The sequence below is a fragment of the Neisseria sp. N95_16 genome, assembly GCF_002551535.2.
Lineage (GTDB): Bacteria > Pseudomonadota > Gammaproteobacteria > Burkholderiales > Neisseriaceae > Neisseria > Neisseria brasiliensis.
Map to the genome: position 1 here is coordinate 1 of NZ_PDBT02000005.1, position 51,046 is coordinate 51,046.

A 51,046-nucleotide genomic window follows, 5' to 3' on the forward strand; every position below is an offset into this window, starting at 1 on the left:
CTGTTGTGCTTTTCGGTAACAGTAGGTTCCGTTGACGGAATGCCGTCTGATTTCCCGACTGACGGTGGCGGGATGACAACCGATGTTCTGTGCGATTTGGTTTAGGGGTAGGTTGCGGTAATGTCTGGAAATGTAGTATCTTTGGTGTGAGGTCAGTTGTGTGTAGGTCATATTGCAATCTTTCTTGTCAGGAAAGGCAGTATACTACCGCATACTGGCCTTTTCTGTTATTGGAAATTGCACTTGTTAGGCGAATGTAAGACAGTTCAAAGTTGCAGCAGCGCAGAAAGTGAAGACATATCATCAAGATAGGCAAGCTTTCGAGCAGCGCACAACGAAGAAATGTGCCAAAGATAGGGATTTTGCAAATGTCTCAGGCCGTCTGAAAAGTTCATGACTTTCAGACGGCTTTTGATTGTCAATCATAAAGAAAACGGCATATCTTCGCAGATATGCCGTTGATTGGGTTAAGAGAACCGCTATATAGGGTAGTGGTTTGTGTTTTAGTCCTCTTGCGCCCCGGTTTGCAGGTAGTTTGCCAAACCAATTTTGGCAATCAATTCCTGCTGGGTTTCGAGCCAGTCGATTTGCTCTTCGTTGGTGTCTTTTTGTTTTTCCAACAAGTCGCGGCTGACGTAATCTTGTTTTTCTTCACACAAGGCAATGGCAGCAGCCAAGGCTTCGTGTTTTTCGTTTTCTTTGGTCAAATCGCAAGCGATGATTTCTTCGGTGCTCTCGCCAATCAGCAATTTGCCCAATTCTTGCAGATTTGGTAAACCTTCCAAAAACAAAATACGCTCAATCAAATCATCGGCTGCTTTCATTTCGATGATGGATTGTTTGTAGAAATGTTTGCCCAAATCCTCAAAGCCCCAGTTTTTCAAAATACGGGCATGTAAGAAATATTGGTTGATGGTTACCAAAAGCAAGCCTAAGTTTTTATTCAGCTCGCGGATAACTAAACGGTCGCCTTTCATAGATAGCCTCCTCGTTCAATTACATTTGGCTTTGGTAATAATTGCCTTCACCGATCAATTCGATCAGGCGCAATTGTTGCTCCAGCCAGTGAGTGTGATCTTCTTCGGTGTCTTTCAATTGCTGAATCATCAAGTCGCGGGTCACGTAGTCTTGAACTTCTTCACACAATTTGATGCCTTTTTTCAACGCATCGCGTACTTCGTATTCGGTGTTTAAATCTGCTTGCAGGCAGCTTTTTACATCGGTACCGATATTGATTGCGGCAGGAACCATTTTCGGGGTGCCGCCCAACATCAAAATACGGCGGATGAAGTCTTCAGCGTGTTGGGTTTCTTCTTCCATCTCGTGATTCAGACGTTCGAACAATTTGGTGTAACCCCATTCTGAATACAGACGCGAGTGGATAAAATATTGATCACGGGCGGCCAATTCGCCGGCCAGCAATTCGTTCATATAGTCGATAACTTGTGGATTGCCTTGCATGGTGTTTCCTCTTTCTTGAAATGCCGCCTCGGGCAAATGTGTTGGTTTTGGGATTGAGTGTATTGTAGTAAAGATTGCGGCCCAATACAATTTTTCTATTTAAAATACAAACAATTATCAAAAATATCTTGAAGTAAAAAGGCCGCCTGAAAAAATCAATTGGCTGATTTTTATCGCTTTTTATTGCCATTGGTATTAAGAATCTGTTACAACGCAACCATATATTTACATTCTTTAACCATAAATAAAAGCAAATAAAGCAACAAAACCCATCAAATTTAATTATGAATTATTCTCAACTGCTTTTAGGTAATTTCCTACAACACCTCCTCTCCCAAGCATGAAAAATATCCGCCCCAATCCAACGGCTTTAATTTTATCGTGCTATAATGTCGAGTTATCTTAAAAATCTTATTAAGGCACGATTCAAGCCATGAAACAAATTCGCAATATTGCCATCATCGCACACGTCGACCACGGCAAAACCACATTAGTTGACCAATTATTACGCCAATCAGGCACCTTCCGCGACAACCAGCAGGTTGACGAGCGCGTGATGGACAGCGGCGACATCGAAAAAGAACGCGGCATCACCATCTTGGCCAAAAATACCGCCATCGAATACGAAGGCTACCACATCAACATCGTCGATACCCCGGGACACGCCGACTTCGGCGGTGAAGTAGAACGCGTATTGGGCATGGTTGATTGCGTGGTGTTGTTGGTTGATGCGCAAGAAGGCCCTATGCCGCAAACCCGCTTTGTGACCAAAAAAGCTTTGGCTTTGGGTTTGAAACCGATCGTTGTGATCAACAAAATCGACAAACCAAGCGCGCGCCCAAGCTGGGTAATCGACCAAACATTCGAACTCTTCGATGCATTGGGTGCGACTGACGAGCAACTCGACTTCCCGATTGTGTACGCTTCCGGCTTAAGCGGCTTTGCCCGCTTGGAAGAAGACGGCACCGAAAACGACATGCGCGTGCTGTTTGAAACCATTTTGAAACACACACCGGCACCAAACGGCAGCGCCGATGAAACGCTGCAACTGCAAATTTCCCAACTCGACTACGACAACTACACCGGTCGCTTAGGCATTGGCCGCATTTTGAACGGCCGCATCAAACCGGGCCAAGTCGTTGCCGTGATGAACCACGACACCCAAGTTGCCCAAGGCCGTATTAACCAATTGCTCGGCTTTAAAGGCTTAGAACGCGTGCCATTGGAAGAAGGCGAAGCCGGTGACATTGTGATTATTTCCGGTATCGAAGACATCGGCATCGGCGTGACCATCACCGAAAAAGACAATCCTAAAGGCTTGCCTATGCTCAGCGTTGACGAACCAACCCTGACCATGGACTTTATGGTGAACACTTCTCCATTGGCCGGCACCGAAGGCAAATTCGTGACTTCGCGCCAAATCCGCGACCGCTTGCAAAAAGAATTGCTGACCAACGTTGCCTTGCGCGTGGAAGACACCGATGATGCGGATATTTTCCGCGTTTCAGGCCGTGGCGAATTGCACTTGACCATTTTGTTGGAAAACATGCGCCGCGAAGGCTACGAATTGGCCGTCGGCAAACCGCGTGTGGTATACCGTGAAATCAACGGTGAAAAATGCGAGCCGTATGAAAACCTGACTGTTGACGTACCTGACGACAACCAAGGCGCGGTAATGGAAGAATTGGGTCGCCGTCGTGGTGAATTGACCAATATGGAAAGCGATGGCAACGGCCGCACTCGCTTGGAATACCACATTCCGGCGCGTGGTTTGATCGGTTTCCAAGGCGAGTTCATGACCATGACCCGCGGTACCGGCTTGATGAGCCACGTTTTTGATGACTACGCACCGGTGAAAGCCGACATGCCGGGTCGTCACAACGGCGTGTTGATTTCGCAAGAGCAAGGCGAAGCCGTGGCTTATGCTTTGTGGAACTTGGAAGACCGCGGCCGTATGTTTGTGTCTCCAGGCGAAAAAATCTACGAAGGCATGATTATCGGCATCCACAGCCGCGATAACGATTTGGTTGTGAACCCATTAAAAGGTAAAAAACTGACCAACGTGCGCGCAAGCGGTACTGACGAAGCCGTCCGTTTGACCACGCCAATCAAGCTGACTTTGGAAGGCGCGGTAGAATTTATCGATGATGATGAACTGGTTGAAATTACGCCGCAATCCATCCGCTTGCGTAAACGCCACTTGAGCGAGCAAGAGCGTCGCCGTCACTTTAAAAAAGTAGATTAATTTCGGTTTAATCATACAAAGGCCGCCTGAAAAGCTATAATGCATTTTTCAGACGGCCTTTTTTAATTTGTCTAATATGATTAATCCTTCCGCTCAAACTGCCGATGGCGAACACATCGACACCAATGTCGAACAAACCGCCCCACGCAGCAACACCAGCAACGCGCCCAAAGCCGCCATTCACCAAACTTTATATACTGCCGACAGCTTTGCGCAACATGATTATTTAGCCAAAGGCAAAAAGCTACCCAAAATCACACCGGCTGAAGTCGGGCAAACCAATTGGCTGCACTTTGTCGGCATCAACAATATCGAGCTGCTCAGGCACGCGCTTCAACCCTACGGCATTCACGAATTGGTGATTGAAGATATTCTCAGCCGTAAGCAGCGCCCAAAAATCGAAGATTACGGCCACTATATCTTCATCGCCGCACAAGTGTACAACTACGGCACCACCAAGCTGCATTCCGACCAAGTGTATTTGGTGATCGGCAAAGATTTTGTGTTGTCGTTCCAACAAAAGCCGTTGGGTTTGTTTAGCCAATTCCGTCAGATTATGCGACACAACCCGCATCACGTTCTGGACAAAAACGCCGCATTTTTGGCTTATTATCTGCTCGACCGCATTGTTGATGACTATTTCATCGTTTTGGAAGATTACGACAACCGCGTCGAAGCCATCGACAAAGCCCTATTCAAAAATGAAAACGACGACACACTGTTAAGCCGCATCCACCGCCTCAAACGCGATGCCGTACGCCTGCGCCGCACCCTACTGCCCATGCGCGACGTGTTTTACCAGCTTGCCATGCGTGGCGACTACGATATCTTCGAAGGCGGATCCACCGTTTACCTGCGCGACGTGTACGACCACAACCTGCAATTAATCGAAACGCTGGAAGCCTCGCGCGATATGGTAGTCGGCATGATGGACGTGTATTTGTCGTTCCAATCCAACCGCATGAACCAGCAAATGCGTGTCTTGACCGTCATCACCATTATGTTTATGCCATTAACCGTGCTCACCGGCATCTACGGCATGAACTTCGACAATATGCCCGAATTGCATTGGCATTACGGCTATTACGCCGTGCTTGGTTTGATGGCCACCATCATCATCGGCCTGTTAATTTTCTTCTTCCGTAGAAAATGGTTATAGCTAAATTTATAAATTAAATTAGATTATATCTTTTAATTTACTATAATCATTAAACCTATAACAAACACAAGTCATCCATATGGAAAATACCCAACGCCAAGCATCACACGAATTGATCATGTCCGAGCTGATGATGCCCGACACCGCCAACTTCAGCGGCAACGTCCACGGCGGCGACTTACTGCGCTTGCTCGACCAAGTGGCCTATTCATGCGCCAGCCGTTACAGCGGATACTATTGCGTCACCCTTTCCTGCGACCGCGTGTTGTTTAAAGAGCCGATTCACATCGGTGAACTGGTCACATTCTACGCCAGCGTCAACTACACCGGCTGCACGTCCATGGAAATCGGCATCCGCGTCGAAGCGCAAAACATCCGCACCGGCGCCATCCGCCACACCAACAGCTGCTATTTCACCATGGTTGCAATGGAAAACGGCAAAACGGTTGAAATTCCGCAACTGGAAGTAAAAACCGAATTGCAACGCTGCCGCTGGGAAAAAGCCAAAAAACGCAAAGAAATGAGCCTGCAAAGCAGCAAGATTTCCTGCGAGTCTTAATGCTTAGACCAAGTTAACAATGCCGTCTGAAACTTTTCAGACGGCATTGTTATCGTGATTCAGAATAGCAAGATTTTTTATAAAATTCAAAACACTCAAAAATTACCAATTACTATGATTAAATTCAATCCGATAATTCAATATAGAAATCATCAGGCCGTCTGAAAACCATGTTTTCAGACGGCCTGCTATTCATCTCAACCCACGCGGTAAAACGCCAAACTGCCCAACAAATTCGGCAAATATTTGACCTGCTTGCTGCCGGCCATCACTGCGCGTTCCTGCACGCGGATTTTGTTTTTGGCACACAGCAAATCGAAATCTTTGAGCGTACACCAATGAATATTCGGCGTATTGTACCAATGATAAGGCATGCGTTCCGACACCGGCATATGGCCGCCCAACGCGATTTGAATGCGGTTGCGCCAATAGCCGAAATTCGGGAAGGTCACAATAGCCTGTTTGGATACGCGCATCAGGCTTTGCAAAATCAATTCGGTATTCTGCATGGCCTGAATGGTTTGGCTCAACACAATCACATCAAACGAATTGTCACCAAACTCTTCCAAGCCGCGCTCCAAATCGGCCTGAATCACGTTCACACCGCGCGCCATGGCGGCGATGATGCTGTCGGTGTTGATTTCAATGCCGTAGCCGCTGCAGTTTTTGTGTGCCACCAAAGCGGCCAGCAATTCGCCGTCACCGCAGCCCAAATCCAATACGCGGCTGCCTTCTGGAATCCAATCATAAATCAATTGTAAATCATCGCGTAAATTCATGATTGAATCTCCTTGGCAACATTGTTCATATAAGCGGCAACAGCGCGGATATAGGCATCGTCTTCCATCAAAAAGGCATCATGGCCGTGGTTGGACTGCACTTCGATATATTGCACCGATTTACGCGCGGCAATCAGCGCCTTGACCAATTCTTTCGAGCGCTCGGGTGCAAAACGCCAGTCGGTGCTGAAGCTGGCTACAAAAAATTTGGCCTGCACATTTTGCAGCGCTTTACTGAGATTGTTATTAAAATCGGCCGCCGGATCGAAATAATCCAAGGCTTTGGTCATCAATAAATAGGTGTTGGCATCAAAGCGTCCGGCAAACTTATCACCTTGATAGCGCAGATACGATTCAACTTCAAATTCCACGCCGTAGCCATATTGATAGCCGTCTGAATGCAACTCGCGACCGAATTTTTTGCCCAGACCTTCTTCCGCCAAATAAGTAATATGCCCCATCATACGGGCGATCCGAAGGCCGCGGGTCGGGATTTTTTGCTCGCGGGCGTAGTGCCCTTCGTTGAAATCGGGGTCAGTTAAAATCGCTTGACGGGCAACATCATTAAACGCAATATTTTGCGTGGAAAGTTTCGGCGCAGAAGCAATCACCAAAGCGTGGTGCACACGTTCGGGAAAATCAATCGTCCATTGCAAGGCCTGCATACCGCCCAAGCTGCCGCCGACCACTGCTGCCCATTGTTCGATGCCCAAGGCATCTGCTAGCATGGCTTGTGATTTCACCCAGTCTTTGACCGTCACCACCGGAAAATCGGCGCCGTAATCTTGACCGGTAGCCGGATTTTCCGACAAAGGCCCTGTTGTGCCATGGCAACCGCCCAAATTATTCAGCCCGACCACAAAAAAACGCTCGGTATCAATCGGCTTACCGGGGCCGACCATGCTGTCCCACCAGCCGGGATATTTGTCCTCAGGCGTATGGTAGCCGGCAACATGATGGTTGCCCGATAAAGCATGGCAAATCAATACCGCATTGGATTTTTCCGCATTCAATTCGCCATAGGTCTCAATCATCAAATCAAAACGCGGCAAAGTCTGGCCGTTTGCCAGCGCCAATGGCGTTTCAAATGCCATTTTTCGAGGTGTGACAATGCCCACCGATCCATTTTTATTCATGATTATTCCAAGGGTCATGCAAAAAATGTATTATAACGTTTAGCCAACATTTTGACATATCTTGACCATAAAATTCCTTTACTGCCTTCTTTCAGACGGCATTATTTAAAAAACCACCAAAGAGCCACCCCATGATCGGCCGCCTGCTGCGAATCTTTTTCCTTTTTGCCATCATTGCCCTGATTATCAACCGCCTGTTCAGCCGCAAGCAAAAACACGCCATGCGCGAAGTGGCGCAAATCAGTGCGTGGGTATTGGTGGGGGCTTCGGTGGCGACGCTGATTTGGTATTTGATTATGCTGTATTTCAAGCATATCCCGAACAGTTATTAATTAATGTAAAAGGCCGAGACCTTTGCAAAACCTTAGATTTGAATACAGTTCAAAGTTGTAGCAGCGCAGAAAGCGCAGACATATCGTAAAGATAGGCAAGCTTTCGAGCAGCGCACAACGAAGAAATGTGTCAAAGATAGGGATTTTGCAAAGGTCTCAAGCCGTCTGAACAGCCTTTACTCAAGACAAATCCACTAAAAAATGCTATGCTTTGTGCTTTAAATCTGTCGAACTGATTGTTTGAAGCAATGAAAAAGTTTCTTATTCCGACTGCTGCTGTGATTATCGCCGCAACCCTCGGCACACCTTATTATCTGGGCATTCAAGCCGAAAAAAGCCTGACTTCGCAGCAAAAATTACTGCAAGAATCGGGCTTTCTCACGGTTGAATCACACGATTACGACCGCGGCTGGTTCACCTCCACCGAAACCACCATCATCCGCTTGAAGCCAACCTTGCTGCAAAACACGCAAAAATACCTGCCTGACAATCTGAAAACCGTGTTAAAAGAGCCGATTACCGTGGTCAACCACGTTACCCACGGCCCTTTTGCCGGTGGCTTTGGCGCGCGTGCCAAAGTGGATACCGAATTCCAATACCATCCTGAAGCAGCTAAAGTATTGGCGCGATTCTTCGGCGACAAAACACCGGTCAGCATGACCAACACCGTTTATTTCAACGGCAACGGCGTGATGAAGCTCAGCATTCCGGAATTCGACTATGAAGAATTGTCCGGCATCAAGCTGATTTGGCAAGGCTTGAGCGGTCAAACCGATTATGAAAACGACTTTGTCGGCTATGCGCACGATTATGCTGCGCCTTCATTGCAAGTGAAATTGGCCGACAAAGGCGATATTTCCCTAGAAAACCTACATTTCAAATCGGAAACTTCAGACGGCCTCAACAAACTTTCCTTAGGCAAAAGCAGCATCACACTGGATAAATTCCTGCTGCAATGGAAAGAAGGCATTGATTACAATGTCAAATTAAACGAATTGGTGAATCTGGTGACCAATCTGCAAATCGGCGCGTTTATCAACCCGACCGGCACAATTGCCCCTTCCACCATTGAAGTGGCTAAGCTGAAATTTGAAACCCAAACCAATGAAGTGGACAAATTCATCAACAGCGAAGGCCGTTTCCAATTCGATACACTCACCTACGGCAAAGACCGCTACGGCCCGCTCGATATTAATGTTGCTGCCGAGCATTTGGATGCGCAAGGTTTGCTGGCGCTCAAATCTAAACTGGCGCAGATTTCCGATAAGGAAATGAGCGAAGAGCAAATTCAAAACGAATTGATTCAGACAGCCAAGACCGATGCATCAGGCTTGTTTACCCAAAATCCGGTGTTAAACGTGAAGACGTTTAAATTCACCATGCCGCAAGGCAATGTCGATGCTTCCGGCACATTGGCCTTTAAAGGTTTGGCACAAAAAGATTTGGATAATCTGGCCGATATGCTGAAGAAAACCGAAGCCGATTTCAACCTGCAAGTGCCGCAAAAATTGCTGGAGCAAATGGCCATCAACCAAGCACACAGCATTTTCAGCGTGAATCCTGAAGACGAAGCCGCCGGCCGCGCCACCATTGAAGATATCAACGAAACCTTGCGCTTAATGGTCGACAGCACCATCCAAAGCATGGCACGCGACCAATACCTGACCTTGCAGGATAACCATGTCAAAACGCATCTCAATCTGCAAAACAGCGAATTGAAGCTCAACGGCAAAGTATTGGAAACCGAACCGGAAGCGGCATTTGACGAGAGTGATATGCTACCCGATGAAGCATTTGAAAATGAAGCGGCATCGGCAGTCTCTGCTGCTCCTTAAATCTTTTATTACCATCTAAATAGGCCGTCTGAAACACACGTTTTCAGACGGCCTTTTGCATCACTTAATCTTTTACTGATGATAAAAAAATCAAAGCATTAGTGATGAATACCGATGCCCAACATGCCTAATGATTAAATTTAACGAACTATTCAAAAATAAGTTTGGCGCTTTACCAAAATTGGTGCTACATTCAAACTGTTCAAAACAAAATAACAACGAAACAAACTTTCAATCAGAGGTCGCCCATGAAAAATCAAACCATCATGCAATATTTCGAGTGGTATTTGCCCGATGACGGCAAACACTGGCAACGCTTAGCCGACGACAGCCAACATCTGGCCGATATCGGCATCAGTAAAGTCTGGCTGCCACCTGCCTGCAAAGCCACCGGCACCAATGATGTCGGCTACGGCATTTATGATTTATACGACTTAGGCGAATTCGACCAGAAAGGCGCCGTCCGCACCAAATACGGCACCAAAGACGAATATCTTCACGCCATCGCTACATTAAAAGAGAAAAGCATCCACCCAATTGCCGATGTCGTGTTAAACCACAAAGCCGGAGGTGATAAAAAAGAAGCGTTCAGCGTATTGAAAATGAACCCCGATGACCGCCAACAACCGATTTCCGAACCTTACGAAATCGAAGGCTGGACGCATTTCACCTTTCCCGGCCGCAACAATCAATACAGCGATTTCCAATGGCACTGGCACCATTTCAGCGGCACCGATTACGATGCCAAGAATAAAGAAACCGGCGTTTTCATGATTTTAGGTGAAAACAAAGGCTGGGCGGATAACGAATCGGTCGATTCCGAGTATGGCAATTACGACTATTTGATGTTTACCGACATCGATTACAGACATCCCGATGTGACCGCCCACGTGCGCGACTGGCTGAAATGGTTTGTCGACACCACCGGCGTGACCGGCTTGCGTTTAGACGCCATCAAACACATCGATCAAAATTTCATGCGCGAGCTGATTCAATACGCCAAAGAACTTTACGGCGATGAATTTTACGTGTTTGGCGAATATTGGCACGGCGATTTCGACACCAAAGACAATTATTTAACCAGCACCGACTTTACCTTCGATTTGGTCGACGTGGGCTTACACATGAATTTCTTTAATGCCGCCCAAGCCGGTGAAGGCTATGATTTAACGCAGATTTTTCAAGGCAGCTTGGTCGAGTATATCCCGACTTTAACTGTCACCTTTGTCGATAACCACGACACCCAGCGCGGCCAATCGCTGCAATCCACCGTGGATGATTGGTTCAAACCCATGGCTTACGGCATTATCTTGCTGCGTGAGCGTGGTCTGCCCTGCGTGTTTTACGGCGATTATTACGGCATTGATGGCGAATTCGGCCAAGCCTCTTTCCGCGAAGTTATCGACAAATTGCTTTATTTACGCGGACATCATGCCTACGGCGAACAAATCGATTATTTAGACGACCCCAACTGCATCGGCTGGACGCGCTTAGGTAATGAAGAACATCCCGACGGCTTAGCCGCCATCATCAGCAACAGTGCCGAAGCAGAAAAAAGAATGCACGTCGGTATTCTCAACGCCGGTAAAACCTTTGTCGATTATCTTGGTCATCACGATGCCGAAATTCAAATTGATGAAGAGGGCTGGGCAGTGTTCCCTGTACGCGGCGGCAGCATATCGGTATGGGCGGTGAAACAGATGTGATGATTAGCCAGCCTTCACTTTAAATCAAAAGGCCGTCTGAAACACAATTTTTCAGACGGCCTTTCGCTCAATCACCAAAAATCTTAATCAATTACCAACGGCAGGAATGATTTCACCGTTTCATCAACCGCTTTCACGCGCAGCAAGAAATCTTCCAATTGTGCCAACGGTAATGCACTCGGGCCGTCGCAACGGGCTTGGTCGGGATTTTCATGCGCTTCCAAAAACAAACCGGCCAATCGGGTCGCCATACCGGCCAGAGCCAAATCGACCACTTGTGAGCGGCGGCCACCGGAAGCGGCGGCACCGGAATCACGCGTTTGCAGCGAATGGGTCACGTCGAAAATAATCGGCGTTTGCTCGCAGGTTTTCTTCATCACGCCGAAACCAAGCATATCGACCACCAGATTATCGTAGCCGAAATTGCTGCCGCGTTCGCACAAAATCAATTGGTCGTTGCCGGCTTCTTTGAATTTTTCGATGATGTTTTTCATCTGCGACGGGCTTAAGAATTGCGGTTTTTTGATGTTGATGACATTGCCGGTTTTCGCCATCGCCACCACCAAATCGGTTTGGCGCGCTAAAAATGCCGGCAATTGGATCACATCGCACACTTCCGCTACAGGCGCGCATTGGTAAGGCTCATGCACATCGGTAATCACAGGCACATTAAATTCACGCTTCACCGCTTCAAAAATCTTCAAGCCTTCGTCCAAACCCACGCCGCGGAAGGAATGAATCGACGAGCGATTAGCCTTGTCAAAAGATGCTTTAAACACATACGGAATGCCCAATTTATCGGTTACTTTAGCGTAATGCGCGCAGGCTTTGAGCGTGGAATCCATGTCTTCCAACACATTGATGCCGCCAAACAGGGTAAACGGCAAATCGTTGCCGACTTGGATTTGATTGATTTGAACATTCATGGCTGAATCCTTTTCTAGGCCGTATGAACATAACGGCGCTCGTCACTATTTAAAAACTACTGAATATTAAAAGGCCGTCTGAAAGTTTCAACCGTTCAGACGGCAAGAGACCGTTGCAAAACCTCAGATTTGAGTACAGTTCGAAGTTATAGCAGCACAGAAAACGCAGGCATATCATTAAGATAGACAAGTTTTCGAGCAGCGCATAACGAAGAAATGAGCCAAAGATGGGGATTGTGCAAAGGTCTCTGCCTGTATGCATTACAGCACTGTATGCGGCGGCTCATACGAAATCACATCGCGGATTTTATTGCGCTCGTCCACCAGCACCACTTTTGGCTCATGGTTGGCGACTTCTGGTTCAGACAACATCACATACGACATAATAATCACGATGTCGCCCTTTTGCACCAAACGCGCCGCTGCGCCATTCAAGCACACCACGCCGCTGCCGCGTTCGCCGGGAATGGTGTAGGTTTCAAGGCGTTCGCCATTGTTGTTGTTGACGATGGCGACTTTTTCGTTAACACAAATACCGGCGGCATCCAGCAAATCTTGGTCAACGGTGATGCTGCCGACATAGTTTAAATCGGCTTCGGTTACGGTGGCGCGGTGAATCTTGCCGCCGAGCATGGTACGGAACATGGGTTTCTTTTTCTTTCTCAATCAATTTGGGTTTACAGCATTTCAAACGGCCTCAAGCGTTAACTTAGGCCGTCTGAAAAATAAACCGCTATTATAACCCCATTTGCGTCTTCATCCAGCGCAAATATGCCGATAAACCACGCGATACCGGCTGCATCACAATTTGTGGGCAATCGTAGCTGTGGTTGGACAAAATCAGCTTTTCCACCGCTTTATAATGACAACGCGAAGATTTAATCACCACGCGGATTTCTTCATCGCAACACACTTCTCCCTGCCACACATAATGGCTGCGGATGGCTTCATACTGCACGCACGCGGCAATTTGGTTTTGCAACAAAGCCATGCCGATTTTCTCGGCTTCTTCACGCGTGGCGGTTGTGGTGGTAATGATAACGGGCTTGAATGCGGGCATTTCAGACGGCCTTTATTTAAAATTCAACACCGGCCAGCCTTTTTCTTGCGCTTCGGCCAGCAATTCGGCATCCGGATTCACCGCCACCGGCTCGTTCACATGGCGCAGCAATGGTAAGTCGTTTTTGGAATCGCTGTAGAAATACACTTTGTCGTAGCTGTCTAAGGTTTCGCCACGCGCGGCCAGCCATTCGCTCAAGCGGGTAATTTTGCCTTCTTTCAGGCTCGGTGTGCCGTGATAATTGCCGGTATAGCGGCCGTCTGAACCGATTTCAAGCTGGGTGCCGATGACGTTTTCAATGCCGAATGCGTGACAAATCGGGGTAATGATGAACTCGTTGGTGGACGAAATCACCAATAATTCGTCGCCGGCATTTTTGTGGCTGTCCACCAGCATACGCTGCATCGGCGTGATGTTCGGGATGATGAATTCGGTCATAAATTCGCGATGCATTTCAGCCAATTGTTCCATGCTGTATTCTTTCAACGGAGCAAGATGGAATTTGAGAAATTCATCGATATTCAAGCAGCCGTTGCGGTAATCTTGGTAGAATTTTTCGTTTTGCGCTTCGGTGTATTCGACATCGACCAAGCCTTTTTTCATCAGGTATTGCGGCCATGTGTGGTCGGAATCGGTGTTGATTAAGGTGTTGTCGAGGTCGAAGATGGCGAGGTTTTTCATTCTGTTTCCTGTTGTTTTAAAAGTTGGCGCAAAAGCGGTAAGGTGATGCGTTTGCCCATCATCACGGCGTAATGGTCGAGCGTGTCGAGCATTTGCACGAGACTGTCCATGTCGCGCCGCCAATGGTTTAAGAGGTATTCGAAGATTTCGGTGTCGATGGTGACTTGTCGCGCGGCGGCCATGCTGGCGAGAGCATCGATTTTTTCTTGGTCGGTTAAGGGTTTCACTTCGTAAACCAAGCAATAAGCCATGCGGGTACGTAAATCTTCACGAATCACCAATTGTTGCGGGGTGTATTCGGAACCAAGCAGTAGAAAGCCTTTGCCGCTGTTGCGAAAGCGGTTGAAAATGGCAAACAGCAGGGCTTGTTCTTCATTATTCAGCCGCTCAACTTGGTCGATGGCCAAATAGTCGGCATCAAAGGCTTTTTCAGTTAAGGGGTGAACGGCAGCATCGATGTACACGGCATTTTTACCGGCTTCCAAGGCTTGGGCAATCCATGCTTGCAGCAAATGGCTTTTGCCTGCGCCCTGCTCACCCCAAACATAGATAAACTGGCCATGTTTATGCCGCAAAACGTACACCAGCTCGGCATTTTCGGTGCCGAGAAATTTATCGAAGCTGGGGTAATCGTGTGCGGCAAAATCGAAAATAAGCTGGTTCACGGAAATATTTTGGCCTGTATGGGAATCGGAGTTATTTTACGTTGTTTTGGCCGCTTGTATCAAGGTTTCAGACGGCCTGCAAACTTAAGCAAAATTTTCTTGTCTAAGCCTGCATTTGGTTTAAAATGCTCGCTGATTTTGACGGAGGCTTTGTGCATGGCCGCCGTTTTTCTTGTTTGAAAGCCCTTTAATGAAAATTTTTGAAACCGTTTACGACAAAACGCTGCAATGGTCAAAACACCGTTTTGCGCCGTTTTGGTTGAGTTTTGTCAGCTTTATCGAAGCCATTTTCTTCCCTGTGCCGCCGGATGTGATGTTGATTCCGATGTCGATGGCGGAGCCGAAAAAAGCCTTGCGCTTTGCAGTATATACCACGCTGGCATCAGTTTTGGGCGGCATGATTGGTTATGCCGTCGGCTATTTTGCCTTTGATTGGGTGTCGGGCTATATTCAAAGTTGGGGCTTGCAGGCCAAATTCGATCAGGCGCAGCTTTGGTTTGAAACGTGGGGCGTGGTGGTAGTGTTTTTGGCAGGTTTCTCGCCAATTCCGTTTAAAGTCTTCACCATTTGCGCCGGCGTGATGAACATGGCATTTTTGCCGTTTGTATTATCCGCCGCCATTTCCCGCTTTGCCCGCTTCTTCTTGGTGGCCAGATTATCCGCTTGGGGTGGTGAAAAATATGCAGATAAAATCCGCCACTACATTGAAATGCTGGGCTGGGGCACGGTAGCCTTGGCTGTAATCGGTTATGCGGTGTATAGCTTTACCCATTAATCTATCTAAAGGCCGTCTGAATATTCAGACGGCCTTTAAACGATTAAAAAACCTTGGATAAAATTTATCCAAGGTTTTTTATTTCAGCGCTTATTTGATGAAGTTTTTCAACACCAATGACGCAATGTCGTCCAAGCCGAAACCGTCGGCTTCTTGCGGATTACCGTTTGGCGTGGCGCTGTCTACCAAGTTTGGCAACACTTGCGCCAACAAATCGCTGGCTTGCTGGCCGTCCATACCGAATTTTTGTGCCACTTGGCCAATCACATCGCTGCCCAAGGCGCTTTGCAATTCATTGCCTGAAACCGGCGCATTGTCTTGAGAAGTAGAAACCCAGCTACCCAATGCATCACCTAAGCCACCTTGTTGCAATTGGTTAATCAAGTTGCCCACGCCGCCTTGCTGTTGCACCAAATCCATCGCCATATCGATCAGCGGGTTTTGGCTGGTGCCGTTGTTATTGTTGTTCAGGGCTTGGGTTGCCACGTTCAACAAAGTATCCATTAAAGCCATGATGTATCCTTTAAATGATGTGTTGTTGTAAAACGACTTGAGTGTAGCAAACATTGGCGCGTTTACCTGTTTTCTTAACGCAAATATACGCAGGCCTTCTGAAAAGATGTTGCACAGCACAATCGGTTTATTTCAGACGGCCTCAATCAAAAGCCTTTTTATTTACTGTCTTCCGCTTCCCGACCATTAAAATATTCCGCCGCACCGCCTTCAAAAAAGCCCTGCAAAATGGCTTGCGCCGCCACTTGATCCAACACCGATTTCTGTTTGCGGCCAAACACCTGCGCTTCAGCCAACAAACTTTCGGCATACAGCGACGACATGCGTTCATCCACCCAATACACCGGTAGATTAAACCGCCCCTGCAAACGGCGGCCAAACTTGCGGCTCAAGCGCGTTAAGTCGTGCTCGGTGCCGTCGGTATGCGTGGGCAGGCCAACCACCAATTGACGCGGCTGCCATTCTTTCACCAGCTTGGCAATGGCTTCAAACTTGGCATCGTTGCTATTGCCGGTGACGGTTGCCAGCGGATGGCTCATGCCCAATTCGGCATCGCCCTGCGCCACACCTATGCGTGCTTCGCCAAAATCAAACGCCAGCGTCGTGCCTTTGGGTGCTTTATGCATGCCCTGCCCCTGTAACCAAACGGTCAGGCTGAATGCCGAGCTTTTCAAACACAGCCGCATAGCGGTGTTCATACGGCACGTCAAACAAAATATGCTCATCGGCAGGCACGGTCAGCCACACATTATCGGCCAATTCGCGTTCCAACTGCCCTTTGCCCCAGCTTGAATAACCAATGCTCACCAAAGCCTTATCCACCGCACCGGGCTCGGATAAATTTTCGATAATGTCGCGCGAAGAGGTCAGCGCCACGTTATCGGTTACCGCCAGCGTGCTTTGCCAATTGCCCAAAGGCGTATGCACCACATAGCCGCGGTCAACCTGCACCGGTCCGCCCATCATCACGCTTTCATGCTGCATGCGCAACGGGATATTGCGGTCGCTCACGGCAAAAATCATGTCCATCGTAATCGGCGACGGCTTATTGATGATGATGCCCAATGCTCCTTCTTCGTCATGTTCACAAAGATAAATTACACTGTCTTGGAAAAACGGGTCATCCATATTGGGCATGGCCACCAAAAAATAGTTTGCTAAATTCATATGCTCTCTTGATTATTTAGGTTGCGCCGGTGCCGCCACTTCAACAATACACGCACCATGCACTTCTTTATTGGCCAAACCGGTGATTTCTTTTTCATCTACGCGCTGCCCATCGAAGCAGGAAATCGCGCTCAAAGAATTTTTCGGTGAACCTTGCACAATTTTATCGCTGTACACCAAATAGGCGAAAGCCTTACGCTTCGGGTCGTAATAACGGATAATCTGCTGGCTCTTAAAAGCTACGCTGGCACTGCGCTTGAAAACCTGCTTCGGCTTGGTAACTGCTGCTTCATTGTAGCGGATGATATTGGCAGACTGTACACACGACACCGAAGCATCGCTGGCGTCTTCTTCCAAATTCACGGTTTCTTTCAAGCCACCTTTTTTGGCATAGGAAATATAACACGCCACACCCTGCACATCAGGGTCGTCAAACGCTTCCACTTCAATGCGGTCGTTTTTACCCAGCATGTGAAACACCGTACTGGCCTTACCGATTTTATCCGAATCGCTGCCACCGCAAGCCGCCAACAATGCCGCTGTAATCGCGGCCAACGTTAATTTTTTCAACATCGCTACTTTTTTCATCCATAAAATTTACGGATACTATATAAGACCGTTTAATAAGATTGCAAGCATTTGTGAAACGCGTTTAAATAAGATTTTCAGACGGCCTGACAATCAGTATAATCGGGCTTTGTCGCTTTTAATGACTTTAAGAAAATACATTATGCGTTACACACCTCTTTTACTCGCCTTATTGCTCTGTTTCGCCGCTCCTTCATTCTCAGCCAACGATTCGGCCAAAGAAAAAGCCGCTGCCGCGAAGAAAAATACCCAAACCAAAAAAGCAACCGCCCCAAAAGAAGCGGCCAAAGCCAACGATAAAAAAACCGCTGCCAAAGACAAAAAAGACAGCGGCAAAACCGCATCAGCCAAAACCAAAGAAAAAGCAGACAACAAACCAACCGAAAAAGCCAAAGCTGTTGCCAAAAAAGACGATAAAGTCGACAACAAAAAAAGCAACGCCAAAGGAGCAGACAATAAAAAAGCAGCTGCCCAAAGCAAAGAACAGCCAGTGAAAAAAGCTGCCGCGAAAAACACTAAAGAATCAGCCAAAGAAAAAGAAAGCAACAGCAAGCAAACCAACAAAAAAGCCGCCGCCAAACCTGAAACGGCAGCAAAAAAAGACAATAAAAAAGAAGCGGCCAAGCAGCCTGCCAAGCAAGAAACGGCTAAAAAAGAATCTGCTAAAAAAGAGCCGGTAAAAAAAGCAGCTGATAAAAAAGAAACAGCCAAACCAGTCGCTAAAGCCAATGCGGCCAATGATAAAAAATCCGCTGCCGCACCAAGCAAAGACAGCGACGAATTACGCTCCGCCGTCAGCGCCGCCACTAATGATTTGAACGCCAAGCAAGCTTTGAACAAACGCACGGCCGATTTCTTGGTGCGCGTGAATGCTGATTTGAAAAAGCTGCAACAAACCCGCAACAGCTTATCCAACATCAACCGCCAACAGCGCGATGCATGGAACAAATTGCAACAATTGGATAAAGATTTAACCCGTCTCAAAGCCGAAGTGGGCAACACCCGCGCACAGATTTCGCGTTTTGTTTCAGGCAATTATAAAAACAGTCAACCGAATGCCGTTGCCCTATTCTTGAAAAATGCCGAACCGGGCCAGAAAACACGTTTCCTGCGTTACACCCGCTACATCAATGCTTCTAACGAAAAAGTGATGGCGGATTTGGCCAAGCAGCAAAAAGAATTGGCCGCACAAGAAACCAAAATCAACAATGAATTAAGCCGTCTGAAACGCCTGCAGGCCAATGCGCAAGCGGCGTTGAAAAAACAAGGCGCAAAAAATACTCCTGAGCAAGTCGAAAGCCGCCGCCAAAATGCCGCGATGGCCAAAGACGCCAAAAAATCAGTTACCCAAAAAGACAACGAGCAGCGTTTGAACAATCTGATTAAAGATTTGGACAAACAAAAAGCCGAGCAGCGCAAAAAAGAGGCCGAAGCGCGTAAAAAAGCAGCGGAAGCGCGTTTGGCCGCTGCCGAAAAAGCACGCCAAGCCGCCAAAGCGAAAGAAGAGCAAGCCGCGAAAGAGCGTGCCGCCATGTCAAATCTCACCGATGAAGACATGAAGCTGCAAGCACCGAAATCCGGCAGCTTTGTGACCATCAGCAATCCAAATAGCTTCAGCCGCATGCAAGGCCGTCTGAAAAAACCGGTCAATGGTATGCTCTCAGGCTTGTTTGGTCATCAGCGTGAAAGCGGCGAAATGTGGAAAGGCGTGTTCTACACCACGCCACCTGCTGCGGTGAACAGCATTGCCGCCGGTAATGTGGTATATGCCAGCGAACTAGAAGGCTACGGCAATGTGGTCGTGGTCGATCATGGCGACAAATACGTCAGCGTGTATTCAGGCTTGAGCGAAATCGGTGTGGTGAAAGGATACAGCGTCAGCCAAGGCCATAAAATCGGTACCAGCGGCACCCTGCCAAGTGGCGAAGAAGGCCTGTATTTGGAAATCCGCTACAACGGCCAAAACATGAATCCGCTCTCTTGGATTAATTGATGTTCAGACGGCCTTTATATGCAGATTCAAAGCATACTGAACATTCATGAATGGTGATTAACATGACGAATTTGCCGCCAAGCAAACAGTTGCTAGCATTTTTTTACTCTAAAACGGTTGTTTCATCGGGTCAAATCGCCTAAAGTTTCACGAACGATGACTTAGGCCGTCTGAAAATAGCCTAATTTTTCAGACGGTCTCACAAAGCACACAAAGAAAGTTAACAATAATGTCGAAATCTACTTTGAAAAAAGTTGCACTTTACACCTTAGGCGCATTCAGCGGCGTGGCACTCAGCCTCAGCGTTCAAAGCATTGCCGCCGAAAAAAGCGCTAAAGACGAATCTTTGCCGGTGAAATCCATCCGCACCATGGCTGAAGTTTACGGCCAAATCAAGGCCAATTATTACCAAGACAAATCCGATGAAGAATTATTCGAAGGCGCGATGAAAGGCATGGTTGCCGGCCTTGACCCACATTCGGAATACATGGATAAAAAAGGCTATTCCGACCTGAAAGAAAACACCAGCGGCGAATTTGGCGGCTTAGGCATGGAAATCGGCCAAGAAGACGGCTTCATCAAAGTAGTTGCCCCGATTGAAGACACACCGGCCGAGCGTGCCGGCGTAAAAAGTGGCGACTTCATTGTCAAAATCGACAATACTTCAACCCGTGGCCTGACCGTAAGCGAAGCGGTGAAAAAAATGCGCGGCAAACCGGGCACCAAAATCACCCTGACCCTGTCGCGTAAAAATGCCGACAAACCAATTGTGGTGAATCTGACCCGCGCCATCATCAAAGTGAAAAGCGTACGCCATCACCTGCTAGAACCGGGCTACGGCTACATCCGCGTGACCCAGTTCCAAGAGCGCACCATCGCGGGCGTGAATGATGCTGCAAAAGATTTAACCAAGCAAAACGGTGCGCCATTAAAAGGCTTAATTTTAGACCTGCGTGACGACCCCGGCGGCCTGCTTAACGGTGCAGTCGGCGTATCGGCTGCTTTCCTGCCGAATGATGTGAATGTGGTCAGCACCAAAGGCCGCGACGGCAAAGCCGGTATGGTATTAAAAGCCACGCCTGAAGATTACATCTTATCCAGCGGCAAAGACCCGCTTGATGGTTTACCTGCCGAGCTGAAAACCATTCCGATGACGGTATTGATTAACTCAGGCTCTGCTTCTGCTTCGGAAATTGTGGCCGGTGCGCTGCAAGACCACAAACGCGCCGTAGTCGTTGGCACACAAAGCTTCGGCAAAGGCTCAGTGCAAACCGTGATTCCGTTGTCCAACGGCAGCGCGGTTAAATTGACAACTGCCTTGTACTACACGCCAAATGACCGCTCGATTCAAGCGCAAGGCATTGTGCCGGATGTGGAAGTGAAAGACAAAGACCGCGCCTATGAAAGCCGCGAAGCCGACTTAATCGGCCATATCGGCAATCCGTTGGGCGGCGCCGATGTCAACAGCAGCAACGAAATCCCTGAAACGGTTGAAGAAGCCTTGAAGCAAGAAGCCAAACCGAAAACCGACAAGGAAAAAGAAGAAGACATCATCGCCCGCCGGACACCGAATCCGGCTAAAGACGACCAATTACGCAAAGCTTTGGATTTGGTGAAAAACCCGACCGAATGGCAAAAATCCTTAGGTTTGGCAGCGAAAAAACCAGCACCGAAAAAAGACGATAAAAAAGAAGATAAGGAATAATCCTTAATCCACATTTAAAACCAAACAGGGCAGAATGTTTTCTGCCCTGTTTTTTGCTATCTTTCATCATTAAATAAAGGCCGAGACCTTTGCAAAACTCAATTTGAAGCGAGAAAACTTATACTTGTCATTCCCGCGCAGGCGGGAATCCAGTGCGTCAAATTACTAAAATAGTTAAACATTCCTAAAGCCGATAGATCTGGATTCCCGCCTGCGCGGGAATGACGGTTTAAAGATTTCTAAAAATTAATGAGTTTTGCAAAAGCCAAAGGCCATCTGAAATTATTCTTTTCAGACGGCCTTTTTGACTATAAACACAATAAATACTTAAGCTTTCAGCGCCGCTACAACTTGCGCCACCACATCACCAGACGCAATGCTTTGCGATTCGGTATCACGGCGTTGCGCATATTCTACATTGCCTTCTTTCAAACCACGGTCGCCAATCACGATACGATGCGGAATGCCCAACAATTCAGAATCGTTCAGCAACACACCGGCGCGCTCATCACGATCGTCCAGCAACACATCCACACCCTGCGCTTGCAGTTCGGCATAAATGCGGTCAGCCGCTTCACGCACCGCTTCAGATTTTTTGTAGTTCATCGGCACAATCACCACTTCAAATGGCGCCATGGCTGGTGTCCAAATGATGCCGCGTTCGTCATGGTTTTGCTCAATGGCTGCTGCCACCACACGCGTCACACCGATGCCGTAGCAACCCATTTCCATGATTTGCGATTTACCGTTGTTGTCCAAGAAAGCGGCATTCAAGGCTTTAGAATATTTATCGCGCAATTGGAACACATGTCCCACTTCAATGCCGCGCGCCAGTTTCAGACGGCCTTGTCCATCCGGGCTGGCATCGCCCTCCACCACATTACGCAAATCAACAAATTCAGGCTCTGCCGAATCGCGGCCGAAGTTAAAGCCGGTATAGTGGTAGTCGTCTTCATTGGCGCCAATCACCCAATCCGCACCTTTTTCAGTGGCGAAATCGGCATAAATCTTGCCCTTAAAGCCAACCGGCCCCAGCGAACCACCATTGGCACCAAATTGCGCCAAAATCGCTTCCGGAGCCGCCATGCTCAAAGGCGATTTCACACCGGCCAATTTTTCCGCTTTAATGTCGTTAAACTCATGATCGCCGCGCAACAGCAGCAACACGATTTCGCCCTCTTCCTCGCCTTCAACCACGATCGATTTCAGCGTTTGCTCAATCGGAATATTTAAAAATTCCACCAACGCCGCAATCGTTTTCACATTCGGCGTATGAACCTTATCCAATGTCGCTTGCGCTGCCGCACGCTCACCGCTCAAAGGCAGCGTCGGCGCCAATTCAATATTGGCCGCGTAATCAGACGCATCGCTATAGGCAATCACGTCTTCACCGCTGTCAGCCAACACTTGGAATTCATGCGAACCGGTACCGCCAATACTGCCCGTATCCGCTGCAACAGGCCGGAAATCCAAGCCCAAACGGTTGAACACGCGGCAATAAGCGTCATACATATCCTGATAAGTGGCCTGCAAAGACTCAAAATCCGCATGGAACGAATACGCATCTTTCATCACAAACTCACGCGCGCGCATCACACCGAAACGCGGGCGGATTTCATCACGGAATTTGGTTTGGATATGGTAAAAATTCTTTGGCAATTGCTTATAGCTGCTGATTTCCTTGCGCACAATATCCGTAATCACTTCTTCACAAGTCGGCCCCATACAGAAATCAGCATCTTTACGGTCTTTCAAGCGCAGCAATTCCTTACCGTAAAACTCCCAGCGGCCAGATTCCTGCCACAATTCAGCAGGCTGCACCACCGGCATCAGCAATTCCACACTGCCGGCACGATTCATTTCCTCGCGCACCACGTTTTCCACCTTACGCAACACGCGTAAGCCCATCGGCATCCAAGTATACAAACCCGACGCCACCGATTTAATCAAACCGGCACGCAGCATTAATTGATGGCTGGCAAGCGAAGCTTCCGCAGGTGCTTCTTTTAAAGTAGAGATAAAAAATTGACTGGCTTTCATGATGTCTGGTTCGAGTGTTCAAAATAAACGGCTATTGTAACGCGATTGGCAAAAATTTAATAATTTTTCAGCTGTCAACGAAAATTTGTACACACCTTTACAGCGCTTTGTTTTACTTAGAAATTTTATTTTCAGACGGCTCGAAATATCAAAAATACATAACCTATTGATTTTATTGAATTTAAATTGATTAATTTTTAAGCAATTTAACAGCATGATTGTCGCTAAAACGTTTTTTTGTTTATGCAAAGTTTACCCACAAGGTTATCCACAGAGTTTGTGTATAGATTTTCACGCTTCTGCAATATAAGCTTTTGTCATTCGAATGACTGTCAAATTGCAATCATATACATGCGTTTGTCAAGATTTTTTCTCAGCTAATACAAAATAAAAAACGCCATGTTTAGCAACATGGCGTTTAGAGAATCTGGTGGAGGCGGGGGGAATTGAACCCCCGTCCGAAAGTCCTCTACAAAGCGTTCTACATACTTAGTCTTGCCTACTTAAAATCTTGCTCCCCTTGCGCCGACAGACAGGCTCTTGGGAAACCAGTTACCTTAAATCTTATTTTCCGCCAAGTAACCCGACGGAAAACCAGCCAATGTAAAATGACGTTGCCGTAGGTTTGACCCTACACAGCCCATCGGCCAACTGCTGCAACGGCTAGCCTTAAGCGGCTAAAGCGTAAGTTTCGTCGTTTGCGACTATTTAGATTCAGTGTTTTACGGGAATCTGAGACCCCGGTATGCCCGCATCTGCTTCGCAACCCCCGTCGAAACCAAGATCGCCCCCAGATAGGAAAGTGTTATTATACGCAGTGTATGCGGTTTTGCCAATCTTTATCAGGCCGTCTGAAACGATTGTTTATGGCAAGCCGGATAAAAAAGGGCTACACTCTCTCGATTATTTCGCAACACCTACTTAATTTTCAGACGGCCTATTGATATATTTGTTTCAAATAGCAATAACGCAAGGCCGTCTGAACAGGATAACCACTATGTATGATGTTAACACACACGATGTGCGCCGTTTCTTTGCCTATGTTTGGCAACACCGCTTCACGCCGCTGCAACTAGATGGCTTGCAACAAAAGGCTTTGCGCATCATTGAAGCGCATCCGGAATATGAACATTATTTGGCTGACATCGACAATTATTTAGATAAAAACTGGCTGCCGGAAGATGGGGAAAGCAATCCTTTTTTACATATGTCGCTGCATTTGTCTTTGCAGGAACAAGCGGCCATCGACCAGCCGCCGGGCATTCGGGCGATACATGCGCAATTGTGCGCGCGTTATCATGATGACTGGATTCGCGCCGAGCATGAGATGATGGACGCGCTGGCGGAAACCTTGTGGGAAGCGCAGCGCTATGGTCGCGGTTTGGATGTGAATGCCTATATGACACGTTTGCGTAAACTAGTCGGCTTGGGGCAGGAAGAGCACGCGCGGTTGAATCCGCATGACGTGGGTTTGTCCGATAAAATCAGTGAGCGTGAGTAACAGAATGATGAGGCCGTCTGAAAGTTGATTGGCTTTCAGACGGCCTTGTTTCATGTTAGCCCATCAACCCCGCCTGCCGCATGGAATAAGCCTCCTGTGCTGTCACTACAAAATGATCCAACAACGAAATATCCACCAAATTCAACGCCTGCGCCAATCTCTTGGTAAACTGAATATCCGCTTCAGACGGCCTCGCATGTCCGCCCGGGTGATTGTGGGCGAGAATCAAGCTATCGGCGTATTCTTCAAGCGCCAGTTTGACGATCTCTCGGATATAAACCGTGTTTTCCGCCACCGTGCCGCGCGACAATTCACGCACGGCAATCAGTTGGTTTTGACGGTTAAGCAACAAAGCCAAGCTGACTTCGACTTTTTCGTGCCCTAAGTTGAGCCGCAAATAATCACCGGCAGCCTGCGGATTATCGAGCGTCATGTTTTGCTGCAACTCTTCGCTTAAAATCCGCCGCCCGATTTCTTTAACCACAGCAAACTGGGTAAAGCTGGCCAAGCCCATGCCTTTATGTGCCGCCAATGCACGCGCATCCGCATTCATCAGCTTGCCCAAGCTACCAAACTGTTGCAGCAGATAGCGCGCCAAATCCACTGCGCTCATGCCGCGTGTGCCTACTCTGAGCAAAATCGCCAGTAATTCTGCATCGCTCAATGCTGAAGCACCACGCGCCAATAATTTTTCACGCGGCCTTTCCCCTTCCGGCCATTCTTTAATACTCATACAAACCTTAATAATTACTTTTATTATAGTTTTATAGTATATTAATTTAAGACAGTATCCAATCTTTCTTTATTCAAAATATAGAAATCATGGCGAATGCGTTTGCTGCATACAACAATGCCGTCTGAAATTAGTTTCAGACGGCATGGATACGTTTTAACTGCCTAATTTGCCATAAGCCTGATAATCACTCAAACGCAGCACGCCCACGGTTTCACCGTCTTTTTGATAAGGGTAAAGCAAAACATAATGTCCATTTGCATAATCAAAACGCGGCGTATTGGCTTGTTGTTGAAAGGCAGTGTTTAAATATTCGCGCTCGGCCAAATCGGTGGCATAAAGAAAATCACTTTTACCGGCCAATTGAGTTTTGTCACCCAAATAAGCCATTTTATCCAGACTTAAGTTCAGCAACACCGCTTTGCCATTAATCTGATCAGGCACAATCAAGGAAACCTGAGTAAACGAGCTGTCTTGTTTGTTCAGCAGGGTCAAAATCTCTTTGGCCGTCTGAAACTGTTCGGGCGCAAAACGATAATCCGCAAGCCATGCCACTTGTTGCTGATTATCTTGAATCAGGCTTTGCGCAGAATGTTCTAACAACTGATGCTTTTGCTGAATGGTCTGGTAATTTCCGCCGAATAAAATTGCCGCCAACACAGGAAACACCAGCAATACGCCATAAATCAGTTTCTTACTGCTGGCAACGGCCACTTCCTGCCCACGCTCGGCAATGCGCGTTAAATTAGCCATGATATTCAACATCAATGCGCCGGCCATCAAAGCCAAAATACCCAAAATGCTCAAGCCGAACATGCCGGTCATATGTTCACGGAAAACTTTCAGCCCAAACACTTCAATCAACACAAATGCAAACACCCAATACATCAACAACAATATCGAAATCAGGCCGATGATGTTGCTGATTTTGACTAATTTTTTGAGTTCCATCTCTTTCCTCCCATGCTGCCATACAATCTGCTTATGCTTATCTTAGCGAAAAATTCAGGCTAAATATATGCTTGTCACTATTTTGCTTTCAGACGGCATTCTAGGCCATCTGAAAACATCATCGGCTTAAATCAATCAATTTTCCACCTTATCCCTTTTTTGCCACTAAATCACGGCAAATCTATTTAAATAAGCCATTAACAAAAATTTAATATTGCCCCCAACCCACTTAGGCTAATATAATATCGAGTTCACTTAACATCTTTTCACGTCTTCAAAATTAAATAGTCTGCGAGTCAGCCAGTTTATTTAATTTTGGGAACGTTGTTCCCCTTTTCCCGCTGCCCGTGCGCTTTGCAAGCGTTTTCAGACGGCCTTTTTTTATGCCGTCTGAAAACGCCCTCCAGCAATCAAACAGCTTTTTATCACCCATCGAAAATCCGTTTTGCCGGTACTCGTTTCAATTTTTGGAGTATTGCCATTATGACCGCAACCACTGCGTCTTCTGCCAAACCTTATTTGCAAATCCAAGGTTTGGTGAAAAAGTTTGGTGACAATTACGCTGTCGATAACATCGACTTGGATATCTATCAACACGAAATCTTCGCCCTTTTGGGCAGCTCGGGCAGTGGTAAATCCACGCTGCTGCGTATGCTGGCGGGCATGGAAATCCCGAATCAGGGCAAAATTATTCTGGATGGCCAAGATATTACCAAGCTGGCGCCGTATGACCGCCCGATTAACATGATGTTCCAAAGCTATGCCCTATTCCCGCACATGACAGTCGAGCAAAACATCGCCTTCGGTCTGAAGCAGGACAAAATGCCCAAAGGCGAAATTGATGCGCGCGTGGAAGAAATGCTGCGCTTGGTGCAGATGACCAAATTTGCCAAACGTAAACCGCATCAAATGTCCGGCGGTCAACAGCAGCGTATCGCCTTGGCACGCAGCTTGGCCAAGCGCCCGAAAATTTTGTTGCTTGACGAACCATTGGGCGCACTTGATAAAAAACTGCGCCAACAGACCCAATTGGAATTGGTGAACACGCTTGAGCAAGTGGGCGTAACCTGCATCATGGTGACACACGACCAAGAAGAAGCCATGACCATGGCAACGCGCGTGGCCATTATGTCTGACGGCCAATTGCAGCAAGTCGGCACCCCAAGCGATGTGTACGATTACCCAAATAGCCGCTTTACCGCTGAATTTATCGGTGAAACCAATATTTTCGAAGGCGTTGTGGTGGAAGACCATGCCGATTACGCGATTATCCAATGCGAAGGCTTGGAAAACCATGTGCGTATTGACCACGGTTTGGGGGGGCCTGCCGAGCAAGATTTGTGGGTGAGCATTCGTCCGGAAGACATCGATGTATACAAAGACAAACCTGAGCATTTGGGCAATTACAACTGGGCGCAAGGCACGGTTAAAGAAATCGCCTACTTGGGCAGCTTTGCCATCTACCATATCCAATTGCCAAACGGCCGCGTAATTAAGAGCCAAGTACCGGCGCCTTACTGGTATGTGCGCAATATTACCCCACCGACTTGGGATGAAACCGTTTACGTAAGCTGGCCTGAAAACCAACCTACTCCGTTGTTCCGATAAACAAGGAATACCGCGATGAATTTAACCCAATTAAAGAAAAAGCTGTTCCGCAAGCCGGGGCAGCGCATGGTGATTGGCATCCCGTATTTGTGGCTGCTGGTGCTGTTTCTGATTCCGTTTGCGATCGTGCTGAAAATCAGCTTCGCCGAGCAGGAAATTGCGATTCCGCCGTTTACACCGCTCACTACTTACGATGAAGATTTCCGCCGTCTGAATATTCTGCTCAGTTTCCAAAACTATGCGGATATTTTCCAGAATTTCTGGGCGACGTTGGGTCAATTGCTTAATCCGTTCAGCAACAGCAACGGCGAAAACATTTATCTGCTGACTTATTGGTCTTCGATTAAAACCGCGCTGACGACAACCATCATCTGTCTGCTTATCGGCTATCCTACGGCCTATGCCATTTCCCGCGCTAATCCGTCGATTCGTAACGGCTTGCTGCTGGCGATTATGTTGCCGTTTTGGACATCATTCTTGCTGCGTGTTTACGCATGGATGGGCTTATTGGGACACAACGGCATCATCAACAACTTCTTGATGAAAAACGGCATCATCAGTCAGCCGCTGGATTTGTTCTACAACGCGTTCTCCTTAAATCTGGTGATGGTTTACGCCTATTTGCCGTTTATGATTCTGCCTTTGTACACGCAATTGGTGAAACTCGACGGCCGCTTACTGGAAGCCGCTTCCGATTTGGGCGCCGGACCGATTAAATCATTCTTCACCATTACCCTGCCGTTGTCGAAAACCGGCATCATTGCAGGCTCTATGCTGGTATTCGTACCGGCAGTTGGTGAATTTGTGATTCCGGAATTGGTTGGCGGCTCAGAAAACCTGATGATCGGTAAAGTATTATGGCAGGCATTCTTTGACCAAAACAACTGGCCGCTGGCTTCTGCCGTTGCCGTGGTGATGGTGATTCTGCTGGTGATTCCAATTGCGCTGTATCAGCATTACGACAACCGTCAAATTGAAGAAGGATCGAAATAATGCATAAACAAAAATTATCTTGGTTCTTAAAGCTGATGCTGTTTATTTCATTGGCGTTTTTGTATATCCCGCTGTTTGTGTTAGTGATTTACTCATTCAATGAATCCAAACTGGTAACGGTTTGGGGCGGCTTCTCCACCAAATGGTACGCAGCCCTGATGCAAAACAGCACCATCTTGGAAGCTGCTTGGTTGTCGCTGCGTATTGCTGTGGTTTCATCATTGGCCGCGGTGGTACTCGGCACACTGGCCGGCTATGCCATGGCGCGCATTAAGCGTTTCCGCGGCAACACCTTGTTTGCCGGCATGGTTTCCGCGCCGATGGTGATGCCGGATGTGATTACCGGTTTGTCGATGTTGCTGCTGATTATTCAGGTGCAGATGTTCCTGCAAAACAGCGAATGGCTGCAAGCGCTCTACTTCGACCGTGGTTTTTTCACCATTTTCTTGGGTCACACCACCTTATGTATGGCCTACATCACCGTGGTGATTCGCTCGCGTTTGATTGAATTGGATCAATCACTGGAAGAAGCGGCCATGGACTTAGGTGCACGCCCACTGAAAATCTTCTTCGTGATTACCCTGCCACTGATTGCGCCTGCGATTGCTTCCGGCTTCCTGCTGGGCATTACCTTGTCGCTGGATGACTTGGTGATTACATCGTTCTTGTCGGGCCCTGGTTCTTCAACCTTACCGCAAGTGATTTTCTCCAAAATCAAACTGGGCTTAGATCCGCAGATGAACGTATTGGCAACCATCTTTATTGCTGTGATCGGTACGCTGGTTATCCTTGGCAACTATTGGATGATGCGCCAAGCCACCAAGCGTGATCGTGAAGCTGCCGAAGCTTACCGTCAAGAAAAAGCAGCTATTCAATAAATCAGCTGCATGATGCAGAAAAAGAGCCACTTTTATAGTGGCTCTTTTTATTAGGTGTATTAAGTACGTCCCAAACAAACAGAGGCCGTCTGAAACATTTCAGACGGCCTCTCATTAAACTAACGGAACAAATCCAATGATTTCACGAACACCATCACGATGCCGTAAAACAACGGAATCCCCACCAATGCCCAGCGCCACCATACTGAAAAACCACCGCGCTTAATGTTTTCTTGCAGCAGATAAGCATCGGAAATTGCGGTTTCATCATCAGGATTACTGCTGGCAGCGGCTTTGTGAATATCGATTTCATGGTGTTTTTCATGCACGGCTTTCACGCATAAATTACACAGCAAACCCACCAACAGCAAACCGGCCATAATATACATGGTCACGCTATACGCCTGCGCCGCCGGAATGCCGCTGTCGATTTGACTTTGGCGGATATAATTGACCAATACCGGACCAATCACCGCGGCCGTTGACCAAGCCAGTAAAATCCGGCCGTGAATCGCACCCACTTGGTAAGTGCCGAATAAGTCTTTCAAATAAGCCGGAATCGCCGCAAAACCGCCGCCATACATCGACATAATCACGCAAAAGCAAATCACAAATAAGGTTTTGTTGCCACTGGCGCCAATCGACGGCACGGCAACATACAGCAGCGAACCGAGCACGAAGAAAATGGTGTACACATTTTTGCGGCCGATTTTATCGGAAATACTCGACCAGAAAAAACGTCCGCCCATATTAAACAAGCTCAACAAGCTTACAAAACCTGCCGCCGCCCCCACACTAATCGCCGCCTGCTTGCCTACTGAAGCTTCAGAAAACAATTCCTGAATCATCACCGCCGCCTGCCCCAATACACCGATACCGGCGGTAATATTCAGGCACAACACCCAAAACAGCAGCCAAAATTGCGGCGTTTTCATCGCTTGGTTGACGTTGACATGATTGCTGCTGACCAGTTTATTGCTCACTTTCGGTGCAACATAGCCTTCCGGCTTCCAATCCGCCGCTGGCACGCGAATGGTAAACGCACCAAACATCATCAAAGCAAAATAAATAAAAGCCAACACCACAAACGTCTGCGCCACGCCTACGGAAGTATCGCTGCTGAACAACCCCATCAGCCACACCGACAAAGGTGATGCCACCATCGCGCCGCCGCCGAAACCCATAATCGCCAAACCCGTGGCCATACCCGGTTTATCGGGGAACCATTTCATCAAAGTCGAAACCGGTCCGATATAGCCCAACCCCAAGCCAATGCCACCAATCACGCCATTGCCTAAATACAGCAAAGCCAAATTGTGGGTGCTGACGCCAATGGCCGACACCAAAAAACCCAAGCTGAAACAACAGGCCGCCACAAACATCGCTTTTCTCGGGCCGACACGCTCCATCCATGTACCAAACATCGCCGCCGATGCGCCCAATACTGCTAAGGCAATGCTAAAAATCCAGCCGACCGTGGTCAGCTTCCAATCGCCCGCCGTCGATTCGGTGATCCCGATTACTTTCGTCAGCGGCGCATTAAACACAGAATACGCATAAATCTGGCCGATGGCCAAATGCACGGCCAATGCCGCAGGCGGCACCAGCCATCGATTGAAACCCGGCTTGGCTATGGTAGCCTCACGGTCTAGAAATTTCATGGCAACCTCAAATGATAATGGATTAACTGATTGATTTTACCCATAAATCGGGAAAATTGTCGACAATTATATCAGTTTTCAACCTTTTCTCTATGCCACAAAATAACTATTTTTAACAAAAATCCCCACAAAATTGCCTGATTTACTTTCAGACGGCCTCAAATAGCATTATCATCTTACTTCCCGCTATCAGGAGCTGATTTATGCAAACCCAAGCTGTTGTCCGCCATATTGTCGATTGGTTGAAAAATTATGCCGAAAGCGCACGCGCCAAAGGCTTTGTAGTAGGCGTATCCGGCGGCATTGATTCTGCCGTTGTGTCCACGCTGGCCGCCGAAACCGGTCTGAACGTGTTGCTGATTGAAATGCCGATTCGCCAAAAAGCCGAGCAAGTCAACCGTGCACGCGAACACATGGAAAACTTGCAGCAACGCTACACCAACGTCACCGCCATGAGCGTGGACTTAACCCCGACATTTAACACTTTTGCCGAAACCGTTGAAGTCGATGAAAGCGCGTTTCCAAACAAACAACTTGCGCTAGCCAATGCCCGATCCCGCCTGCGCATGGTCACACTTTATTACTACGGCCAACTGCACGGCCTGCTCGTGACCGGTACCGGCAACAAAATCGAAGATTTCGGCGTGGGCTTTTTCACCAAATACGGCGATGGCGGCGTGGACATCAGCCCGATTGCCGACTTAACCAAAACCCAAGTTTACGAATTAGCTAAAGAACTGAATGTCATCCAATCCATTCAACAAGCCGTGCCGACTGACGGTTTGTGGGATACTGAGCGCACCGATGAAGAGCAAATGGGCGCAAGCTATCCCGAGCTCGAATGGGCGATGAGTGTTTACGATACCCATCAACCTGAAGATTTCAGCGGCCGTGAGCGCGAAGTTTTGGAAATCTATACGCGCTTGCATAAAGCCATGCAGCACAAAATCAACCCGATTCCGGTTTGTAACATTCCGCCTAAGTTAATGAAATAAATTCAAGGCCGTCTGAAACTTCTTTTTCAGACGGCCTGATTAAAAAAGAAAACCATCCAACCATGCGCCTACGCCACGTCGCCTTAATTTGCGCAGATTACGCGCGAAGCAAACATTTCTATACCGAGATTTTAGGCCTAAACATTCTCGCTGAGCACTACCGCGCCGAGCGAGATTCTTATAAATTGGATTTGGGAATCGGTTCGCATTATGTGCTGGAGCTTTTTTCCTTCCCCAATCCACCGCCACGCCCAAGCTACCCCGAAGCCTGTGGCCTGCGCCATTTGGCTTTTGCCGTGGATGATGTCGCTGCCAAACACGATGAATTAAGCGAAAAAGGCATTGCCTGCGAAGACATCCGCATCGATGAATACACTGGCAAAGCGTTTTTCTTCTGCCAAGATCCCGATGGTTTGCCGATTGAGTTTTATCAGGAATAAACTAGGCCGTCTGAAACTTTGCTTTCAGACGGCCTGTCACCTTATAAACCGCTGCAAAATCAGTTAAAATACGCCCTTTCTGTTACTTTACCTACCGCTACCGTTATGAATATTCTGCAAGTTGAAAACGCTTCTTTTGCCGTCGGCCATGTCGCTTTATTGGATAAAGCCGCTTTCCAGCTCGACAGCGGCGAAAAAATCGGCTTAATCGGCCGTAACGGTGCGGGTAAATCTTCGTTTTTAAAAATCCTTGCCGGCGTGCAAAAGCTGGACGACGGCCAGATTATTCTGCAAAACAACCTGAAAATCGTTTATGTGCCGCAGGAATCGTTTTTTAATAACGCGGCAACGGTGTTCGACATCGTGGCTGAAGGCTTGGGCGAAATGCGCGGGCTGTTGAGCCGTTATCACCAAGTCAGTCATCAGCTGGAAAGCAGCAGCGATGAAAGTTTATTAAAAGAACTCAATGAATTGCAGCTAAAAATTGAAGCACAAGACGGCTGGAAACTCGATGCGGCGGTGAAACAAACCATCAGCGAATTGGGCTTGCCGGAAGACGAAAAAATCGGCAATCTTTCCGGCGGCCAGAAAAAGCGTGTGGCCCTGGCGCAAGCATGGGTGCAAAAGCCTGATGTATTACTGCTTGATGAGCCGACCAACCATTTGGACATCGACGCGATTATCTGGCTGGAAAACCTGCTGAAAAACTTTGAAGGCAGCTTAGTGGTGATTACCCACGACCGCCGCTTTTTGGATAATGTCGCCACCCGCATTGTTGAGCTCGACCGCGGCACGCTGCGCTCCTATCCGGGCAGCTTCTCCAAATACAGCGGGAAAAAGGAGCAGGAATTGGCCGTTGAAGCCGAACACAACCGCTTGTTCGACAAATTTCACGCGCAGGAAGAAGCGTGGATTCGCAAAGGGATTGAAGCCCGCCGCACACGCAACGAAGGCCGCGTTCGCCGTTTGGAAGAATTGCGCCGCCAACGTGCCGAGCGCCGCAATGTGCAAGGCCAAGTCAATTTCAAGCTCGACAGCGGTGAAAAAAGCGGCAAAATCATCGCCGAATTGGAACACGCCTCTTTTCAATACGGCGACAAAGCCATCATGGATAAATTCTCCGCAATCATTCAGCGCGGCGACAAAATCGGCTTAATCGGCCCCAACGGTATCGGCAAAACCACGTTTTTGAAACTGATTTTGGGCGAATTGCAACCAACTTACGGCCGCATCCGCATCGGCTCCAAACAGGAAGTGGCCTATTTCGACCAATTCCGCAGCGCGTTGAACGAAAACGACACCGTGTTCTACACGCTCGGCCAAGGCAATGATTTTGTCGAAATCGGTGGCAAAAAACGCCATGTCATGAGCTATTTGGAAGATTTCCTGTTTCACCCTGCGCGCGCGCAATCGCCGGTTTCTTCACTTTCCGGCGGCGAACGCAACCGCTTGTTGCTAGCAAAATTATTCACCAAACCAGCCAATATCTTGGTGCTGGACGAGCCGACCAACGACTTGGACATCGACACACAAGAATTGCTGGAAGAGCTGCTGCGCGATTACCAAGGCACGGTGTTTTTGGTCAGCCACGACCGTATGTTCCTCGATAATGTGATTACGCAAAGCATTGTTTTTGAAGGAAACGGCCGTCTGAAAGAATACATCGGCGGCTATGAAGACTATCTCGATGCCAAAAAGCGCGAGCAAACCCTTCAGACCGCCTCAACCCCGAAAGCGGCAACCGAGCCGGTGAAAGAAAAGCCCAAAGCCAACCGCACAGTGAAATTATCCTATAAAGAACAGCGCGAACTCGATGCCCTGCCCGATGAAATCGCCGCGCTAGAAGCCGAACAGGCCGAGCTCAATACCCAGCTTTCTGATCCGGAAATTTTCAAAGACTACGAAAAAGCCGGCGCATTACAAGCGCGCGCGGAAGAAATAGAAATGCTGCTGTTGGATAAGCTGGAATTGTGGGAATGCTTGGAAGCCAAGCAAAATGGTGTGCAGTAAGGTTTCTCTTTCCAACAAAATGCCGTCTGAAACTTTTCAGACGGCATTTTTTTAATTTTTCGGCTGCTTTTTTAAAGAACATATTCCATGAAATAAACCGATACATAAGCCATATACAGCCAATGGAACCACGATAAACATGACCAGCCAAGCCAACCATCCTGCCACCTGATTGTCTTGTGGCAACGGTGTTTCCAGAAAAGCTGCAATACACACTGCCCAATATAAACAGCAACTTATCCAGAAAAAGGCTTTGATGATTCTTAAAATATCATACCTGACTATAGGTTGAACTACCGAAGTAAGTAATTGTGGTTGGGATAAGCGTGGTTGAGCTTTTAATTTGATATGCGGTTTGATTTTATAGGGTTTTGCTGAATGATATTTTTCTTTTTGCATCAAGCCTAATAACAAACCGATGATGAGAAAAATGGTTTTCCAATCCCAACTCCAAATCCATATGATTAATGCAGATAAGACAATAAACCCGACCCAAAACGCAAAAACACTCAACACAATACCGATTAATGCACCCATTATTTTGCTTTCTTTTTAATCAAGTACATTCTCATTATAAACCACCCCATAAAATAAGGCCGTCTGAAAATATTTAAATCAAATATTTTCAGACGGCCTCGATTGAATCTAAACCTTAGTCCAAATGACTGCTACTTGGTGCCAATACGGTGCGGTTGCCGTTGGCTTCTGCCGATGACACAATGCCGTCGGCTTCCATTTGTTCTACTAAGCGGGCGGCTCGGTTGTAGCCGATACGCAATTGACGCTGCACACCGGAAATGCTGGCTTTACGCGTTTTCACCACATAGGCAATAGCTTCGTCATACATCGGGTCTTGGTCGCTGTCGCTGCGGTTGCCCATGCCCGGTAAATCCTCGGTCATGCCACCGCTCAGAATTTCTTCAACGTAATCCGGTTCGCCGAATTGTTTCAAGTATTCCACCACGCGGTGCACTTCGTCATCGGAAGCAAACGCGCCGTGAACACGCTGCGGATAGCTGGTTCCCGGCGGCAAATACAGCATATCGCCTTGGCCTAACAGATTTTCCGCGCCCATTTGGTCAAGAATGGTGCGGCTGTCGATTTTGCTGGAAACCTGAAACGCGATGCGGGTCGGGATATTGGCTTTAATCAAACCGGTAATCACGTCCACGCTCGGGCGCTGGGTGGCCAAAATCAAATGGATACCCGCAGCACGGGCTTTCTGCGCCAAGCGGGCAATCAATTCTTCGATTTTCTTACCGGCCGTCATCATCAAATCGGCAAACTCATCCACTACCACCACGATAAACGGCAGCTTTTCCAAATACTCCGGATTATCCGGCGTGAGCGTAAACGGGTTGACGATTTTCTCGCCACGCGCTGCGGCTTCGGCAATTTTTTGGTTGAAACCGGCCAAATTCCGCACGCCGGCATGGCTCATCAGGCGGTAACGTTTTTCCATTTCGTTGACGCACCAATTGAGCGCATTGGCAGCCAGCTTCATGTCGGTCACCACAGGCGCGAGCAGATGCGGAATGCCTTCGTAAATGCTCAATTCCAGCATTTTCGGGTCAATCATAATCATACGCACATCTTCCGGCGAGGCTTTAAAGAGCATCGACAGAATCATCGCGTTCACGCCCACCGATTTGCCGGAACCGGTGGTACCGGCCACCAGTAAGTGCGGCGCTTTGGCCAAATCGGTAATGACCGGTTCACCCGTAATGTCTTGCCCCAAGGCCAAAGTCAGCTTGGATTCTGATTCGGTAAACACCGGTGAATTGAAAATTTCACTTAAGCGTATCATTTGGCGACGCGGGTTCGGCAATTCCAAGCCCATGCAGGTTTTACCCGGAATGGTTTCGACCACACGGATAGAAGCCACGCCCAAAGAGCGTGCCAGATCTTTTTCCAAATTAATCACCGCGCTGCCGCGCACGCCGACATCCGGCTCGATTTCGTAGCGCGTAATCACCGGGCCCGAATAAGAATCCACCACCTTAACCTTGACTTTAAATTCAGCCAGTTTGTCTTCAATGATGATGCCGTTTTCAATTAAGGCTTCTTCGGTTTGCGTCGCTGTCGGGTCGAATTGCGGCGGCAACAATAAATCTACGCTCGGCAGATTCATTTCAGACGGCATTACCACTGCTTGCTGAAGCGCAGGCGCTGGTTGGCTGATGGCATGGGGGGCTTCAGCAGATACAGGCGCGGCAAGCTCATCATTTTCTTCAGGCCATTGGTCGGCTAAAGATGGCTCTTCATCATAACGCCCATCTTGCGCCGCTGCGTATTCATCCGAATTCGCCGCATCATCGTACAAGTGTTCAGACAACATAGACTCATGTTCAACTGAATGTCCACGCTGCTCAAACACGGATACGGTTGCCTCATCCAAGGCCGTCTGAACGGCAGGTTTCGGCTCGGTGATGATTTCTTCGGTTTCACTGATTAAAAAGTCTTGCAGCGAACGCAACGGGCGGTTGCTTACATGCGCATTGACCGACACTTCCGGCAAGGTCACGGCAGGCGGCTCTTTGAACGCTGGCGGCTCGGGAATATTCACCGGCACAGGATCTACTTTCGGCACGACAGGCGGCTCGACTACCGTCGCATTCGGCGCAGGCGGGCGCGAGATAAAGGCTTCGTTATTTTGGAAACGCGATGCTTTCGGCGCCGGTTTGGCAGGTTGCACCACTGCGCTGCTTTTCTCAACCACCACCGAATCAGGAATCACGCTTTCACGCGTACGGGTATCGATGCGGCGAATTGGCTGCACGCGGCGATTGAGCGGCGAAGTGCTTTGCGACAGGTTCGCTAAAATTTCATCATCTTGAATAATGGTCGGCTGATAATCTTGAATCGGCGCAACCGCAGCGGCCAAGCGGCTGCGGGCGGCGGTTTGGCGCGCCAGATTTGAGTGGATTTTTTCCACGTCAATTTCATCCCAACGGCTCGGAATGTCTTTGACCGGAATGGTTTCACGCTCCACTGTACGCAAAGCATTTTGCGCCGATTCAATGCGCGGCTTTTGCGCCGGATTGATGTGGATTTCCTCCACTTGTGCCAACACACGCTCGCGAGTGCGGCGCAAAGCCGGATCATCGAAATCAATCACTTCTAAATCTTGGCGCGGACGGCGTGACGGCTGGAATGAGGCCGTCTGAACCGATTGCTCTTCAGAGAATACTTGTTTTTTAACGTTTTTTTGCTCCGTTATTTCCTGTAACACGGCTTCGCTTAACGAACGGGTGGCATCTTCCAAAGTGATTTCTTCAAAAGCTGCGCCCTGCACCTTGCGCGGCACATATTCGGGAATATCGGTTTCTTCAAACGGCGCAATCACCGGATCAGGCACGGCAGACAAGCGTTTGGACGCGCGCGCAGGACGGATAAATTCTTGCACCTCCTCCAACGGCTGCACGGGTTTATTGACTTTTTGATAGGTATGTTGCTGAAACTCACGCTGAAATTCTGCTTCTTCTTGAGCTTGCGCCAATTCGGCTTCATGGTAAGACTGCTCGGAAAAAGCAGAAGAATCATCCACATAATCTAATTCTTGCGTTTGATTATCTGCTGATTTGGCACTGTGGCGTTGCGCCGCCAACAGACGCAAACGGGCGACGGTTCTGCTGTAAGCAGCTTTGGCTTGATGGCCGAACTTGTGTGCCGCTTGCGCTTCTTCAGGATTTTCGGCGTATTGTGCCAATTCGGCTAAGTCATCGCCTTCGCCTTTTTCCATGCGGCCAAGCTCCTGCCGCCATTGTTGGTCTTGTTGGTAATGGAACCACAACAATCCGCCGATAGCGCACAACAGAAGGAAAATCAACACCGTCCACAACATAGGAAACCTTAATATCCGATTCAACTACAAAGGCGGTTATTTTATCGTGTTTCCGCATTAAAAAGAATAAGTAAAACCGCTATCGGCGCAATATTTTAACGATTCGGCGTATAATAAGGCCGTCTGAAAATATTGAGCGCGTATTCCTTATGATTTTTCAAGCCGAATGGTTTTCATCTGCTGCTTTGATTGCGGCATGGCTCATCTTGGCTGCCTTGCTAGCGGCGTGTGCCAAACCTGCTTTCAAAGCTATTGCCGCACATCGCTCGGCCGTGACCTTGGCTATTTTGATTTTGACCACAGCATGGCTTTTGAGCGCGACACCTGATGACGGCCAACTTGCCGGCATGAGCTATCACCTTTTGGCAATGAATTTAGTGGCACTCATGATTGGCACACCAGCGGCTTTTTGGTTGGGCGCATTGCTGCTTTTTTCTTATGTATGGCTGTTTGGCGGTGATTGGCAGGTGTACCCTATCAATGCTTTGGCGCTATTACTACCGCCTCTGGCCATCAATATTTTATTTCGCCGCTTGGTGAATATGTTGCCGGCCAATCTGTTTATTTTTATTTTCGTCAACGGCTTTATCGGCTCGGCAGCCAGCATCTTGTTTACCGGCTTGGTGTTGGTCACAGTTTTGGATTGGGCTGCAGCCTTTCCTAGCGAAGTATTGTGGTCCACCGCCCTGCCCGTTTTTATTCTGATTGCTTGGGCGGAAGCCTTTTTAAGCGGCATCACCACTGCGATTTTTGTGGCGTTACGGCCGCAATGGCTCAATACTTTCGACGACAACCGCTATTTAAAATCAAGCAATCAAATTTGGTAGCTTCAGACGGCCTTAAGGAACCATATGTCTCCCGCTTCTTTTCTGCCGATTGCTATTGGCGCTGCATTTGGTGCCGGTATCCGCTGGCTGTTCGGCCTTTATTTTGCCCATATCACCACTTCATTTGCTTTCGGCACTTTGGCGGCAAACTGGGTCGGCGCACTGCTTATCGGCATTTGCGCCGAATTGGTGCAACATCCGCAATGGAAGCTGCTGCTGATTACCGGCTTTCTCGGCAGCTTGACGACATTTTCCAGCTTTTCGTTGGAAATGGTTCAGCTTATGCAGGCACAGCGTTGGGGCGCGGCTTTTGGCGCAGCGACCTTGCACGTTTTCGGCTCTTTTGTGCTGACGGCTTTAGGCATGTGGCTGGCACAAATGTTTAAGGCCGTCTGAACGTTCAGACGGCCTATAGTTAAATTAATCTATTCCAATTTCCAAGCACACCACTTCTCCACAAAATGCCTGCGCAGTTTCATTCATATGCGCGGGCTTGTATGCGCCAAAAGCGTAAGTCATGTCGGCGCAAAAAGTGTGTTCATCGCATTCAGCCGTATCGCCGTTTAAACCTGTGGGCATATCCAAAGCAATTTTGAGGCCGTCTGAAGCATTTAGTGCTTGGCAGACAGCAACGATATTTCGCGGCAAATTCCCGCTGAAACCAGTGCCGAATATACCGTCAATCACCACATCATAAGCATTTCTTGTTTTCAGACGGCCTAATAAATCTTCTTCATCTAAAAAAGTGATGCCTGACAACCCTTTTAAACGTCGGCGATTAAGTTCTGATAAATCCGATAATGTATTGCCGCAGACCAAGGCAATATCCACTTGCCAGCCATGCCGCTGCAACACGCGTGCAATCACCAATCCATCACCGCCATTATTACCTTTGCCACACACAATCAATACTTTTTGCCGACCAGCACAATGCTGCAAAATATCCGCTGCCGCCGCTTGCCCCGCGTTTTCCATCAACTGCTCAAATGATGTGCCTTTATCCACCGCGGCTTGCTCGGCGGCACGCATTTCTTTGGCATTGTAAATTTTCATATCCGCGTCCGATTCAGAATAGTCATCATAAAATTATAGTCTTATCACAGCGAAATCGCTTACTTTCATGCGCCCATTTATATCAATCAATAAAAAGGCCGTCTGAAACATCCAGTTTCAGACGGCCTTGATTCAAGCTAAGGCTCGATTAGATTACCATTGGTACAACGCACCTGCACCCACGCCCACATGGCCGCCGGTATTGGTTGAGAAGTTACCTTTGATAATCCAGTTGCCACCATCGCTCATCGAAGATACACCGATGGCCATAGCAGATTCGCCACCGTAGTGACCACCACCGATACCCAAGCCGGTCGCACCCGGACGGGTTACCTGCGGAATTGAGCTTTGGGCAATCGCACCAGCCACACCGGCATAAGCTTTCTTGCCGACATTGTCAATGTTTTGTTGCAACTGATTACCCATACCAACCAACTGATTCACGTTGACCGCATCGGTACCGTTTTTACCCGGTGCCACGTTGGTAATGGTATTACCACCGTTATTCAGGCCGATCGGGCTGATGCTCACGGTATTTTGCGGATTGGCTTCAGTTGGCGCGGCAATGGTCACACCGTTGTTGTTAACCACGGTATTACCGGTAGTCAGTGAACCTTCTTGACCCAGATTCACATCTTTAGCCAATTTCACTTCCAAGGTATCGCTACCATTGGCTACCACACCGATGTTGCCGTCTGAAAGCTTGGCAGTATCGGTTACGCCGCCTTTCACATTCACGGTTTGACCCAGCTTGCGGTTAACATTGTCACCACTGTCACCAGCAAAGGTAAGCGGCTGATTCACGGCTTTGTCCAAACCACTAATCGCATCGCCGACATTATTCACCGCAGTTGTGCTGCCATCTGCAGGATTGGTCAAGGTATAGCTAGGGGCGCTTACCGTACCATCTGCATTCACAGTCGAGCCGCCACCCAAATGGTTGGCAACGCTGTTGGCTGTAGCATAGAGCTGGCTGCCATTGACCGCATCTTTGCTGTCTGCGGCAACCTTACCGGCTGCTACGTTGGTGATCTTTTTATCAGCGGCATCAATACCTGTCTTCGTTACGCTCGGGCCATTATTAATGGTTAGGCCGTCTGAATTCAGGGTACTGTCACCAGTGGTTACCGTCTTGGCTGTAACGGTGTTGAAATCAACATCGTCTTTAGTGGCAACGGTAAAGTTAGCACCGTCACGTTTAATGGTGATGTTTTTACCATCAACGAAGTTCACTTCATCACCTGAGCTGATGAATTCACCTGTATCACCGTTTGCTTTAGCAGTAAAGCCAGAGTTATTGATGGCATCGGTCACCGTTTGGGCAGTCGCCAGCGCATTAGGCATGGTCGTGCTGGCATTGCCTTTACCGTCAGTAGTGATGTCACCAGTGATGGCGGCAATGTTGCCGTTAGTATCAACTTCAGTGGTTACACCGTCGGTTTTGGCTGCAACGGTGTAAGTGGTGCTGCCGTCCTGTTGGCTTACTTTAGGAGTAACAGTTACACCCTGATCACCTCCAACCTTAGTAGTCGCCGCAGCTTGAGCTGCTTTCAGCTGACTAACGTTGACTGCATCGGTATCGGCCTTGCCAGCTTTCACATTGGTGATTTTATTACCACCGTTGTCTAAGCCATCTTTGGTCAATGTAACAGGTTTACCTGCTGTACCGTTATTGATGGTAATGCCATCTTTAGTCAGGCTGGTGTCACCGTTCTTAACACCCTCATTACTGATGGTGGTATCACCGGCTTTAACGCTGTCAACGGTAATGTTTTTAGCAAGATTGTAAACAACATCATTACTATCAGCTGATTTACTGATCACGATATTGCCATCAGTATTTTTCATATCAACTGTTGAACCCGGTTTTACCAATGAGCCATTTTCACCTTGAGCGGTCAAAGTAAAGCCAGAATTGTTGATGGCTTCTGCTACGTCACCTGCGGTGGCCAATGCAGTCGGGGTCGTTGCGCTAGAAACACCTTTGTCGTCTGCAGTAATGTCGCTGGTTACAGCGGCAATATTGCCTGCTTCATCAACTTTGGTGGTCACACCGTCGGTTTTAGCAGCCACGGTGTAAGTGGTGCTGCCGTCCTCTTTACTTACTTCATGGGTAACAGTTACACCTTGGTCACCTTCAACTTTGGTAGTCGCTGCTTTTTGGGCTTTTTCCAACTGACTTACGTTGACCGCATCGGTTGGTTTTTCACCTGCTTTCACATTGGTGATTTGGGTGCCAGCTGCATCAATACCTGTCTTCGTTACGCTCGGACCATTGTTAATGGTCAGGCCGTCTGAATTCAGGGCGGTGTCACCAGTAGTCACTGTAGTTGCTGTAACGGTATTGAACGCTACATCATCTGCCGTGGCGTAAGTAAATACGTTACCTACGCGTTTAACAGTCAGGTTCTTACCTGCGTTGAACTCAACTTCTTCACCCGGATTGATCAAGGTTGCTTCGGCTTCGTCACCTTCAGCTTTGTTACCGCCTGATTTAACGTTGAAGCCTGAAGCGTTAATGGCTTCGGCTACGTCACCTGCGGTGGCCAATGCAGTCGGGGTCGTTGCGCTAGAAACACCTTTGTCGTCCGCAGTAATGTCGCTGGTTACAGCGGCAATATTGCCTGCTTTATCAACTTTGGTGGTCACACCGTCGGTTTTAGCCGCCACGGTGTAAGTGGTGCTGCCGTCCTCTTTACTTACTTCATGGGTAACAGTTACACCTTGATCACCTTCAACTTTGGTAGTCGCTGCTTTTTGGGCTTTTTCCAACTGACTTACGTTGACCGCATCAGTTGGTTTTTCACCTGCTTTCACATTGGTGATTTTATTACCCGCAACATCCACTTTCTCTTTGGTAATGGTTGGACCATCTGTGATGGTTATACCATTGTTGTTGATGGTGGTATTCCCTGCTTTAACACTGTCAACCGTGATATCTTTGGCTAATTTGATATCCAAAGTGTCACTACCATTAGCTACCACGCCAATGTTGCCATCTGAAAGCTTAGTGGCATCAGTTACACCACCTTTAACATTAACGGTTTCACCCAACTTACGAGTAACATTATTACCACTGTCGCCTGCAAAGGTTAGTGGTTTAAATGCTTGAATTGCAGTTTGGTTGATGGAATCATTGATGTTATTAACAGTAGTGCCGTTTACAGTAACAGGGGCGTTGGTTACGGTAACATCGCCAACTTTTAAGCCATCGTTGTTGATGGTGGTGTTGCCTGTGGTTACAGAACCAGTGTTGCCTAAGTTTAGGTTATTTTTCAATGCGACTTTATACTTTTTGCCACCTGTGTCGTTGGTGCCATCTTCGGTGACGGTTACGTTATCACCGGCTACAACGCTTTCTTTTTTGGCGATTTGTGCTTTAGTTGCATCAGACAAATCCAGTGCGTAATCCGTGGTCACTGCTTTTGTAGTCGCATCTGTAACAGACGTTTCTGTTTTCTTCAATGCATCGCTTACTGATACCGTAGCTTTGTCTGCACTAACGGTGTATTCAGTGTTGTTACCATCAACTTTAGATTGAACATGAGTATTGCTGCCGTTTACCACTGTAGTAGTTTTTTCAGTGCGCTCAGCTGCCTCATTAATAGCATTGGCAACATCTGCTGCAGTTGCAAAATTATCACCTGCAGTATTCGCGGTAACTTTACCTGCTTCATCGGTTGTCAAACCGCTCTTATTCACATCAAAGGTAATGTCAGAGCCTGAAGCACGTGCAGTTGTACCAGTGCCGTTTACAAAACCAATGTCCTTGTTACTTTGATTCAAAGTTTCAACATTGTTTCCGTTCACCGAAGTAGTCAATTCTTGGACAGCAGTATCCGCTTTGGCCAAAGAATCCTTAGAAGCTTGTGACAAATCAACTTTGTAATCGGTCACGTTCTGCTTATCTTTTTTACCGGCGAGAACTGTTACAGCCTCAGAACCATTGCTCACAGTTGTGCCATTGGCATTAACAGTATAAGTTTTGGAACCATCCGCATTACCTGTAGCAACAACATCAGTCACATTCGTACCAGCAGCTACCGTAGATTTGGCAGCTTTAATGGCATCGTGAATATTATTTTTACCAGTATCACCAATATTGGTAAACGTAATATCGCCTTGTTTATCAGGATTTAAGGCTGCATTACCACCAAAGTTATTTACAACTGCCTTAGCAACATTACCTAAACGATCTTGAGTAAGGTAAAGTTGGCTACCGTTAATCGCATCAGTCGAGGTAGATGAGATTTCACCGGCTGCAACGTTTTGAATACGGCGCTCTGCGCCAGCAGCACCAACTGAAACGGCGCCCACGGCTGTTTGACCAGCAAAAGTACTGTAGCTGATGCCATTCACTTTAGCTGTGCTTACTGTGCCGGTTGCACCGCCGGTAGTGGTCGCTCCTGCCGCAGTAGCGTTTTTCGATGCGTTAAATAGCGTACCTTTGCCCTGTTCTGTAACAGAGCCTGCACCTGCAGTGACCGAGCTGTCATTACCTAAATACACTGAGTTAGCAACGGTTTCACCCAATCGAGTTTTACCATCTCCACCAGTATTGATGCCGCTACCCAATACATAAGTATCTTTAGAAGTAATGGCATTATTGTTACCTACTACACGTGAGCCGGTTGCATCAACAGTGTCTGCTAAGCCATTAGCAAGTTGTAATTTACCGTTGTCATCATAAGTGGCAGTTGCACCGATTTGGTTATTGTTACCAAACGCGCCAGTATTGGCTGAACTTGAGCCAACAGCGTTGTCATTACCCAAAGTATAAGAGCCTGCACCAGAAACGATAGATAGATCACCAATCGCACCCGCATTTTCAGCATTTACTAAGTTACCAGTACCGATAGAGATAGAATCTACAGCAGTGGCTTGTGCGCCTTTACCGATAGCAATGGCATTAGTACCTTGGTTTGTTTGATCTTTAACACCCGTTTTTGCATTAGAGCCAATTGCAATAGAATCTACACCATAAGATTCGGTATTAGTATTGGCGTCATACTTTTCTGTCGAATTCCCAGTTGATGTACCAATAGCAATGGAACGCTCACCCACAGAGGTAGACGAATGACCCATAGCCAATGATTTATTACCAACAGCTGCCGAACCCACGCCATAAGCTTGTGAGCCCCCGCCTACTGCTACAGCTTGACGACCAACTGCCACCGCGTTAACGCCTTGGGTTTCAGCTGCCGCACCAACTACCACACCGCCTGCACGCGATGTTGCAGATGCGCCAATCGCCACACCTAAGCCACGTTCAAATTTGCTTTCCACTCTTGCCGAATCACCAATAGCAACACCGCCATATTCTGCATGTGACTTCTGACCTACAGCAACAACTGAAGAAGCTAGTAATTTATTGTTTGCATCAGCAACTCCATCTTCTAGTTTTTTGAATGATGTGTAAGGGTTGTTGTAATGAAAATGATAGGTTTCATGTCTGGTTCCAGAGTAACCATTATTTCCTCGGCCTTGGGCTGTTGATGCTCCTGAACCAATAATAACAGCACCGGTTTGATTTTGAGCATTAGTATTTGAACCAATGACAACTGCTTTATCTACTGAAGCAATTGCATTTTTACCAATGGCAATACCTTCTTGACCAACTTCACCGTTTTCATCAGCAATACGGCCTACGGTTGCTTCTGCACCAATCGCAACAGAATTTTTGGCTGCTGCATTGGCGGTACCACCAATTGCCACTGCTTTATCGCCAGATGCAGTTACTTGTGAACCGATTGCCACACTGCCATGGCCAGTAGCTTTAGCTGCACGCTCATCAGTCGCACTGAAGCTATCTGGACCGATGGCGATTGATTGCGAGTGACCCTTAGCAATTGCACGACCAATCGCCAAGCCCTCTTTGTAGTGATAATTAATAATGGTATTGTTTTTCAGATCCGAAAGGTCGCCCTGTCGAGCGCCCGGCTTGGATTGTGCTGCCATTGCAGGTGCGGATAAGCTCATAGCCAACAAGGCAGCCGCAGCTACTGCAACTGATGATTTAGAACTTTTTCCTTTTGAAGTTGAGATCTCTGCAACAGCAGTCCATGTTCTAGTGACTTCGTTAAAAACCACTTTATCAGGCTGCGCCGTAAAACTTCGCCGTTCACGGCGGAGATATAAGGCGCGGACTGCGTAGCAGTCCTAAAACCGTTGATATTCAGTTAATCAGGCGTTTTCTGCTGTTCAATATACTGCCGAATAATCGTAATCGGCGCACCACCACAGCTACCTGCAAAATAAGACGGCGACCACAACGCACCGCCCCATAATTTTTGTTTGATGCTTGGATAATTTTTCTGTCTAATCATGCGGCTAGATACACCTTTCAAGCTGTTCACCAGTTTTGAAATAGACACTTTGGGCGGATAGTTCACAAGTAAATGAACATGGTCATCTTCGCCGTCAAATTCCACCAGTTGCGCTTCAAAATCGGTGCAGACGCTCTCAAAAATACCGCGCATATCGTCCAAAATTTCTTTTGTGAACACTTTTCGGCGATATTTTGCGACAAATACCAAATGTACATGAAGATTAAAAACAACGTGCCGACCACGTCTTAAATCAGTTTCTTTTTCCATAGACCAAGTGTAAAATTGCTAAAAATTCCATTATCCATGAAATCATGTTAATACTCAAAACATTCAAATTTGAACTGATGCCAAACGGCGAGCAAATCCGCAAAATGAAACAATTTTGCGGTTGTTCGCGTTTCGTATTCAATCGTGCTTTGGCGTATCAAAACGAACAATATCAACAAGATAATTCGTTCAAATTTAGCTACACCAAAATCGCAAATTTGCTGCCTGAATGGAAACGAGAATTAGACTGGCTAAAAGACTGCCACAGCCAAGTTTTGCAGCAAAGTTTGAAAGACTTGGAAAGCGCATTCAAAAACTTCTTTGCCAAACGCGCAGATTTCCCCAAATTCAAACGCAAAGGCGAAAAAGACAGTTTCCGCTTTCCGCAAGGCTGTAAATTGGAGCAGCAAAATAATCGTATCTATTTGCCCAAAATCGGTTGGGTGCGCTATCGCAACAGCCGACACGTTTCAGGCAGCCTGAAAAACGTAACCGTATCGCAAAAATGCGGTAAATGGTTTGTATCTATGCAAACCGAAACCGAGCAGGAAATCGCGCAGCCAAACGGTGGCGAAACTGGGATTGATATGGGTGTTGCCAAATTTGCAACATTGTCCAATGGTCAGTTTTTTGAGCCAATCAACGCATTCAAAACGTTGAAAGGCAAACTAGCAAAACTGCAAAAACAGTTCAAACACAAAACCAAATTCAGCAAAAACTGGCAGAAACTGAAAGCAAAAATCAGCCGTTTGCACCACAAAATCAGCAATATCCGTAAAAACTACCTGCACCAAATCAGCAGCGCAATCAGCCAAAACCACGCGATTGTGTATGTGGAAGATTTGCAGGTGGCGAATATGTCCAAATCCGCTAAAGGCAACGCCGTGCAGCATGGAAAAAACGTTGCTGCCAAATCAAGCTTAAACCGTGCGATTTTAGACCAGTCTTGGTTTGAGTTTCGCCGTCAGTTGGACTATAAGCTGTTGTGGCGCGGTGGGCATTTGGTGGCTGTTCCGCCACAAAATACCAGTCGTTGTTGCCCAGCTTGCGGACATACTGCCAAAGATAACCGTCAAACACAGGCAAACTTTGAATGTGTGCAATGTGGCTATCAAAACAATGCGGATATTGTGGGTGCAATCAATGTGTTAAAGCGCGGTCAAGAGATTTTGGCAGCGCAAAAGTAAAATGAAGTTTCAGGGCAGGACGTGCCCGTAGCGTCTGTGAAGTGAACCGTGCAGTAAGGCGGTCAGCAGCAGAAACCCACCGAAGCGATTTGTGAATGGCTCAATGCCGTTCACAAATCGCCGTAGGAATTCCCTCCCTTCAGGGAGGGAAGGACGTCAACCATATTGATCAAAGGAAATCATCATGGCTAAAGCAAAAAAAGAGAAAACCAATCAAATCGGCCTGGAACAAAGTGAGGCTGCGCCAATCAGTGAGAAGCTGAATGCTTTATTGTCGAGCTATCATGTGTTTTATCAAAATGTGCGCGGCTATCATTGGAATGTTAAAGGTGAGCATTTTTTTCTCGCTGCATACCAAATTTGAAGAGCTTTACACCGAGTTGCAATTGCAGATTGATGAAATTGCCGAGCGTATTTTGACTCTTGCGGGTACGCCGTTGCATACTTACAGTGATTTCATCAAACATGCTTCTATCAAAGAAGATAAAAATGTATTCGACGGCTGCGAATGTGTTGAAGGTTTGGTCGGTGGCTTACAAGAGCTGATTGAGGAGCAGCGTTCTGTGATTGCAGCGGCAGATGAAGCCGGTGACGAGGGCACGGCGGATTTGATTACCGGCTATGTGAAAGCGCAAGAGAAGTTGATTTGAATATATAACGCTTTTTTAGGCGTGAAGAAATGATGTAAATAAAATATTGTTTTTACTATCAATAAAAGGCCGTCTGAAAGATATCAGACGGCCTTTGTATTATTTCAAGGCTTCAAGCAGCTTAGAATGAATGCCGCCGAAGCCGCCGTTGCTCATAACTAAAATTTGATCACCGCTTTGCGCCTGTTTGGCAATTTCGGCCACAAAAGCCTCAAAATCTTGGCCGACATGCAATTTATCGCCCAATGATGCTAAGGCTTCGGCCACATCCCAATCCACGCCTCCGGCATAGCAGAATACTTGGTCTGCTTGGCGCAGGCTTTCGGGCAGCGCGGCTTTCATGGTGCCGAGTTTCATGGTATTGGAGCGTGGTTCCAATACGGCCAAGATGCGGGCGCTGCCGACTTTTTGGCGCAAACCGGCCACGGTGGTACCAATCGCGGTCGGATGGTGGGCGAAATCGTCGTAAACGGTTATGCCGTTGATTGTTCCTTTGATTTCCATGCGGCGTTTCACGTTTTGGAATTGGCCTAAGGCTTCGCAGGCCGTCTGAATATCTACACCGACATGACGTGCAGCGGCGATTACAGCCAGTGCGTTCAGGCGGTTGTGTTCACCCAATAATGCCCAAGCGATATGGCCGACGTGTTCGCCTTTGAAAAAGACGTCAAAGCCGCCCTGCCCGTCTGCTTCGCCGATTTGCCAGCCGGCTTGGTTGCCGAAGAGCTCGACCGGTGTCCAGCAGCCTTTGTCTAAGGTTTCGTGGATGCTTTCTTCGCGGCCGTTGGCCACAATCAGGCCGTCTGAAGGTACGGTGCGTACCAAATGGTGAAATTGGGTTTGAATCGCACCCAAGTCGGCAAAAATATCGGCATGGTCAAATTCGAGATTGTTTAAGATGGCGGTGCGCGGTCGGTAATGTACGAATTTGCTGCGTTTATCGAAAAATGCGGTGTCGTACTCGTCGGCTTCAATCACGAAAAATGGTGATGTGCTGTTGGGATCTTGGCGTGGGGTTTGCGGCAAGCGCGCCGACACGCTGAAATTCTGCGGTACGCCGCCAATCAAAAACCCCGGCGCCAAACCTGCATATTCCAACACCCAGGCCAGCATGGAAGCGGTGGTGGTTTTGCCGTGTGTACCGGCTACGCCCAAAACCCAATGATGATGCAATACGTTTTCTGCCAACCATTGCGGGCCGGAAATATACGGCAAGCCGCGGTTTAATATGGCTTCAACCACGTCCATGCCGCGCTTGGCGACATTACCAATCACATACACATCGGCTTGAAACTCATCCAGCTGGGCGGCATCAAAGCCTTCATGTACGGCAATGCCCAAGGCTTCCAGCTGGGTACTCATCGGCGGATACATTTTGGCATCGCAGCCGCTGACTTGAAAACCTGCTTCTTTGGCAATGGCTGCCACGCCGCCCATAAAGGTGCCGCCGATGCCGATAATGTGGATGTGTTTCATGATGCAAATAATCTTGTTCAAAAACACTCATTATAGCGGAAATCGACTTAAAAGGCCCTTACATTCGCCTAACAAGTGCAATTTCCAATAACAGAAAAGGCCAGTATGCGGTAGTATACTGCCTTTCCTGACAAGAAAGATTGCAATATGGCCTACACACAACTGACCTCACACCAAAGATACTACATTTCCAGACATTACCGCAACCTACCCCTAAACCAAATCGCACAGAACATCGGTTGTCATCCCGCCACCGTCAGTCGGGAAATCAGACGGCATTCCGTCAACGGAACCTACTGTTACCGAAAAGCACAACAG

General features: G+C 47.8%; 46 protein-coding genes and 1 other RNA gene. 22 read left to right on the forward strand and 25 right to left on the reverse strand.

Features of this window, described 5'->3' with window-relative positions; translation table 11 throughout:
• The 3 genes from CRG49_RS13805 to bfr (CRG49_RS01465) all read right to left on the reverse strand — a co-directional run.
• Nucleotides 1–171: helix-turn-helix domain-containing protein (locus CRG49_RS13805; RefSeq protein WP_157807890.1), on the reverse strand; the 171-nt coding region annotated here is incomplete at its 3' end.
• 332 nt (nt 172–503) lie between these two features.
• Complete coding sequence (gene bfr / locus CRG49_RS01460) at nt 504–977, reverse strand: bacterioferritin (RefSeq protein ID WP_095503133.1); 474 nt, start codon at nt 975–977, stop codon at nt 504–506.
• A gap of 19 nt (nt 978–996) precedes the next feature.
• Complete coding sequence (gene bfr, locus CRG49_RS01465) at nt 997–1,461, reverse strand: bacterioferritin (protein WP_095503134.1); 465 nt, start codon at nt 1,459–1,461, stop codon at nt 997–999.
• A 433-nt stretch (nt 1,462–1,894) separates the two neighbouring features.
• Here bfr (CRG49_RS01465) and typA point away from each other — a divergent pair, with 433 nt between their 5' ends.
• From typA to CRG49_RS01480, 3 genes are all read left to right on the forward strand, one after another.
• Nucleotides 1,895–3,706 carry a translational GTPase TypA gene (gene typA / locus CRG49_RS01470; protein ID WP_095503135.1) on the forward strand — a complete coding sequence of 604 codons (1,812 nt, stop codon included), beginning with the start codon at nt 1,895–1,897 and terminating at the stop codon, nt 3,704–3,706.
• Between the two features lie 76 nt (nt 3,707–3,782).
• Nucleotides 3,783–4,865 (forward strand): magnesium/cobalt transporter CorA, encoded by a 1,083-nt coding sequence (corA, locus tag CRG49_RS01475; RefSeq protein WP_095503136.1) that lies wholly within the window; start codon nt 3,783–3,785, stop codon nt 4,863–4,865.
• A 79-nt stretch (nt 4,866–4,944) separates the two neighbouring features.
• Nucleotides 4,945–5,424 (forward strand): acyl-CoA thioesterase, encoded by a 480-nt coding sequence (locus tag CRG49_RS01480; RefSeq protein ID WP_095503137.1) that lies wholly within the window; start codon nt 4,945–4,947, stop codon nt 5,422–5,424.
• A 197-nt stretch (nt 5,425–5,621) separates the two neighbouring features.
• Here the strand turns inward: CRG49_RS01480 and metW are convergent, their stop codons facing one another.
• Nucleotides 5,622–6,203: a methionine biosynthesis protein MetW gene (gene metW, locus CRG49_RS01485; protein ID WP_095503138.1), complete on the reverse strand. Its 582-nt coding sequence runs from the start codon at nt 6,201–6,203 to the stop codon at nt 5,622–5,624.
• Nucleotides 6,200–7,339: a homoserine O-acetyltransferase gene (locus tag CRG49_RS01490; protein ID WP_095503139.1), complete on the reverse strand. Its 1,140-nt coding sequence runs from the start codon at nt 7,337–7,339 to the stop codon at nt 6,200–6,202. Before CRG49_RS01490 ends, metW begins: the two co-directional genes overlap by 4 nt.
• Before the next feature lie 131 nt (nt 7,340–7,470).
• Between CRG49_RS01490 and CRG49_RS01495 the strand changes: the two genes are divergently transcribed.
• From CRG49_RS01495 to CRG49_RS01505, 3 genes are all read left to right on the forward strand, one after another.
• The gene (locus CRG49_RS01495; protein WP_095503140.1) at nt 7,471–7,671 is read left to right on the forward strand and encodes a hypothetical protein; all 201 of its coding nucleotides are present in this window, start codon (nt 7,471–7,473) and stop codon (nt 7,669–7,671) included.
• A gap of 248 nt (nt 7,672–7,919) precedes the next feature.
• Entirely contained in the window at nt 7,920–9,506 is a 1,587-nt protein-coding gene (locus CRG49_RS01500) for a YdgA family protein (protein WP_095503141.1), read from the forward strand.
• Between the two features lie 248 nt (nt 9,507–9,754).
• The gene (locus tag CRG49_RS01505) at nt 9,755–11,212 is read left to right on the forward strand and encodes an alpha-amylase (protein ID WP_095503142.1); all 1,458 of its coding nucleotides are present in this window, start codon (nt 9,755–9,757) and stop codon (nt 11,210–11,212) included.
• Between the two features lie 83 nt (nt 11,213–11,295).
• Here CRG49_RS01505 and kdsA read toward each other — a convergent pair whose 3' ends face one another.
• From kdsA to hda, 5 genes are all read right to left on the reverse strand, one after another.
• Nucleotides 11,296–12,138 carry a 3-deoxy-8-phosphooctulonate synthase gene (gene kdsA, locus CRG49_RS01510; protein ID WP_095503143.1) on the reverse strand — a complete coding sequence of 281 codons (843 nt, stop codon included), beginning with the start codon at nt 12,136–12,138 and terminating at the stop codon, nt 11,296–11,298.
• A 261-nt stretch (nt 12,139–12,399) separates the two neighbouring features.
• Nucleotides 12,400–12,783 carry an aspartate 1-decarboxylase gene (panD, locus tag CRG49_RS01515; RefSeq protein WP_095503144.1) on the reverse strand — a complete coding sequence of 128 codons (384 nt, stop codon included), beginning with the start codon at nt 12,781–12,783 and terminating at the stop codon, nt 12,400–12,402.
• A 91-nt stretch (nt 12,784–12,874) separates the two neighbouring features.
• Complete coding sequence (gene cutA, locus CRG49_RS01520) at nt 12,875–13,198, reverse strand: divalent-cation tolerance protein CutA (RefSeq protein ID WP_095503145.1); 324 nt, start codon at nt 13,196–13,198, stop codon at nt 12,875–12,877.
• A gap of 12 nt (nt 13,199–13,210) precedes the next feature.
• On the reverse strand, nt 13,211–13,879 hold the full coding sequence (locus tag CRG49_RS01525) for an HAD family phosphatase (RefSeq protein WP_095503146.1): 669 nt from the start codon (nt 13,877–13,879) through the stop codon (nt 13,211–13,213).
• A complete protein-coding gene (hda, locus tag CRG49_RS01530) occupies nt 13,876–14,544 on the reverse strand; it encodes a DnaA regulatory inactivator Hda (RefSeq protein ID WP_095503147.1) in 669 nt (222 codons plus the stop codon). Before hda ends, CRG49_RS01525 begins: the two co-directional genes overlap by 4 nt.
• 190 nt (nt 14,545–14,734) lie before the next feature.
• On the opposite strand from hda, the gene CRG49_RS01535 reads away from it, so the two are divergent.
• Nucleotides 14,735–15,319 (forward strand): YqaA family protein, encoded by a 585-nt coding sequence (locus CRG49_RS01535; protein ID WP_095503148.1) that lies wholly within the window; start codon nt 14,735–14,737, stop codon nt 15,317–15,319.
• Between the two features lie 90 nt (nt 15,320–15,409).
• Here the strand turns inward: CRG49_RS01535 and CRG49_RS01540 are convergent, their stop codons facing one another.
• From CRG49_RS01540 to CRG49_RS01555, 4 genes are all read right to left on the reverse strand, one after another.
• The gene (locus CRG49_RS01540; RefSeq protein WP_095503149.1) at nt 15,410–15,832 is read right to left on the reverse strand and encodes a YidB family protein; all 423 of its coding nucleotides are present in this window, start codon (nt 15,830–15,832) and stop codon (nt 15,410–15,412) included.
• 158 nt (nt 15,833–15,990) lie between these two features.
• Entirely contained in the window at nt 15,991–16,458 is a 468-nt protein-coding gene (gene ruvX, locus CRG49_RS01545) for a Holliday junction resolvase RuvX (RefSeq protein WP_095503150.1), read from the reverse strand.
• Nucleotides 16,451–16,999, reverse strand: a complete 549-nt coding sequence (locus tag CRG49_RS01550; protein WP_095503151.1) for a YqgE/AlgH family protein — start codon at nt 16,997–16,999, stop codon at nt 16,451–16,453. The genes ruvX and CRG49_RS01550 overlap by 8 nt, the downstream gene beginning before the upstream one ends.
• A 12-nt stretch (nt 17,000–17,011) precedes the next feature.
• The gene (locus tag CRG49_RS01555) at nt 17,012–17,572 is read right to left on the reverse strand and encodes a CreA family protein (protein WP_154143177.1); all 561 of its coding nucleotides are present in this window, start codon (nt 17,570–17,572) and stop codon (nt 17,012–17,014) included.
• A 157-nt stretch (nt 17,573–17,729) separates the two neighbouring features.
• Between CRG49_RS01555 and CRG49_RS01560 the strand changes: the two genes are divergently transcribed.
• Both CRG49_RS01560 and CRG49_RS01565 read left to right on the forward strand, forming a co-directional pair.
• Nucleotides 17,730–19,580, forward strand: a complete 1,851-nt coding sequence (locus CRG49_RS01560) for a murein hydrolase activator EnvC (RefSeq protein ID WP_095503152.1) — start codon at nt 17,730–17,732, stop codon at nt 19,578–19,580.
• A gap of 229 nt (nt 19,581–19,809) precedes the next feature.
• Nucleotides 19,810–21,285, forward strand: a complete 1,476-nt coding sequence (locus CRG49_RS01565) for a S41 family peptidase (protein ID WP_095503153.1) — start codon at nt 19,810–19,812, stop codon at nt 21,283–21,285.
• A 327-nt stretch (nt 21,286–21,612) separates the two neighbouring features.
• Here CRG49_RS01565 and CRG49_RS01570 read toward each other — a convergent pair whose 3' ends face one another.
• Nucleotides 21,613–23,325: a proline--tRNA ligase gene (locus tag CRG49_RS01570; RefSeq protein WP_095503154.1), complete on the reverse strand. Its 1,713-nt coding sequence runs from the start codon at nt 23,323–23,325 to the stop codon at nt 21,613–21,615.
• A gap of 428 nt (nt 23,326–23,753) precedes the next feature.
• Nucleotides 23,754–24,117, reverse strand: a transfer-messenger RNA (tmRNA) gene (ssrA, locus tag CRG49_RS01575).
• 205 nt (nt 24,118–24,322) lie between these two features.
• Here ssrA and CRG49_RS01580 point away from each other — a divergent pair.
• Entirely contained in the window at nt 24,323–24,826 is a 504-nt protein-coding gene (locus tag CRG49_RS01580; RefSeq protein WP_095503155.1) for a DUF1841 family protein, read from the forward strand.
• A gap of 55 nt (nt 24,827–24,881) precedes the next feature.
• On the opposite strand, the gene radC is transcribed toward CRG49_RS01580, so the two are convergent.
• Nucleotides 24,882–25,559: a DNA repair protein RadC gene (gene radC / locus CRG49_RS01585; protein ID WP_095503156.1), complete on the reverse strand. Its 678-nt coding sequence runs from the start codon at nt 25,557–25,559 to the stop codon at nt 24,882–24,884.
• Nucleotides 25,560–25,715: 156 nt separating this feature from the next.
• Nucleotides 25,716–26,510: a peptidase gene (locus CRG49_RS01590; RefSeq protein WP_095503157.1), complete on the reverse strand. Its 795-nt coding sequence runs from the start codon at nt 26,508–26,510 to the stop codon at nt 25,716–25,718.
• Nucleotides 26,511–26,993: 483 nt separating this feature from the next.
• Between CRG49_RS01590 and CRG49_RS01595 the strand changes: the two genes are divergently transcribed.
• The 3 genes from CRG49_RS01595 to CRG49_RS01605 are packed head-to-tail and all read left to right on the forward strand — an operon-like array spanning nt 26,994 to nt 29,989.
• Nucleotides 26,994–28,118: an ABC transporter ATP-binding protein gene (locus tag CRG49_RS01595; RefSeq protein WP_095503158.1), complete on the forward strand. Its 1,125-nt coding sequence runs from the start codon at nt 26,994–26,996 to the stop codon at nt 28,116–28,118.
• 15 nt (nt 28,119–28,133) lie between these two features.
• The gene (locus CRG49_RS01600) at nt 28,134–29,111 is read left to right on the forward strand and encodes an ABC transporter permease subunit (protein WP_095503159.1); all 978 of its coding nucleotides are present in this window, start codon (nt 28,134–28,136) and stop codon (nt 29,109–29,111) included.
• A complete protein-coding gene (locus tag CRG49_RS01605; RefSeq protein ID WP_095503160.1) occupies nt 29,111–29,989 on the forward strand; it encodes an ABC transporter permease subunit in 879 nt (292 codons plus the stop codon). The genes CRG49_RS01600 and CRG49_RS01605 overlap by 1 nt, the downstream gene beginning before the upstream one ends.
• Nucleotides 29,990–30,108: 119 nt before the next feature.
• Here the strand turns inward: CRG49_RS01605 and CRG49_RS01610 are convergent, their stop codons facing one another.
• A complete protein-coding gene (locus CRG49_RS01610) occupies nt 30,109–31,650 on the reverse strand; it encodes an OFA family MFS transporter (RefSeq protein WP_095503161.1) in 1,542 nt (513 codons plus the stop codon).
• Between the two features lie 203 nt (nt 31,651–31,853).
• On the opposite strand from CRG49_RS01610, the gene nadE reads away from it, so the two are divergent.
• From nadE to CRG49_RS01625, 3 genes are all read left to right on the forward strand, one after another.
• A complete protein-coding gene (nadE, locus tag CRG49_RS01615; RefSeq protein WP_095503162.1) occupies nt 31,854–32,645 on the forward strand; it encodes an NAD(+) synthase in 792 nt (263 codons plus the stop codon).
• Between the two features lie 62 nt (nt 32,646–32,707).
• Nucleotides 32,708–33,085, forward strand: coding sequence for a VOC family protein (locus tag CRG49_RS01620; RefSeq protein ID WP_095503163.1), 378 nt, complete (start codon nt 32,708–32,710; stop codon nt 33,083–33,085).
• 105 nt (nt 33,086–33,190) lie between these two features.
• Entirely contained in the window at nt 33,191–35,095 is a 1,905-nt protein-coding gene (locus CRG49_RS01625) for an ATP-binding cassette domain-containing protein (protein WP_095503164.1), read from the forward strand.
• Nucleotides 35,096–35,146: 51 nt separating this feature from the next.
• Here the strand turns inward: CRG49_RS01625 and CRG49_RS01630 are convergent, their stop codons facing one another.
• Together CRG49_RS01630 and CRG49_RS01635 are read right to left on the reverse strand one after the other, a co-directional pair.
• Nucleotides 35,147–35,632, reverse strand: coding sequence for a hypothetical protein (locus CRG49_RS01630; protein ID WP_095503165.1), 486 nt, complete (start codon nt 35,630–35,632; stop codon nt 35,147–35,149).
• Nucleotides 35,633–35,747: 115 nt separating this feature from the next.
• Complete coding sequence (locus CRG49_RS01635) at nt 35,748–38,939, reverse strand: DNA translocase FtsK (protein ID WP_095503166.1); 3,192 nt, start codon at nt 38,937–38,939, stop codon at nt 35,748–35,750.
• Nucleotides 38,940–39,088: 149 nt separating this feature from the next.
• On the opposite strand from CRG49_RS01635, the gene CRG49_RS01640 reads away from it, so the two are divergent.
• Both CRG49_RS01640 and crcB read left to right on the forward strand, forming a co-directional pair.
• A complete protein-coding gene (locus tag CRG49_RS01640) occupies nt 39,089–39,766 on the forward strand; it encodes an energy-coupling factor ABC transporter permease (protein WP_095503167.1) in 678 nt (225 codons plus the stop codon).
• Between the two features lie 24 nt (nt 39,767–39,790).
• The gene (gene crcB / locus CRG49_RS01645) at nt 39,791–40,162 is read left to right on the forward strand and encodes a fluoride efflux transporter CrcB (RefSeq protein ID WP_095503168.1); all 372 of its coding nucleotides are present in this window, start codon (nt 39,791–39,793) and stop codon (nt 40,160–40,162) included.
• A gap of 24 nt (nt 40,163–40,186) precedes the next feature.
• Here crcB and CRG49_RS01650 read toward each other — a convergent pair whose 3' ends face one another.
• From CRG49_RS01650 to tnpA, 3 genes are all read right to left on the reverse strand, one after another.
• Entirely contained in the window at nt 40,187–40,819 is a 633-nt protein-coding gene (locus CRG49_RS01650; RefSeq protein WP_095503169.1) for an NAD(P)H-hydrate epimerase, read from the reverse strand.
• 153 nt (nt 40,820–40,972) lie between these two features.
• Nucleotides 40,973–46,909, reverse strand: a complete 5,937-nt coding sequence (locus tag CRG49_RS01655; protein ID WP_154143179.1) for a YadA-like family protein — start codon at nt 46,907–46,909, stop codon at nt 40,973–40,975.
• An 89-nt stretch (nt 46,910–46,998) separates the two neighbouring features.
• A complete protein-coding gene (gene tnpA, locus CRG49_RS01660) occupies nt 46,999–47,415 on the reverse strand; it encodes an IS200/IS605 family transposase (RefSeq protein ID WP_095503171.1) in 417 nt (138 codons plus the stop codon).
• Between the two features lie 44 nt (nt 47,416–47,459).
• On the opposite strand from tnpA, the gene CRG49_RS01665 reads away from it, so the two are divergent.
• From CRG49_RS01665 to CRG49_RS01670, 3 genes are all read left to right on the forward strand, one after another.
• The gene (locus CRG49_RS01665; RefSeq protein WP_095503172.1) at nt 47,460–48,602 is read left to right on the forward strand and encodes an RNA-guided endonuclease TnpB family protein; all 1,143 of its coding nucleotides are present in this window, start codon (nt 47,460–47,462) and stop codon (nt 48,600–48,602) included.
• Between the two features lie 184 nt (nt 48,603–48,786).
• Entirely contained in the window at nt 48,787–48,966 is a 180-nt protein-coding gene (locus CRG49_RS13245; RefSeq protein WP_198511403.1) for a hypothetical protein, read from the forward strand.
• The gene (locus tag CRG49_RS01670; RefSeq protein WP_198511404.1) at nt 48,932–49,252 is read left to right on the forward strand and encodes a Dps family protein; all 321 of its coding nucleotides are present in this window, start codon (nt 48,932–48,934) and stop codon (nt 49,250–49,252) included. The genes CRG49_RS13245 and CRG49_RS01670 overlap by 35 nt, the downstream gene beginning before the upstream one ends.
• A gap of 99 nt (nt 49,253–49,351) precedes the next feature.
• On the opposite strand, the gene mpl is transcribed toward CRG49_RS01670, so the two are convergent.
• Nucleotides 49,352–50,728 carry a UDP-N-acetylmuramate:L-alanyl-gamma-D-glutamyl-meso-diaminopimelate ligase gene (mpl, locus tag CRG49_RS01675; RefSeq protein WP_095503173.1) on the reverse strand — a complete coding sequence of 459 codons (1,377 nt, stop codon included), beginning with the start codon at nt 50,726–50,728 and terminating at the stop codon, nt 49,352–49,354.
• A gap of 147 nt (nt 50,729–50,875) precedes the next feature.
• Here mpl and CRG49_RS13810 point away from each other — a divergent pair.
• The coding region (locus CRG49_RS13810) for a helix-turn-helix domain-containing protein (protein ID WP_157807888.1) at nt 50,876–51,046 on the forward strand (171 nt) is incomplete at its 3' end.

Excerpts from the sequence above, each read along its gene's own strand:
- CRG49_RS01550 (WP_095503151.1), bottom strand. The coding sequence starts at position 16,999 with ATGAATTTAGCAAACTATTTTTTGGTGGCCATGCCCAATATGGATGAC.
- CRG49_RS01590 (WP_095503157.1), bottom strand. The coding sequence starts at position 26,510 with ATGGAACTCAAAAAATTAGTCAAAATCAGCAACATCATCGGCCTGATT.
- CRG49_RS13245 (WP_198511403.1), top strand. The coding sequence starts at position 48,787 with ATGGCTAAAGCAAAAAAAGAGAAAACCAATCAAATCGGCCTGGAACAA.
- CRG49_RS01600 (WP_095503159.1), top strand. The coding sequence starts at position 28,134 with ATGAATTTAACCCAATTAAAGAAAAAGCTGTTCCGCAAGCCGGGGCAG.
- CRG49_RS01495 (WP_095503140.1), top strand. The coding sequence starts at position 7,471 with ATGATCGGCCGCCTGCTGCGAATCTTTTTCCTTTTTGCCATCATTGCC.
- CRG49_RS01560 (WP_095503152.1), top strand. The coding sequence starts at position 17,730 with ATGCGTTACACACCTCTTTTACTCGCCTTATTGCTCTGTTTCGCCGCT.
- CRG49_RS01650 (WP_095503169.1), bottom strand. The coding sequence starts at position 40,819 with ATGAAAATTTACAATGCCAAAGAAATGCGTGCCGCCGAGCAAGCCGCG.
- CRG49_RS01525 (WP_095503146.1), bottom strand. The coding sequence starts at position 13,879 with ATGAAAAACCTCGCCATCTTCGACCTCGACAACACCTTAATCAACACC.
- CRG49_RS01635 (WP_095503166.1), bottom strand. The coding sequence starts at position 38,939 with ATGTTGTGGACGGTGTTGATTTTCCTTCTGTTGTGCGCTATCGGCGGA.
- CRG49_RS01540 (WP_095503149.1), bottom strand. The coding sequence starts at position 15,832 with ATGGCTTTAATGGATACTTTGTTGAACGTGGCAACCCAAGCCCTGAAC.
- kdsA (WP_095503143.1), bottom strand. The coding sequence starts at position 12,138 with ATGAATGTTCAAATCAATCAAATCCAAGTCGGCAACGATTTGCCGTTT.
- CRG49_RS01605 (WP_095503160.1), top strand. The coding sequence starts at position 29,111 with ATGCATAAACAAAAATTATCTTGGTTCTTAAAGCTGATGCTGTTTATT.
- CRG49_RS01625 (WP_095503164.1), top strand. The coding sequence starts at position 33,191 with ATGAATATTCTGCAAGTTGAAAACGCTTCTTTTGCCGTCGGCCATGTC.
- CRG49_RS01490 (WP_095503139.1), bottom strand. The coding sequence starts at position 7,339 with ATGAATAAAAATGGATCGGTGGGCATTGTCACACCTCGAAAAATGGCA.
- crcB (WP_095503168.1), top strand. The coding sequence starts at position 39,791 with ATGTCTCCCGCTTCTTTTCTGCCGATTGCTATTGGCGCTGCATTTGGT.
- tnpA (WP_095503171.1), bottom strand. The coding sequence starts at position 47,415 with ATGGAAAAAGAAACTGATTTAAGACGTGGTCGGCACGTTGTTTTTAAT.
- CRG49_RS01570 (WP_095503154.1), bottom strand. The coding sequence starts at position 23,325 with ATGAAAGCCAGTCAATTTTTTATCTCTACTTTAAAAGAAGCACCTGCG.
- corA (WP_095503136.1), top strand. The coding sequence starts at position 3,783 with ATGATTAATCCTTCCGCTCAAACTGCCGATGGCGAACACATCGACACC.
- CRG49_RS01610 (WP_095503161.1), bottom strand. The coding sequence starts at position 31,650 with ATGAAATTTCTAGACCGTGAGGCTACCATAGCCAAGCCGGGTTTCAAT.
- nadE (WP_095503162.1), top strand. The coding sequence starts at position 31,854 with ATGCAAACCCAAGCTGTTGTCCGCCATATTGTCGATTGGTTGAAAAAT.
- CRG49_RS01535 (WP_095503148.1), top strand. The coding sequence starts at position 14,735 with ATGAAAATTTTTGAAACCGTTTACGACAAAACGCTGCAATGGTCAAAA.
- bfr (WP_095503134.1), bottom strand. The coding sequence starts at position 1,461 with ATGCAAGGCAATCCACAAGTTATCGACTATATGAACGAATTGCTGGCC.
- CRG49_RS01555 (WP_154143177.1), bottom strand. The coding sequence starts at position 17,572 with ATGTTGAAAAAATTAACGTTGGCCGCGATTACAGCGGCATTGTTGGCG.
- CRG49_RS01565 (WP_095503153.1), top strand. The coding sequence starts at position 19,810 with ATGTCGAAATCTACTTTGAAAAAAGTTGCACTTTACACCTTAGGCGCA.
- radC (WP_095503156.1), bottom strand. The coding sequence starts at position 25,559 with ATGAGTATTAAAGAATGGCCGGAAGGGGAAAGGCCGCGTGAAAAATTA.
- bfr (WP_095503133.1), bottom strand. The coding sequence starts at position 977 with ATGAAAGGCGACCGTTTAGTTATCCGCGAGCTGAATAAAAACTTAGGC.
- CRG49_RS01580 (WP_095503155.1), top strand. The coding sequence starts at position 24,323 with ATGTATGATGTTAACACACACGATGTGCGCCGTTTCTTTGCCTATGTT.
- mpl (WP_095503173.1), bottom strand. The coding sequence starts at position 50,728 with ATGAAACACATCCACATTATCGGCATCGGCGGCACCTTTATGGGCGGC.
- CRG49_RS01620 (WP_095503163.1), top strand. The coding sequence starts at position 32,708 with ATGCGCCTACGCCACGTCGCCTTAATTTGCGCAGATTACGCGCGAAGC.
- CRG49_RS01500 (WP_095503141.1), top strand. The coding sequence starts at position 7,920 with ATGAAAAAGTTTCTTATTCCGACTGCTGCTGTGATTATCGCCGCAACC.
- CRG49_RS01505 (WP_095503142.1), top strand. The coding sequence starts at position 9,755 with ATGAAAAATCAAACCATCATGCAATATTTCGAGTGGTATTTGCCCGAT.
- CRG49_RS01665 (WP_095503172.1), top strand. The coding sequence starts at position 47,460 with ATGTTAATACTCAAAACATTCAAATTTGAACTGATGCCAAACGGCGAG.
- CRG49_RS01640 (WP_095503167.1), top strand. The coding sequence starts at position 39,089 with ATGATTTTTCAAGCCGAATGGTTTTCATCTGCTGCTTTGATTGCGGCA.
- CRG49_RS01595 (WP_095503158.1), top strand. The coding sequence starts at position 26,994 with ATGACCGCAACCACTGCGTCTTCTGCCAAACCTTATTTGCAAATCCAA.
- cutA (WP_095503145.1), bottom strand. The coding sequence starts at position 13,198 with ATGCCCGCATTCAAGCCCGTTATCATTACCACCACAACCGCCACGCGT.
- CRG49_RS01630 (WP_095503165.1), bottom strand. The coding sequence starts at position 35,632 with ATGGGTGCATTAATCGGTATTGTGTTGAGTGTTTTTGCGTTTTGGGTC.
- ruvX (WP_095503150.1), bottom strand. The coding sequence starts at position 16,458 with ATGCATAAAGCACCCAAAGGCACGACGCTGGCGTTTGATTTTGGCGAA.
- typA (WP_095503135.1), top strand. The coding sequence starts at position 1,895 with ATGAAACAAATTCGCAATATTGCCATCATCGCACACGTCGACCACGGC.
- metW (WP_095503138.1), bottom strand. The coding sequence starts at position 6,203 with ATGAATTTACGCGATGATTTACAATTGATTTATGATTGGATTCCAGAA.
- panD (WP_095503144.1), bottom strand. The coding sequence starts at position 12,783 with ATGTTCCGTACCATGCTCGGCGGCAAGATTCACCGCGCCACCGTAACC.
- CRG49_RS01480 (WP_095503137.1), top strand. The coding sequence starts at position 4,945 with ATGGAAAATACCCAACGCCAAGCATCACACGAATTGATCATGTCCGAG.